General features: G+C 55.1%; 40 protein-coding genes, 2 pseudogenes and 1 riboswitch (2 of these 43 only partly in view). Of the genes and pseudogenes, 14 read left to right on the top strand and 28 right to left on the bottom strand.

The window, feature by feature from the left end; genetic code table 11:
• The 6 genes from wcaC to BN2591_RS01040 form a co-directional block, all read right to left on the bottom strand.
• Positions 1 to 636: the 5' portion of a colanic acid biosynthesis glycosyltransferase WcaC gene (gene wcaC, locus BN2591_RS01065; RefSeq protein WP_086868339.1), read on the bottom strand. 582 nt of this gene lie to the left of the window's left edge; the window shows 636 of its 1,218 coding nt (coding positions 1-636); the start codon lies at positions 634 to 636; its stop codon lies off the left edge, out of view.
• Entirely contained in the window at positions 633 to 1,124 is a 492-nt protein-coding gene (gene wcaB / locus BN2591_RS01060; protein ID WP_086868337.1) for a colanic acid biosynthesis acetyltransferase WcaB, read from the bottom strand. Before wcaB ends, wcaC begins: the two co-directional genes overlap by 4 nt.
• Positions 1,124 to 1,969 (bottom strand): colanic acid biosynthesis glycosyltransferase WcaA, encoded by an 846-nt coding sequence (gene wcaA, locus BN2591_RS01055; protein WP_086868335.1) that lies wholly within the window; start codon positions 1,967 to 1,969, stop codon positions 1,124 to 1,126. Before wcaA ends, wcaB begins: the two co-directional genes overlap by 1 nt.
• 103 nt (positions 1,970 to 2,072) lie before the next feature.
• Positions 2,073 to 4,241, bottom strand: coding sequence for a tyrosine-protein kinase Wzc (gene wzc / locus BN2591_RS01050; RefSeq protein WP_086868333.1), 2,169 nt, complete (start codon positions 4,239 to 4,241; stop codon positions 2,073 to 2,075).
• A gap of 2 nt (positions 4,242 to 4,243) precedes the next feature.
• A complete protein-coding gene (gene wzb, locus BN2591_RS01045; RefSeq protein WP_086868331.1) occupies positions 4,244 to 4,687 on the bottom strand; it encodes a low molecular weight protein-tyrosine-phosphatase Wzb in 444 nt (147 codons plus the stop codon).
• A gap of 2 nt (positions 4,688 to 4,689) precedes the next feature.
• A complete protein-coding gene (locus BN2591_RS01040; RefSeq protein ID WP_086868329.1) occupies positions 4,690 to 5,835 on the bottom strand; it encodes a polysaccharide export protein in 1,146 nt (381 codons plus the stop codon).
• Positions 5,836 to 6,528: 693 nt separating this feature from the next.
• Between BN2591_RS01040 and BN2591_RS01035 the strand changes: the two genes are divergently transcribed.
• Positions 6,529 to 8,112: a TerC family protein gene (locus BN2591_RS01035; protein ID WP_086868327.1), complete on the top strand. Its 1,584-nt coding sequence runs from the start codon at positions 6,529 to 6,531 to the stop codon at positions 8,110 to 8,112.
• Positions 8,113 to 8,153: 41 nt separating this feature from the next.
• On the opposite strand, the gene BN2591_RS01030 is transcribed toward BN2591_RS01035, so the two are convergent.
• On the bottom strand, positions 8,154 to 8,909 hold the full coding sequence (locus BN2591_RS01030) for a DeoR/GlpR family DNA-binding transcription regulator (protein WP_086868325.1): 756 nt from the start codon (positions 8,907 to 8,909) through the stop codon (positions 8,154 to 8,156).
• An 83-nt stretch (positions 8,910 to 8,992) separates the two neighbouring features.
• Between BN2591_RS01030 and BN2591_RS01025 the strand changes: the two genes are divergently transcribed.
• Complete coding sequence (locus BN2591_RS01025; RefSeq protein ID WP_086868323.1) at positions 8,993 to 9,577, top strand: NUDIX hydrolase; 585 nt, start codon at positions 8,993 to 8,995, stop codon at positions 9,575 to 9,577.
• 46 nt (positions 9,578 to 9,623) lie between these two features.
• Here BN2591_RS01025 and asmA read toward each other — a convergent pair whose 3' ends face one another.
• From asmA to udk, 3 genes are all read right to left on the bottom strand, one after another.
• Entirely contained in the window at positions 9,624 to 11,474 is a 1,851-nt protein-coding gene (gene asmA, locus BN2591_RS01020) for an outer membrane assembly protein AsmA (RefSeq protein WP_086868321.1), read from the bottom strand.
• Between the two features lie 25 nt (positions 11,475 to 11,499).
• Positions 11,500 to 12,081 (bottom strand): dCTP deaminase, encoded by a 582-nt coding sequence (dcd, locus tag BN2591_RS01015; protein WP_086868319.1) that lies wholly within the window; start codon positions 12,079 to 12,081, stop codon positions 11,500 to 11,502.
• 86 nt (positions 12,082 to 12,167) lie between these two features.
• Entirely contained in the window at positions 12,168 to 12,809 is a 642-nt protein-coding gene (gene udk / locus BN2591_RS01010; RefSeq protein WP_017458502.1) for a uridine kinase, read from the bottom strand.
• Positions 12,810 to 13,162: 353 nt separating this feature from the next.
• On the opposite strand from udk, the gene BN2591_RS01005 reads away from it, so the two are divergent.
• Entirely contained in the window at positions 13,163 to 16,492 is a 3,330-nt protein-coding gene (locus tag BN2591_RS01005; protein WP_086868318.1) for a diguanylate cyclase, read from the top strand.
• Between the two features lie 158 nt (positions 16,493 to 16,650).
• Here BN2591_RS01005 and alkA read toward each other — a convergent pair whose 3' ends face one another.
• A complete protein-coding gene (gene alkA, locus BN2591_RS00995) occupies positions 16,651 to 17,505 on the bottom strand; it encodes a DNA-3-methyladenine glycosylase 2 (RefSeq protein ID WP_086868312.1) in 855 nt (284 codons plus the stop codon).
• Between the two features lie 133 nt (positions 17,506 to 17,638).
• Here alkA and yegD point away from each other — a divergent pair, with 133 nt between their 5' ends.
• The 7 genes from yegD to baeR all read left to right on the top strand — a co-directional run bounded on the left by yegD (position 17,639) and on the right by baeR (position 30,246).
• A complete protein-coding gene (gene yegD, locus BN2591_RS00985; protein ID WP_086868310.1) occupies positions 17,639 to 18,991 on the top strand; it encodes a molecular chaperone in 1,353 nt (450 codons plus the stop codon).
• 180 nt (positions 18,992 to 19,171) lie between these two features.
• On the top strand, positions 19,172 to 20,407 hold the full coding sequence (locus tag BN2591_RS00980) for an MdtA/MuxA family multidrug efflux RND transporter periplasmic adaptor subunit (protein ID WP_086868308.1): 1,236 nt from the start codon (positions 19,172 to 19,174) through the stop codon (positions 20,405 to 20,407).
• Positions 20,407 to 23,529, top strand: coding sequence for an MdtB/MuxB family multidrug efflux RND transporter permease subunit (locus BN2591_RS00975; protein ID WP_086868306.1), 3,123 nt, complete (start codon positions 20,407 to 20,409; stop codon positions 23,527 to 23,529). Before BN2591_RS00980 ends, BN2591_RS00975 begins: the two co-directional genes overlap by 1 nt.
• On the top strand, positions 23,530 to 26,607 hold the full coding sequence (gene mdtC / locus BN2591_RS00970; protein WP_086868304.1) for a multidrug efflux RND transporter permease subunit MdtC: 3,078 nt from the start codon (positions 23,530 to 23,532) through the stop codon (positions 26,605 to 26,607).
• The gene (gene mdtD / locus BN2591_RS00965) at positions 26,604 to 28,019 is read left to right on the top strand and encodes an MFS transporter (RefSeq protein ID WP_086868303.1); all 1,416 of its coding nucleotides are present in this window, start codon (positions 26,604 to 26,606) and stop codon (positions 28,017 to 28,019) included. Before mdtC ends, mdtD begins: the two co-directional genes overlap by 4 nt.
• The gene (gene baeS, locus BN2591_RS00960; RefSeq protein WP_086868301.1) at positions 28,016 to 29,527 is read left to right on the top strand and encodes an envelope stress sensor histidine kinase BaeS; all 1,512 of its coding nucleotides are present in this window, start codon (positions 28,016 to 28,018) and stop codon (positions 29,525 to 29,527) included. Before mdtD ends, baeS begins: the two co-directional genes overlap by 4 nt.
• Positions 29,524 to 30,246, top strand: coding sequence for an envelope stress response regulator BaeR (gene baeR / locus BN2591_RS00955; protein WP_086868299.1), 723 nt, complete (start codon positions 29,524 to 29,526; stop codon positions 30,244 to 30,246). The genes baeS and baeR overlap by 4 nt, the downstream gene beginning before the upstream one ends.
• A 41-nt stretch (positions 30,247 to 30,287) precedes the next feature.
• On the opposite strand, the gene BN2591_RS00950 is transcribed toward baeR, so the two are convergent.
• Entirely contained in the window at positions 30,288 to 30,752 is a 465-nt protein-coding gene (locus BN2591_RS00950; RefSeq protein ID WP_086868296.1) for a helix-turn-helix domain-containing protein, read from the bottom strand.
• A gap of 234 nt (positions 30,753 to 30,986) precedes the next feature.
• Between BN2591_RS00950 and BN2591_RS00945 the strand changes: the two genes are divergently transcribed.
• The 3 genes from BN2591_RS00945 to yegS all read left to right on the top strand — a co-directional run bounded on the left by BN2591_RS00945 (position 30,987) and on the right by yegS (position 34,347).
• Positions 30,987 to 31,718, top strand: a complete 732-nt coding sequence (locus BN2591_RS00945) for a tetratricopeptide repeat protein (RefSeq protein ID WP_086868293.1) — start codon at positions 30,987 to 30,989, stop codon at positions 31,716 to 31,718.
• A 117-nt stretch (positions 31,719 to 31,835) separates the two neighbouring features.
• Positions 31,836 to 33,197, top strand: a complete 1,362-nt coding sequence (trhP, locus tag BN2591_RS00940) for a prephenate-dependent tRNA uridine(34) hydroxylase TrhP (protein ID WP_086868291.1) — start codon at positions 31,836 to 31,838, stop codon at positions 33,195 to 33,197.
• A gap of 250 nt (positions 33,198 to 33,447) precedes the next feature.
• On the top strand, positions 33,448 to 34,347 hold the full coding sequence (gene yegS, locus BN2591_RS00935) for a lipid kinase YegS (RefSeq protein WP_086868289.1): 900 nt from the start codon (positions 33,448 to 33,450) through the stop codon (positions 34,345 to 34,347).
• 496 nt (positions 34,348 to 34,843) lie between these two features.
• On the opposite strand, the gene BN2591_RS00930 is transcribed toward yegS, so the two are convergent.
• The 14 genes and pseudogenes from BN2591_RS00930 to BN2591_RS00865 form a co-directional block, all read right to left on the bottom strand.
• Complete coding sequence (locus tag BN2591_RS00930; RefSeq protein ID WP_086868287.1) at positions 34,844 to 35,617, bottom strand: ABC transporter ATP-binding protein; 774 nt, start codon at positions 35,615 to 35,617, stop codon at positions 34,844 to 34,846.
• 10 nt (positions 35,618 to 35,627) lie between these two features.
• Positions 35,628 to 36,491, bottom strand: coding sequence for an ABC transporter ATP-binding protein (locus BN2591_RS00925; RefSeq protein WP_086868285.1), 864 nt, complete (start codon positions 36,489 to 36,491; stop codon positions 35,628 to 35,630).
• On the bottom strand, positions 36,463 to 37,368 hold the full coding sequence (locus BN2591_RS00920) for an ABC transporter permease (RefSeq protein WP_086868283.1): 906 nt from the start codon (positions 37,366 to 37,368) through the stop codon (positions 36,463 to 36,465). The genes BN2591_RS00925 and BN2591_RS00920 overlap by 29 nt, the downstream gene beginning before the upstream one ends.
• Positions 37,365 to 38,402, bottom strand: a complete 1,038-nt coding sequence (locus tag BN2591_RS00915) for an ABC transporter permease (protein ID WP_086868280.1) — start codon at positions 38,400 to 38,402, stop codon at positions 37,365 to 37,367. The genes BN2591_RS00920 and BN2591_RS00915 overlap by 4 nt, the downstream gene beginning before the upstream one ends.
• A complete protein-coding gene (locus BN2591_RS00910; RefSeq protein ID WP_086868278.1) occupies positions 38,399 to 40,027 on the bottom strand; it encodes an ABC transporter substrate-binding protein in 1,629 nt (542 codons plus the stop codon). Before BN2591_RS00910 ends, BN2591_RS00915 begins: the two co-directional genes overlap by 4 nt.
• Positions 40,028 to 40,115: 88 nt before the next feature.
• The gene (locus tag BN2591_RS00905; protein ID WP_086868274.1) at positions 40,116 to 41,270 is read right to left on the bottom strand and encodes a mandelate racemase family protein; all 1,155 of its coding nucleotides are present in this window, start codon (positions 41,268 to 41,270) and stop codon (positions 40,116 to 40,118) included.
• Positions 41,271 to 41,508: 238 nt separating this feature from the next.
• The gene (fbaB, locus tag BN2591_RS00900; protein ID WP_086868271.1) at positions 41,509 to 42,561 is read right to left on the bottom strand and encodes a class I fructose-bisphosphate aldolase; all 1,053 of its coding nucleotides are present in this window, start codon (positions 42,559 to 42,561) and stop codon (positions 41,509 to 41,511) included.
• 150 nt (positions 42,562 to 42,711) lie between these two features.
• A complete protein-coding gene (gene thiD / locus BN2591_RS00895; RefSeq protein WP_086868267.1) occupies positions 42,712 to 43,512 on the bottom strand; it encodes a bifunctional hydroxymethylpyrimidine kinase/phosphomethylpyrimidine kinase in 801 nt (266 codons plus the stop codon).
• Positions 43,509 to 44,291: a hydroxyethylthiazole kinase gene (gene thiM / locus BN2591_RS00890; RefSeq protein ID WP_086868265.1), complete on the bottom strand. Its 783-nt coding sequence runs from the start codon at positions 44,289 to 44,291 to the stop codon at positions 43,509 to 43,511. The genes thiD and thiM overlap by 4 nt, the downstream gene beginning before the upstream one ends.
• A gap of 34 nt (positions 44,292 to 44,325) precedes the next feature.
• Positions 44,326 to 44,422, bottom strand: a riboswitch (TPP riboswitch).
• A gap of 1,468 nt (positions 44,423 to 45,890) precedes the next feature.
• Complete coding sequence (locus BN2591_RS00885; RefSeq protein WP_086868263.1) at positions 45,891 to 46,562, bottom strand: hypothetical protein; 672 nt, start codon at positions 46,560 to 46,562, stop codon at positions 45,891 to 45,893.
• 372 nt (positions 46,563 to 46,934) lie between these two features.
• Positions 46,935 to 47,268, bottom strand: a pseudogene (locus BN2591_RS00880) (methyl-accepting chemotaxis protein); the annotation flags it as partial.
• Positions 47,264 to 47,682 (bottom strand): annotated as a pseudogene (locus BN2591_RS00875) (integrase); the annotation flags it as partial. The pseudogenes BN2591_RS00880 and BN2591_RS00875, both read right to left, overlap by 5 nt.
• 292 nt (positions 47,683 to 47,974) lie before the next feature.
• Entirely contained in the window at positions 47,975 to 52,612 is a 4,638-nt protein-coding gene (locus BN2591_RS00870) for an autotransporter outer membrane beta-barrel domain-containing protein (RefSeq protein WP_244172967.1), read from the bottom strand.
• 747 nt (positions 52,613 to 53,359) lie between these two features.
• Complete coding sequence (locus tag BN2591_RS00865; RefSeq protein ID WP_086868262.1) at positions 53,360 to 54,433, bottom strand: LacI family DNA-binding transcriptional regulator; 1,074 nt, start codon at positions 54,431 to 54,433, stop codon at positions 53,360 to 53,362.
• A 268-nt stretch (positions 54,434 to 54,701) separates the two neighbouring features.
• Between BN2591_RS00865 and BN2591_RS00860 the strand changes: the two genes are divergently transcribed.
• Complete coding sequence (locus tag BN2591_RS00860) at positions 54,702 to 55,967, top strand: maltoporin (protein ID WP_086868260.1); 1,266 nt, start codon at positions 54,702 to 54,704, stop codon at positions 55,965 to 55,967.
• 223 nt (positions 55,968 to 56,190) lie between these two features.
• On the opposite strand, the gene BN2591_RS00855 is transcribed toward BN2591_RS00860, so the two are convergent.
• On the bottom strand, positions 56,191 to 56,508 hold the full coding sequence (locus BN2591_RS00855) for a PTS sugar transporter subunit IIB (RefSeq protein ID WP_086868258.1): 318 nt from the start codon (positions 56,506 to 56,508) through the stop codon (positions 56,191 to 56,193).
• Positions 56,509 to 56,574: 66 nt separating this feature from the next.
• Positions 56,575 to 57,671: the 3' portion of a beta-galactosidase gene (locus BN2591_RS00850; RefSeq protein ID WP_086868257.1), read on the bottom strand. The gene runs 961 nt beyond the window's last position; 1,097 of the gene's 2,058 nt are visible here — the last part of the coding sequence; the start codon falls outside the window, past its right edge; the stop codon is at positions 56,575 to 56,577.

Raw genomic sequence — 57,671 nt, 5'->3', positions numbered from 1 at the left:
CCCGGCACCATACAGGCTATTAAAGGCGTCCGCCACATGCTGGCTGGGGGAGATAAACTGGCAGCCGAGCGCCAGCATGTCGTTGAATAACTGACGTTTGCTATCGACCAGCTTATGGGCTCGATCAACTTTCACCGGCGGGTAGTTCGACAGCGTCGGGCATTTGCGGCAATTCTCTTTCCAGCCTTCACAGCCATCGGTAAAGGCGCAGCGCCCGGTCACGCTCCAGTGGTCATGCAGCGTCCAGACAAAAGTGACATCCGGCTTGTGCGCTTTCACCTTCTGGCAAAATGTCACCAGTTCATCCAGATTCAGCCAGTAGCTGTGCATGACATGAAAATGCAGTACCACCGGCCCCTCTGTGCGGGTCACAGTGCGATAGAGATTATTCAGGTTGCCAAAAACATCACGGTTAAACAGACGAAACAGCGCCAGGTTAGCGATGGATGTCAGACGTGGTGTCTGTTTATACACCTGCGGATAGTTGTCGTGGCTGACGCTTTTTTTGCCGCCTTTGCCATAGCCGTAAATAAAACGTGATGAAATACCTTGTTGCAGCGCGCGCTGATGTAAATCGAGCGCGACGCCTGCGGCACCGCCTTCTGCAAGGCGCACGTTAAATTGCAAAATATTCATTTAATCACCTTCACGCGCGCTTTTTCGCCAACCACCAGCGCGTTGTCCGGCACGCTGTCGAGCACCACGCTCCCCGCGCCAATGGTGACGTTATTACCAATGGTGATATCGCCAATCACCACTACGTTGGCACCCAGTTCAACGTTGTTGCCAATCACCGGACAGGCCAGGTTATCGGGCCCACGGTTGCCGATGGTGACACCATGACGAATGGTGAAATCATCCCCGGCGACAGTATATTTATTGATCACCACCGCATAACCGTGATGAATGGTAAAGCGGCGACCAATGGTAGCTGCGGCCTGAATTTCATAGCCAAACAGGCATTCGGTGACAAAGCGGTACAACAAAATGACGGGAGCAGCCCAGAGATTGTTGATGACATGTTTTTTGCGCCACACGGAGCAAAAATGGGCAATGCGGTACGCCGCTACCATGCAGCACGGGCGCAAATTCCAGTGATTAGCGCGAAAATCTTCCAGACGCATTATTTCCCCCGCAGCCCATCAGCCAGACGCTTACCGTTACGCAGAGAAAACAGCGTCAACAACGTGCGCCAGTTCATCCGCTTATTGCGAATTTGGTAGAGGGTAAACAGCTGATATTTCTTGCTGGCGCGATCGAATTTGTCTTTGTGCTTACGATAAAAGTGGAAGTAACCGGAAAATTTCTTCGGCGAAGAGGTGATCTGCATTTCACCGTGATTAATGTGCAGGATCTGCGTGGCTTCTTCGATTTTCCACGGCTCGCCGTACTCCTCGACCATCCGCAGGAAAATGTCGTAATCCTGCGCCGCCTTCAGTTGGGTATCAAATAAGCTCTCTTTAAAACGCCAGCCCCAGGTGAACACCTGGTTGCCCACGATGTTGCGCTTGTAGAACAGCTTGCGCGAGAACGGCGATTTCGGGTAGAGCGGCAAGCTCGCCGGTTGCGCATAGACTTCGCCCTGGCAGACATAATCGTTGGCGTACAAAAAAGCGCGGGTATTAAGCAGATGTTTGTGCGCCAGAAAAACGGACAGACGGTTTGGCGTCCACTCATCGTCATCGTCAATGCCGGTAATGTACTGGCCTTTCGCCTGCAAAATCGCCTGGTTACGCACCGCGCAGGCACCGGAGTTAAAGGCGTTACGCGTGTAACTGACACGCGGGTCGCCCAGCTCATCAACAAACTGCTGTAACTGCTCGAAGTTTGCGGAGCAGTCATCAACAATGATCATTTCCCAGTGCGGGTAATCCTGGCGCAGCACCGATTTAATCGCGCGGATCGCCAGCTGTTGCCGGTTCCAGGTTGGCATATAAATTGAAATTAACGGGTTTGCTGTTGTGCTCATGATGCGTTCCCTAATGCGTTCAACATGCCGCTTTCGCCCTTACTGCCGCCTTTTCCCATAAGGGAAAAGGCGCAGCGCGTTGAGGGACAGAGGTAAGGTCTGGTTATTTTGAATCGGACTTGTATTCGTACTCGTAGTAGCCGTAATCCTGGTAGCCGGTCGCGCGGCGGAAAATCGAGTTCAGGATCACGCCTTTCACCTGAATGCCGTTTTGCTCGAAGCGGCTCAGGCTGGTCTGGATCTCTTTGAGCGTATTCACCGCGTAACGCGCCACCATCAGCGTGGTGCCGGCGTGACGACCCACGACTGCCGCATCCGTTACCGCGAGGATCGGCGGGGTATCGATCAGCACCAGGTCGTAGTGGCTGCTGGCCCATTTCACCAGTTGACTAAAGCGTTCGCTCATCAGCAGTTCAGATGGGTTTGGCGGCACCTGACCGCGCGGCACCAGGTCAAAGTTGCTGATAGAAGTTGGCTTCGCGCAACTCTCGATAGCCCCCTTCCCGGCCAGCACTTCGGACAAGCCATTTACGTTGTCGGTGCCCAGCAGTTCATGGGTGTAACCTTTGCGCATGTCGCAGTCGATCAGCAGTACGCGTTTATTGGTCTGGCTAATCACCGCCGCCAGGTTGGCGCAGACAAAGGTTTTACCGATTGACGGGCTAACCCCGGTCATCATCAACACATTGTTATTGGCCTGCATCATGGCGAAGTGCAGGCTGGTACGCAGGCTGCGCACCGCTTCGATGGCCAGATCCGTTGGGTTGCCCACCGCCAGCAACTGGCTCTGCTTATAGCGTTTAACCCCTTTGATGGTTTTGACGCTATCCCGCGCTTTTTGCCACTCCGACAGTGGAATGCTGGCGTAGACGCTGATGCCCTGCTCTTCGAGCACTTGCGGGCTTTCGATACCGCGGTTAAACAGCGAGCGCAGCAGCACGCCGACTACCGAAACAATCAGGCCCAGGATAATGCTGCCAAGAATGATCAGCGCTTTCTTCGGCTTCAGCACGCCCGGTTGTGCAATGGCCGGGTCGACAATACGCACATCGCCAACGGTACTCGCCTGGGTGATACGCAGCTCCTGCTGTTTATTCAACAACTGCATATAAACCTGCTGGCCTGATTCGACATCGCGCGTCAGGCGAACAATCTCCTGCTGCGTTTCCGGCATCGCGGTGATGCGATCGTTCAGCTTCGCTTTCTCATCTTCCAGCGCTTTACGTTTTTCCAGCAACGTGCGGTAAGCCGGGTGAACTTTGGTATAAAGTTTGGAGATTTCCGCTTCACGGAAGGTCAGTTCGTTCAACTGCGCATCGATGTTGACCATCGAATCGAGTACCGATTTCGCTTCCAGCGGCAAGTCGACGGAGTCTTTGCGCTGACGGTAGGTGTTGAGTTTTTCCTCGGCCTCATCGAGGTTTTTGCGTACTTCCGGCAGTTGCTTATCGAGGAAGACCAGGCTTTTGGCCGCTTCTTCGGATTTGCGCTCAATGTTCTGCTCAAGATAGTTGCGCGTGATGCTGTCCAGAATGGCGCGGATCTGATCGCGGTCTTCGCCGGTATAGGTGAGGCTCAGCACGCCGGTGTCTTTACCGTTCTCGGTTACCGTCAGGTTGTTTTGCAGATTGTTAATCATGCCAAGCGTAGAAAACTTGGTCACGGTGAACTCGCTGTCATTTGAGGCCTGAATGGCGCTCACCATCATGGTGACGCCTTGCTTGCTGAGCTGTTGCCCCACTTCGCCGCGCGCTTCAAAACCGCCGTCGCTGCTTAACAGATACTGTTTCGGGCTGAGCACTTTTAATGTGAAAGTCTGCTCGTTCATGCCTTTTGGCAGCGTGAACGTGGTGACTTTCACCGTCTCGTTCTGCCGCCCCATCAGGCGATCCCACCCTGCCCCAAACAGCGGAAAGGTGTTTTTCACCACGGAGATATCCAGATCGAGATCGTCAACGGTTTTACCCAGCACCAGGCGTGACTGAATAAGCTGGATTTCCGCGTCCGACGCCGGTGGCTTGTTCGACAGCGCGCTGTTCAGATCCTGCACCAGCGAACTTCCGGTGTTCTGCTCGATTTGCACCAGCGCATCGGCGCTGTAAATAGGGGTGGCGAACAGGCAGTAGACCACAGCAATCAGTGCGAAGACCGAGGTGATGCCCAGCACCCACCAGCGAGCCTCAATGATTGTGCCGAGCAAACGGCCAATATCGATTTCGTCGTTGCCCACCGCCGGGGCAGCAGAATGCGAATGGTGTGTTTTCTCTGTCATTATTATCCCTGCTGAGCTTGCAATGCCTGCGCCCAATGGCGGGCAGACTGGTCAAGTAAGGTGTAAATAGCTTCAAAAGCTTCACGACTTTTGCGATACGGGTCGGGGATCTCCCGCTCGTTATCCCAGTGGCCAAATAACATGACCTTTCCACGCATTTCCGGGGCAATCTCGCACAGGCGAGCAATATGACGTTTTTCCATCACCAGAATCAGGTCGTATTCGCGGCACATTTTTCCGGTAATTTGTCGCGCGCAATGCCCTTCCAGAGAGAGTTGATGATCCGCCGCCACGCTCACGGCGTTGGCGTCCGCGCTACGTCCAACCAGCGCGCCCAGCCCGGCTGAGTCCACCGTTAAAGCGGGCTGGTATTTTTTCAGCAGCCGTTCTGCCGTGGGGGAACGGCAAATGTTCCCCACGCATACCACCAGAATTTTGTTGAACATAGTCATTGCAGATTTTGGATGTCGTTGGCCGTGTTGGTCATGTAGCGAACGCCACTGATTGTCGGCAGCAACTGGTTGATAAGACGGTTCCAACGCGCAACCGGTGCGGTCGTGACATACACCACGTCATACGGCTGGAGACGGAAGTTCGTTGCCATAACCAGCGACGTGGCATCCGACATGTCGAGCTGGTAAATGTTGGCGATCTTGTTGCCACGGCCACTTTCGTTGCCTTTGAGCGGACGAATAACAAAAATGCCGCTGGCGTTGGAGGTGGTCAGATCGATACCTTCGGCCTGGCCGAGCGCTTCGGTCAGCGTCATACCGCTGAAGTCCATTTTGAGCGTGCTCTGTTTTTTCACTTCGCCCATCACGAACACTTTCAGATCGTCATTGCGCGGAACAAACAGAATGTCGCCGGGGTAGAGCAAACGGTTCTGGCTGAGATCGCCGTTTTGCATCAGCGCCTGCAGCGAAATACGTTGTTCCTGGCCCTGGTGTGTCAGCACGACGTTGCGCCAATCTGCGCTGTCGGTCAGACCACCCGCGGCGTTGATCGCATCAAGTACGGTAAGCGGTACGTTGGTGATCGCCTGCTGACCCGATTTCGCTACCTGACCGGAGATATAGGCTTTTTGTGAGCGGAACGCGGCGATATTAACGTCCACCTGCGGGTCAGCAATATAGGTCGCTAAACGGCTGGTAATATCACTACGGATCTCATTCAGCGTCTTACCGGCGACGTGAATCTTACCGACGTACGGATAGAACATGGTGCCATCGGGTTGTACCCAGTTACCGGCATCGCTCGAACTACGATACTGACCGGCTGGCGTGGTGAGTTCCGGGTGATCCCACACGGTTACGTTCAGCACATCCCCTGGGCCAACGCGGTACTGGTAGGCGGAAATCTCCTGATCCAGTGACATATTCGGTTGAGCAACATTGGTGCGCGGGCGCAATTGTTCAATCAGACGTGGGGTTAATGGATAGACATTCACCATACGGTCTATATCAAAATCAGCATCCTGCTGTTTAATCACATCCTTTCCCATCGTAGACATATTGCTCCCGGGGAAGACGGTGCAGCCACTCATCAAGCTAATGGACACCAATAATGGCATCAATTTCGTTTTAGATTTCATCATTGATTAATTATCACTTTGGCAGAGTAATTATCCTGTGCGATTTAAATAAGCGCTCAAGCTGTACACAGATTCAGAATGCAGTTAATTCTTGAGAAATATAACTGGCATCAGTCCTAAAAAGCGTTTATTCAACCACATGCGATTACAGAATAATCCAGGCTGATTGACATACCCGCAGGCACGCTACCGCCCCTGGCTTTCAGTTACCAATTCACTGATTGACGCTAAGTCATTGATAGTCATCCATTACATCCTCTTTCTGGTGGCGCTATTTACCAACCAGATAAAATACGGCAGGTACCGGCTTTCGCACTGATTAACAATGCTGAAAATAAACACGCTGGTATATTTGAACGATGCTGGAGGAATTGTTGCAGCTAAGCGAATAGCAGGCAAGGCGACATTCAGAGATAAACATCTTTTTAAGAATAATATTAAGACCAAAAATTTAGCTTTTTAGGATTTACCGCATATTGACAAAAAACCGAGCTGATATTAGCGATGCGACTTTTCCTATTTTCCATATTTAAATAGTTATAATTAATCACAGAAACAATAAGGAAATAACATTTAAAGCGTTTTAAATAACCACCTAAAATAAGATAAATCGCAGGCTAACATTGCAATTTATCTCAGCTTTATCCATGATCGCATTGTGACAATTGTCATATCACATAAGGTGTTACGTTAACGATGGAATGGATTGCCGATCCGTCAATCTGGGCTGGTCTGGTCACGCTGGTCGTGATTGAACTGGTGCTTGGTATTGATAACCTGGTTTTTATTGCAATTCTCGCCGAGAAATTGCCACCGGCGCAGCGTGACCGCGCGCGCGTCACCGGTCTGATACTCGCCATGCTGATGCGCCTGCTGTTGCTGGCCTCAATTTCCTGGCTGGTCACACTGACCCAACCTTTATTTACCATACGCGGCCTCAGTTTCAGTGCCCGCGATTTAATTATGTTAGTGGGCGGGCTGTTCCTGTTGTTTAAAGCAACGGTTGAACTCAACGAACGCCTCGAAGGGAAAGACAGCGACAACCCCACGCAGCGGCGCGGCGCGAAATTCTGGGCCGTGGTAACGCAGATTGTTGTGCTGGACGCGGTGTTCTCACTGGATTCCGTGATCACGGCCGTAGGGATGGTTGATCACCTGGCCGTGATGATGGCGGCGGTGGTTATCGCCATTTCGCTGATGCTGCTGGCGAGTAAATCCCTCACCCGCTTCGTCAATAACCATCCTACGATTGTTATTCTGTGTCTCAGCTTCCTGCTGATGATCGGTTTTAGCCTGGTGGCAGACGGGTTTGGTTTCCATATACCGAAAGGTTACCTGTACGCCGCGATTGGTTTCTCGGTAATGATTGAAGCGCTGAACCAGCTGGCTATCTTCAACCGCCGCCGTTTTCTGTTCGCCAACCGCACGCTGCGCCAGCGCACCACCGAAACGGTCATGCGTTTGCTGAGCGGACGTAAAGAAGAAGCGGAGCTGGATGCCGATGCCGCCTCAATGCTGCGCGACGGCGACGATGGTCAGATTTTCAACCCGCAGGAGCGGCGGATGATTGAGCGCGTGCTGAATCTTAATCAGCGTACAGTGAGCAGCATCATGACGTCGCGTCACGATATTGAACATATTGATCTGAGCGCGCCGGAAGCTGAAGTCCGCGCATTGCTGGATAAAAACCAGCATACGCGTGTGGTTGTCACCGGTGGCGAAGAGGATGACACCCTGCTGGGCGTGGTGCATATCCTCGATCTGCTCCAGCAATCGTTACATGGCGAACCGCTCGATCTGCGCGTGCTGGTGCGTCAGCCGCTGGTGTTCCCGGAAGGATTACCGCTGTTGCAGGCACTGGAACAGTTCCGTAATGCTCGTACTCACTTTGCGTTTGTGGTGGATGAGTTTGGCTCCGTTGAAGGGGTGGTCACCTTAAGCGATGTGATGGAAACTATCGCCGGCAATTTGCCCAACGAAGTAGAAGAGATTGACGCGCGCCACGATATTCAGAAAAACAGTGACGGTAGCTGGACGGCAAACGGTCATATGCCGCTGGAAGATCTGGTTCAGTATGTCCCGCTGCCGCTCGACGATAAACGCGAATATCACACCATTGCCGGACTGCTGATGGAGTATTTGCAACGCATTCCACAGCCGGGAGAAGAGGTGCAGGTGGGTGATTACCTGCTAAAAACGCTGGATGTTGAAAGCCATCGGGTGCAAAAAGTGCAGCTTATTCCGCTTGGCAGCGACACTAATCTCGATTACGAAGTGTAAAACATGCCGGGGTTCGCCCCGGCTATTTCCCGCCTGCTTTCCTACGCTTTAACAACCGCAATACCACGCCGGGCAAACGGCTCCAGTGTGCGCGCATCGGTTTGCGCATCAACCACCAGCGTATTGATAAGCCCGATATCGCCGATCACCCACGGTGAGGCGGTGTTTAATTTTTCCGGTGAGGCCAGCACCACTGTCTCCGCCGCCCTTTGCGCCATGGCATGCTTGATACGCGACTCTTCGAAATCACCGGTGCTTAAACCCGCCTCAACGTGCACGCCGGTCACTCCCATAAAAAAAAGATCGGCGCGCACGCGAGCAATTCCCTCCAGCGCCGCCGCGCCGACATTGACGATAGAGTGTTTATAAAGCTGGCCGCCAATCATCACCACATTAATAAATGGATGTTGTGCCAGCCCGACAGCGATACCTGGGCTGTGGGTGACGACGGTAATGCGCAGATCTTCAGGGAAAAAGCGGATTAACTCACTGGTGGTGGTGCCACCATCAATCATCACCACTTGCCCGGGCGATACCAGCTCAGCCCCTTTCTGCGCGATCCGCCGCTTGGCATCCAATTGCAATGTTTGTCGCTCGGAAAACGTGACCACCGCAGCCGATGCCGGTAACGCGCCGCCGTGAACCCGCTGCAAACGCCCTTCAGCCGCCAGTTCGCGCAAGTCGCGGCGCACGGTATCTTCTGAAATGCCGAATTGCTCACTGAGATTTTTTGACAGCACCTGCCCCTCTTCAGCGAGGCGGGCAAGGATCAGTTGTTTGCGTTGTGAGGTCAGCATGAGGTGCTCCTGATTGCACGAAATTACTTGTTAATGCACGAAAATGCACGATAAGATGCAATCTTACGTCCTGAGGAGCCAATATGCCATCTGAAAATGCACAAGTACGCATTGTTGCGACCAAACCCTTATCCGAAGACTGGGGCAAACTGACGAAGTACACCTTTGATTTTCGCCGCAGAGACGGTGAATGGCAGCGCCAGAGCCGCGAAGTTTACGATCGCGGCAACGGCGCGGTGATCCTGCTGTATAACGCGAGCAAACGCAGCGTGATCCTCACCCGGCAGTTTCGTTTGCCGCTGTTCGTTAACCAGCACAGCGGCTTTTTACTGGAAGCGGCAGCCGGTTTACTGGATGAACTTGCCGCGGAAGCGCGTATAAAACAGGAAGCAGAAGAGGAAACCGGTTATCGGCTTGAGCAGGTGCAAAAGGTGTTTGAAGCGTGGATGAGCCCCGGTTCGGTCAGCGAAAAATTGCACTTTTTTATCGCCGAATATGATGACAGCCGCCGCATCGGTGATGGCGGCGGTTTAGCAGAGGAAGGCGAGGATATCGAAGTCGTGGAGATGGATTTCGCCGCGGCACTGGCGGCTATCCGCAGCGGTGAGATTGCTGACGGCAAAACCATTATGCTGTTACAGCACCTGGCGCTGGCAGGCATTTTGTAAATTGCTTTGCCGGGTGGCGGCGCGTCCACCCGGCAAACTGTCTCGCTTACATCTTCTCGAGCAGTTTTTTCACATCTTTGCCGCTCTGGCGATCTTTATTGCGATCCGCCCAGTCATTTAACCGGCGTTTCGCTTCATCCTGCAGATGTTTACGCAGCAATTGATCCACTTGCAGGCTGTAGTTGAGCGCCTGCCATTTACCGTATACGCGCAGTGGAACCGGGGTATTTTTCAGGAAATCGATAAGCTCGCTCTGCCCTTTCCAGCCTTCCATGACACGCACTTCAAAGCGGGTATCGGCCTGCTCTTTCAGCAGATCCATTTCGCCTTCCCCGGTAAGCGACAGCAGCGCAGAACTGCCCTGCATATCACTGAATTTCATCAACCCTTTATCCAGCGACACATCACTGGTGAAGCTATCAAGGCGCGTGGCGTTATCGTAGTTTTCCTGCGCCTGTACATCGCTGCTGCGCGCCACGGCCTGCTGCACCAGTTGCTGGAAGTTGAGCCCTTCCATACGACTGTTTTTCAAATCGACGTGCGCCTCACCCTGCCAGTGGCGGCGGAAATCCTCGGCATCAATATTTGGCCCGGAGAAATCCCCCGCCATGCTCAGGCTGCCCGTCAGGGCAATCGGGTAATTAAAGGCTTTCAGGATGGTGCCAATTTCAACGTTATCCAGTTTTGGCTGGAAGGTCGCAAGGGAGCCCTCACCGCGCACATCCAGCTCGCCAGGTAGCGAGATCTCTCCGTTGCCCATTTTGCCTTGCAAGGTGGGAATCGACAGCAAACCGGCATTATTGTTGAATTGCCCCACCACATCCGCAAACTGCATACCGCGCCAGCGCACGCTTTTCGCACGAATGCCAATCTGTGCGGTAAAACTGCGTAACCCGTTGTACTCCGGCGCATCCAGACTGGTGGAGATAACCGGGCGCGGCAGGCGGTTTTGCGCCTGCCCTTGCTGCTGCGGCGAACCGCTGTTATCGGCGGTCTGCTCCGGCGGTAACAAATTATCAAGGTTGAGAGAATCAAACTGTAAATCGAGCGCCCACACCGGCAGGTTGCCAAACGTCACGCTGCCGTTACCGGTAAGCGCGGTGTCGTTCGCGCGCAGGCTCAGATCATTGAGCGTCAGGCGTTGCTGCGCACGTTGCCACTGCGCCTGTAAGCGCCCTTCCCCTTCGATTCCCTGCGTCGGGACATCGCCGCCCTGCAATTGCCATTTCAGGTTATCAACAGCGGCGGTGAGGTTATGCGGATAGTCGCGGGCATCAACTTGCGCGCTGAAAGAGAGGGTTAAATCACGTTGATTGCGGTTAATGCGCCCGGCGAAATCAAGCTTTGCCTGGTGCAACGAATCCTGCTCCATTTGCAGGCGAATATCGCGCACCGTCAGTTGTTCATCATCATCGTGCTGGAATACCAGCAGGCTATCAACCACTTGCAGGCTGGCAATATCCCATGACCAGCCGCGATCCCCTTCCACCTGCGGCAGGTTGTTTTCACGCGGTGCCACGGGAGCGCCTTTTTGCGGCGCAGCGGCGCTTTGCGGCGTTAACTGGATAACCGCGCCTTTCAGCATCACCTGTTTGACGTGTAACTGGTGCGAAAGCAGCGGCCAGAGATTCACGTCAAGGCGCATATTGTCGGCTGCGACCACCGGCGTCTGCGCACCGGGAGCGGTTAAGGTCATCCGCCCTGAGAGAATGCTAAGCTGCGGCCAGACATGCCAGCGCAGCGGGCCATCAAGCTGCAATTGATAACCGCTACGGGCTTCAACCTGACGCACCATATAAGCGCGAAAATCGTTGGGATTGACCAGCAGTACCAGCGCCGAAAGGCCGGCTACCAGCACGACCAACAGGATCATCAGCGTGGTTAACACTCTTCTCATGGCGTCCTCAGTAGGTCTACTTCACTCAGTCTTTATCAATACGGCTGGCGACCGCGCCTTGCTGATCACGATATTTCGCATCTTCACGGCGGTTATAAGGACGTTCTGCCGGGCCGGAGAGCGGCTCGAAGCTCAACGCGCCAATCAACATGCCTGGACGCAATGCCAGCGGGAGTTTGCCTGAATTATAGAACTCCAGCACGATGCAACCGGACCAGCCGGGATCGATACGGTGCGCGGTAACGTGCACCATCAGACCCAGACGCGCCAGCGAAGAGCGGCCATCCAGCCAGCCGACCAAATCCGCAGGCAACGTGACGGACTCATACGTCACCGCCAGCGCCAGTTCCCCCGGGTGCAGGTAAAAAGCGTCGCCGTCTGCCAGCACAATTTCATCACTCATCACCCGGTCAAGCGCGGCGCTGACTTCATGTTTCGGGCCGCTGAGATCGATAAACGCCGCCGTGTGCCCGCTGAATGTGCGGAATTTGTTGCCCAGGCGGACATCAACCGTCGCACCGTTAATACGCTCAACCGGCGGGCGCGGGTTAATCGCGAGCCGACCGTCGTTCAACCAGGCTTCAATATCTCGGTCACAAAGACGCATGGCACATTCTCCTTTTGATGCGGCATACCCCTGAGCGCGCCTCAGGGGTCGGACAAATTAATACGAACGGTGACAGCCTAACATTATTACTCAAAGAATTGGCTGATTTTGGCTTTCAGAATATCAATGGCGATGCGGTTTTTACCGCCGCGCGGCACGATAATATCGGCGTACTGTTTGGAGGGTTCAATAAACTGCAGGAACATTGGACGCACGGTTTTTTGGTATTGTGCCATGACCGAATCCATTGAACGGCCACGCTCGTTAACGTCACGTTTAATACGGCGCATCAGGCAGATATCCAGCGGCGTATCGACGAAAATAGAGAAGTTCATTGCATCGCGCAGGCGTGAATCGGTCAGCAGCAGGATCCCTTCCAGAATGATGACTTTTTTGGCTTCAATGCGAATGGTTTCTTGCGTACGGGTATGTTCTACGTAGCTATAAACCGGTAACTCAATGGCTTCGCCGCGTTTAAGTGATTCTAAATGCTGGAATAACAGGCTGTGATCCATCGCGCTCGGATGGTCATAGTTGGTTTTAACACGTTCTTCCATCGACAGATGGCTTTGATCTTTGTAGTAACTGTCTTCGGGAATAACGCCAATATGTTCATCACCTACCTGTTCGCGCAGTTCGCGGTAAAGCGTGCTGGCAATAAGGCTTTTACCTGAAGCGGATGCGCCGGCGATGCCGATAATGACGCACTGATGAGACTGATCAGTCATAAATTTAGCGACCTGATAACCTGGATGTAAAGGAAGGGCGACGCCAGAGCGTCAAACGCCGCAATTATAGGGATTTCACCGTCACGATACCAGTCGAATAGACACGGGATTCAGGTGTGCTAAAAAGTCGCCATTTTTTACCCGCAAAACGCATTATTCGCAAAGCAAACCGCTCAAAAATGGAGCGCGATACGCGTTTTATTCATCCACTAAGTAATTAATAACACTATGATGTCAAATTATGAGCGCCCGGCATAGGAATTGTAAATTGTTTGTACTAGCATAATCCAAATTTCAAATTTCATTCGTCGGACTCTGTTCCGGACGGCACAGGGCTTGCGGATTAAGCGGTAATGAAGAAACAACACCAGCGCGTTTTGGTTACCACACCCTATCCTGGACTGCGGCTCCTCAGTTTAGGCTTACTCTCTTTTATCTTTACCCTGTTCTCGCTGGAATTGATCCGTTTTGGTACCGTCATTGCCCCGCTCTGGTTTCCCACCGCGATCATGACCGTGGCGTTTTACCGCCACGCGGGCAAGATGTGGCCCGGCATCGCCTTTGCCTGCGCGCTGGGCAATGTTGCCGCTACCGTGCTGCTTTTTTCCGTTTCTTTTGTCGATCTGCGCTATACCGCCGTCAATATTGTTGAAGCGGCCGTTGGCGCGGTACTGCTGCGTAAACTGCTGCCCTGGTATAACCCGCTGCAAAATCTGGGCGACTGGATCCGCCTTGCCATTGGCAGCGCAGTGGTTCCGCCGCTGGTCGGCGGTGCGCTGATCTGTTTGCTGGTACCGCCAGAAAATGTTTTGCGTACCTTTATTATTTGGGTGTTGTCAGAATCCATTGGCGCGCTGGCGCTGGTGCCGCTTGGGCTGTTATTCAAACCGCACTATCTGCTGCGCCATCGCAAACCGCAATTACTGCTGGAAACGCTGGCGACGCTTGCCATTACGCTGACGCTCAGCTGGCTGTCGCTGCACTATTTACCGTGGCCATTTACCGCCGTCATTGTGTTGTTGATGTGGAGTGCGGTTCGTCTGCCGCGCATGGAAGCGTTTCTGGTGTTTCTGATCACCGTCATGATGGTGTCGTTGATTATCGCGCGGGAACCGAACCTGATTATCGCGCCGAAAAGCGGCGTAATGACCAACGCGCCCTGGCTGCCATTTTTGATGATCCTGCTGCCGGTTAACGTGATGACTATGGTGATGTACGCCTTTCGCGCCGAACGTAAGCACATTACCGAAAGCGAAGAACGTTTTCGTAACGCCATGGAATATTCCGCCATTGGTATGGCGTTAGTCGGCACCGATGGGCAGTGGCTGCAGGCTAACAAAGCGCTGTGCCAGTTTCTGGGTTACAGCCAGGATGAACTGCGTTTAATGAACTTTCAGCAACTCACCTGGCCGGAAGATTTACAAAAAGACCTCGAACTGCTTGATCAACTGATTCGCGGCGACATTCCTACCTACTCGCTGGAAAAGCGCTATTACACACGTAATGGCAATCTGGTCTGGGGGCTACTGGCCGTTTCCGTCGTGCACCATGCCGATGGCACCCCGCTCTATTTCATTGCCCAGATAGAAGATATTAACGACCTGAAGCAGACCGAGTGGGTGAACAAGCGCCTGATGGAGCGCATTACCCTTGCGAACGAAGCAGGTGGTATCGGTATCTGGGAGTGGGAGCTGGAGCCAGACATCATCAGTTGGGATAAACGTATGTTTGAGATGTACGAAGTCCCTGCGCATATCAAACCAACCTGGCATCTGTGGTACGAACGCATTTTGCCGGAAGATCGTCCGGAAACCGAGCGCGTTATCCGCGATGCGCTGGCCGCCCGCGTCGCCTTCAAGCTGGAATTCAGAGTGCCGGTTAAAGAGGGGATTCGCCATATCCGCACCCTTGCCAACCGCGTGCTCAATAAGAACGGCGAAGTTGAGCGGCTGCTCGGCGTCAATATGGACATGACCGAGGTGAAACAGCTTAACGATGCGCTGTTCCAGGAAAAAGAGCGGCTGCACATTACGCTGGATTCCATCGGCGAAGCGGTGCTGTGTACCGATATCGATATGAAAGTCACCTTTATGAATCCGGTGGCGGAAAAAATGAGCGGCTGGCCACAGGAACAGGCCATTGGTCAGCCCTTGTTGACCGTGCTGCGCATCACCTTCGGCGATAACGGTCCGGTGATGGAAAACATTCATAGCGGCGATATGTCGCGTACCGCGATTGAGCAGGATGTGGTGCTGCACTGTCGCACCGGCGGCAGCTTCGATATCCACTACAGCGTCACGCCGTTAAGCACGCTGGACGGGCAAAATATCGGCTCGGTGCTGGTTATCCAGGATGTCACCGAGTCGCGCAAGATGCTGCGCCAGCTCAGCTACAGCGCCTCTCACGACGCCCTCACCCATCTGGCGAACCGCGTCAGTTTTGAAAACCATCTCAAGCGCCTGCTGGTGACCGTACAGGAGTTCCACCAGCGACACGCGCTGGTGTTTATCGATCTCGACCGCTTTAAAGCAGTAAATGACACAGCCGGGCATGCCGCAGGTGATGCCTTGTTACGTGAAATATCCTCACTGATGCTCAGCATGTTGCGCTCAACCGATATCCTCGCCCGTCTCGGCGGTGATGAGTTTGGCCTGCTGCTGCCGGACTGTAATGTCGAGAGCGCGCGCTATATTTCCGGGCGGATGATTGAAGCCATCAATGATTATCACTTTATGTGGGAAGGTCGCCTGCACCGCATCGGCGCCAGCGCCGGGATTACGATTATTGATGAGACCAATTACCAGGCATCAGACGTCATGTCGCAGGCGGATATCGCCTGTTACGCCTCCAAGAACAATGGTCGCGGCATTGTGACCGTCTACGAAGCGCAGCAAGGGCTGATGCAGCATGAGCGCAACATGATGTCGCTGGATGAGCAGTGGCACATGATCAAAGACAACCATTTGCTGATGATTGCGCGCGGTGTGGCCTCTCCGCGCGTGCCGGAGGCCTGCAATTTCTGGCTGCTGTCGCTGCGTCTGTGGACCAGCGAAGGGGAAGTGATGGAAGAGCATGCGTTCCGCTCTGGGTTGTCAGAACCGGAACTTATCCGCGCACTCGACAGACGGGTGTTTCACGAATTTTTCCGCAACCACACAACGGCCGTCGCCGGTAAAGGCCTTGGCGTCGCGCTGCCGCTTTCCGTCGTTGGGCTGGCAAGTCAGTCTCTGGTGACAGAACTGCTGCAAATGCTGGAAAGTGGGCCACTGCCGGGTCGTTTGCTGCATCTGATTATTCATGCCGATGCGCTGATGCGCGAAGGCAACACGATTAATGAGAATCTCAAACGCCTGCGCCATGCGGGTTGCCGCATTATTTTCAGCCATATTGGGCACGATCTGGAAGTGTTTAACCACCTTACACCGCATATGGCCGACTACCTGTTGCTGGAGCCTGAGTTAGTCACCAACGTCCACGGCAATCTGATGGACGAGATGATGGTAACCATTATTCAGGGCCACGCCCAGCGACTGGGCGTGAAGAGCATCGCTGGACCGACTCACCAGCCACTGATGATGGATACCCTGTCGGGAATTGGTATCGATTTGATCTACGGGGATATTATTTCGCAGGCGCAGCCGCTGGATTTGATGCTGAATACCAGTTATTTCGCCATCAACTGAATTGATGGAAATACAGACATTTCGCCGTCATGGAGGATAAATAAGGCGTTATTGTCGCAGCCAGTTTGGCCACGGCCAGCGCGGAAAAACCGGAGCGTACACGTAGTACGTGAGGATTTTGAGCACTGCCCGGGGGCAAAATGGCAAGAAAAATAGCCTTATTTCTCCTCCATCTCGGGCTGCCAGCCATCCGTATACCAGACATGCAACAACGCATATGAACGCCACGGCTGCCAGCGCGCCGCGTAACGGCGAATTTGCGCAGGCGTCATCCCGGCAAAACGCTGCTTAATAAGGTAATCATCCGGCAGGAAGACATCTTTCGCCTGCCAGCCACGCAGCGCGAAATAGTTCGCGGTCCAGCGCCCGATACCCGGCCAGGTTTGCAGCGCTTTCACCCCTTGTTCCACATCCGCGGGTGGGCTGAGCGGGAATGTACCGTCGCAAACTGTCTGCGCGAGAAAAATGAGCGACTCCGCGCGTTTTAACGGCATCCCCAGCGCTTTCAGTTCCTCCGGTTGTGCTTGTGCCAGTTGCTGCGGCGCGGGAAAACAAATCATTCCCGGCACGTCTGCCAGCGGTTCACCGAAGCGCTGCGCCACTTTTGCTGTCAGTTTCGCTGCCATCGCCACACTTACCAGCTGCCCCAAAATCGCCCGCACCGCCTGCTCAAACGGGTCCATGCTGCCCGGCAAACGCAAACCGGGACGCGCCGCACCAAGTGAGCCCAGCGCCGTGTTCACCCTTTCTGCGTTGCAATCCAGATCAAACAAACCACGCAGGCGCGCCAGGCAGTGTTCAGCCACTGGCACAAGCCCATCGCTGATCGTGACCTTCAGCGTCGTCGTGGCGAAGTCAGGCTCGGCGGTGATTAACCCGCGATGCCCGTGGTAATGGTAAGTGCGCACATAACGCGTTGCGCTAATCTCCTCCACGCCCGCCACGGCGCGCGCGCGTAAAAAATCAAACATCCACGCCCAGTCATACGGCTTGCGCCAGTGCAGTGTGTACATAGCAACTCCTGAATAGTGACGCTAACAGCATAACAAACCGGGGATTTTCCGCCTTGCTTTCATATTCCGGTTGTCGCCCGCCACGCATTCGGCTAAAGTCGCCCCCCTTCTTCACTGGCATGGGGATAAACACGTGTTTGTTGGTTTTGACTACGGTACGGCAAACTGCTCGGTCGCGGTGATGCGCGACGGCGCAGCGCAGCTGCTGAAAATGGAAAATAACAGTACTTTACTCCCGTCGATGCTCTGCGCACCGACGCGTGAAGCGGTCAGCGAGTGGCTCTATCGCCATCATCAGGTTCCGGCGACAGACGGCGAAACCCAGGCGCTGTTGCGCCGGGCGATGAGCTTTAACCGCGAGGAAGATATTGAGGTTAGCGCCGCCAGCGTACAGTTCGGGCTGGCGTCATTGCGTCAATACGTCAGCGATCCGGAAGAGGTGTACTTTGTTAAATCACCGAAATCCTTCCTGGGCGCCAGCGGCCTGAAACCGCAGCAAATCGCCCTGTTTGAAGACCTGGTGTGCGCCATGATGCTGCATATTCGCCAGCAGGCGGAAACGCAATTGCCGGAAGGTATTGATCAAGCGGTGATTGGCCGCCCGATTAACTTCCAGGGGCTTGGCGGCGATGAAGCCAACGCGCAGGCGCAAGGTATTCTTGAGCGCGCCGCGAAACGCGCCGGGTTCCGTGATGTGGTGTTCCAGTTCGAACCGGTCGCCGCCGGGCTCGATTTTGAAGCCACGCTGAGTGCGGAAAAACGGGTACTGGTGGTGGATATCGGCGGCGGTACGACCGACTGCTCATTATTGCTGATGGGGCCGCAATGGCGCGATAAGCAAGAGCGCGCCGCCAGTCTGTTAGGGCATAGCGGCTGCCGCGTTGGCGGTAACGATTTAGATATCGCGCTGGCATTCAAAAGTCTGATGCCACTGCTCGGGATGGGCGGTCAGACAGAAAAAGGTATCGCACTGCCGATCCTGCCCTGGTGGAATGCGGTAGCGATTAACGATGTTCCCGCGCAGACCGAGTTTTATAGCGCCGCCAATGGCCGCTTGCTGAACGATCTCCTGCGCGACGCCCGTGATGCAGAAAAAGTCGCCCTGCTGGTCAAAGTGTGGCGGCAACGCCTGAGCTACCGGCTGGTGCGCAGCGCTGAAGAGAGCAAAATCGCCCTTTCCGACGACACACAGGTTACCGCGCCCCTGCCCTTTATTAGCGATGACCTCGCGGCGGCAATTGACCAGGATGGCCTGGAAAGCGCGCTAAATCAGCCGCTGCAACGCATCCTTGAGCAGGTGCAACTGGCGCTGGAAAACAGTGCGGAAACACCGGAAGTGATTTATCTCACCGGTGGTAGTGCGCGTTCACCGCTGATTAAAAAAGCGCTGGCGCAAACCCTGCCGGGGATCCCGATTGCGGGCGGCGATGACTTTGGCTCCGTCACCGCCGGTCTTGCGCGTTGGGCGCAGACACTGTTTCGTTAAGATCTCGCCGGGAGGATCCTTCCCGGCATTATTTTCTTCTTTAAAATCCCCCTAACGCAAATTACCCTGCCTGCCATACGTTTCCAGACAGTGTTTCATTTTTCCTCCATTTTTCCGGGGCATGCCGTTACTAAACTAGTATTATTTCGCCATTAGTTTTCCAATGAGATACCCATAACGATGAAAGGTAGTGTTACGTTTCGCCGCACGCTTGTCGCGGTCGTGGTCATGGCGGTAGCGGGCGTAGCCTGGTACCATTTCGCGCACAAAGACAACGCCTCCACCGCAACGGGTCAGACTCAGCGCCAGGGCGCGCCGGGCGGCGGTCGCCATGGAATGCGCGGCGGCGCGCTGCCGCCGGTGCAGGCCGCAACAGCAACCCGTGAAGCCGTACCGCGTTATCTCTCCGGGCTCGGCACCATCACCGCCGCGAACACCGTTACCGTGCGCAGCCGCGTTTCCGGCCAGCTTATGGCGATCCATTTTCAGGAAGGCCAGCAAGTAAAAGCGGGCGATCTGCTGGCGGAAATCGACCCAAGCCAATTTAAAGTGGCTCTGGCGCAAGCGCAGGGGCAACTGGCGAAAGATAAAGCCACGCTCGCCAACGCCCGTCGCGACCTTGCCCGCTACCAGCAACTGGCGAAAACCAGCCTGGTTTCACGCCAGGATCTCGACAGCCAGCAGGCGCTGGTGACCGAATCAGAAGGCACCGTGAAAGCCGATGAAGCCTCTGTTGCCAGCGCGCAATTAGAGCTGGACTGGAGTCGCATCACCGCCCCCATTTCCGGGCGCGTGGGTTTAAAACAGGTGGATATCGGCAACCAAATCAGCAGCAGCGACACCACCGGTATCGTGGTATTGACGCAAACGCACCCCATCGATCTGGTATTTACCCTGCCGGAAAGCGAAATCGCTACCGTGGTACAGGCGCAAAAAGCGGGCCAGCAGCTGGTGGTGGAAGCCTGGGATCGCACCAATAAACAGAAGCTCAGCAGCGGCACATTATTAAGCCTCGATAACCAGATTGACGCCACCACCGGCACCATCAAACTGAAAGCCCGCTTTGATAACCAGGACGATGCCCTGTTCCCGAACCAGTTCGTCAACGCACGCATGCTGGTTGCCACCCAGCAGGACGCGGTAGTGATCCCGGCGGCCGCCCTGCAAATGGGCAACGAAGGAAACTTCGTCTGGGTTCTGAACGATAAAAATCAGGTCAGCAAACACACTGTGACGCCAGGTATTCAGGACAGCCAGAAAGTGGTGATTGCCGCCGGTCTGTCGGCGGGCGATCGCGTGGTGACGGACGGCATTGACCGCCTGACCGAAGGGGCGAAAGTAGAAGTTGTGGATGCGAAAAACGCCGACGCCGTACCGGCAAAGCGTGAACATCCGGCCAAAGGAGCGCATTCCTGATGCAGTTGCTACCGCCGGGCCGGACGGGCGGCCCTTCCCGTCTGTTTATCTTGCGTCCGGTCGCCACTACGCTGTTGATGGTGGCGATCCTGCTTGCCGGTATTATCGGCTACCGTTTTCTGCCCGTTTCCGCGCTGCCTGAAGTCGATTACCCGACCATTCAGGTGGTGACGCTCTACCCCGGCGCCAGCCCCGATGTGGTAACGTCGGCGATCACCGCACCGCTGGAGCGCCAGTTTGGTCAGATGTCCGGCTTAAAACAGATGTCGTCGCAAAGTTCCGGCGGCGCATCGGTGGTGACCTTGCAGTTCCAGCTCAGTTTGCCACTGGATGTCGCCGAACAGGAAGTGCAGGCGGCGATGAATGCCGCTAACAGCTTGTTGCCGTCCGATCTGCCCAACCCGCCGGTCTACAGTAAAGTTAACCCGGCAGACCCACCGATTATGACGCTCGCCGTCACCTCTTCCGCCATGCCCATGACCCAGGTCGAAGATATGGTGGAAACGCGCGTCGCGCAGAAAATTTCGCAGGTTTCCGGCGTCGGCCTGGTGACGCTTTCTGGCGGTCAGCGCCCGGCAGTGCGCGTCAAACTCAATGCCCAGGCGATTGCTGCTCTCGGGCTGACCAGCGAAACCATTCGCACCGCTATCAGTAATGCCAACGTCAATTCGGCGAAAGGCAGCCTCGACGGTCCAACCCGCGCCGTCACGCTTTCGGCCAACGATCAGATGCAGTCGGCCGAAGAGTATCGCCAGTTGATTGTCGCGTATCAGAATGGCGCGCCGATCCGGCTTGGCGATATCGCGACCGTTGAACAAGGCGCAGAAAATAGCTGGCTTGGCGCCTGGGCCAATAAGCAGCAAGCGATTGTCATGAACGTCCAGCGACAGCCGGGGGCGAACATTATTGACACCGCCGACAACATTCGGAAGCTGCTGCCGCAATTAACCGAAAGCCTGCCAAAATCGGTGACGGTGAAAGTGCTGTCGGATCGCACCAACAATATTCGCGCATCGGTCGATGACACCCAGTTCGAACTGATGCTGGCAATCGCGCTGGTGGTGATGATCATCTACGTCTTTCTGCGTAATATCCCGGCGACCATTATTCCTGGCGTGGCGGTGCCGCTGTCGCTGGTTGGGACCTTCGCGGCGATGGTGTTCCTCGGTTTCTCCATCAACAACCTGACGCTGATGGCGCTGACCATCGCTACCGGCTTTGTGGTCGACGACGCCATTGTGGTTATCGAAAATATCTCGCGCTACATCGAAAAAGGCGAAAAACCGCTGGCCGCTGCTCTGAAAGGGGCTGGCGAGATTGGCTTCACCATTATCTCCTTGACGTTCTCGTTGATTGCGGTATTGATTCCGCTGCTGTTTATGGGGGATATCGTCGGCCGCCTGTTCCGCGAATTTGCCGTTACGCTGGCGATAGCGATCCTGATTTCCGCGATTGTGTCACTGACGCTGACGCCGATGATGTGCGCACGCATGCTAAGCGCCGAATCCCTGCGCAAACAAAACCGTTTTTCCCGCGCGTCGGAGCGTTTTTTCGAACGCGTCATCGCGGCCTACGGCAGGCTCCTTAGCAAAGTGCTCAATCACCCGTGGCTGACGCTGAGCGTGGCAGTCGGCACGCTGTTTTTGTCGATCATGCTATGGGTGTTTATTCCGAAAGGTTTCTTCCCGGTGCAGGACAACGGCATTATCCAGGGAACGCTGCAAGCGCCGCAATCCGCCTCCTTTGCCAGCATGGCAGAACGCCAGCGCCAGGTGGCTGACATTATCCTGCGCGATCCGGCGGTAGAAAGCCTGACCTCGTTTGTCGGTGTCGATGGCACCAACCCGTCGCTTAACAGCGCACGGCTGCAGATCAACCTGAAACCGCTGGATGAGCGCGACGATCGCGTCCAGCCAGTGATTGAGCGCCTGCAACAGGCTGCGGCGAAAGTGCCCGGTGTCGCGCTCTACCTGCAACCGACGCAGGATTTAACCATTGATACCACCGTCAGCCGCACGCAATATCAGTTCACCTTACAGGCCAACTCGCTGGATGCGCTCAGTACCTGGGTGCCGCAACTGGTGAGTAAACTGCAGGCGCTGCCACAACTGGCGGATGTCAGCAGCGACTGGCAGGACAAAGGCCTGGTGGCCTACGTTAATGTCGATCGCGACAGTGCCAGCCGCCTTGGCATCAACATGGCAGATGTGGATAACGCGCTGTATAACGCGTTTGGTCAGCGGTTGATCTCCACCATTTACACCCAGGCAAACCAGTATCGCGTGGTGCTGGAACACGACACGACACAAACCCCAGGCCTTTCCGCGCTCGACAACATTCGCCTGACCAGTACTGATGGCGGCATCGTGCCGCTCTCCTCGATTGCAAAAGTGGAGCAACGCTTCGCACCGCTGAGCATCAACCATCTGGATCAATTCCCGTCGACAACGATCTCCTTCAACGTGGCGGAGGGGTATTCGCTCGGCGATGCGGTGCAGGCCGTGCTGGATAGCGAGAAAACGATCAACTTCCCGACGGACATCACCACGCAATTCCAGGGCAGCACGCTGGCGTTCCAGGCGGCGCTTGGCAGCACCATCTGGCTGATTGTCGCGGCAGTTGCGGCGATGTATATCGTGCTTGGTGTGCTGTACGAGAGTTTTATTCACCCCATCACTATCCTGTCGACATTGCCAACAGCAGGCGTTGGCGCGCTGCTGGCGCTGATGGTTTCCGGCAGTGAACTGGATGTGATTGCTATCATTGGCATTATTTTGCTTATCGGTATCGTCAAGAAAAACGCCATCATGATGATCGACTTCGCCCTCGCCGCCGAACGCGAAGAGGGCATGTCGCCGCGCGATGCGATTTTCCAGGCCTGTTTACTGCGTTTTCGCCCGATATTAATGACCACCCTGGCGGCATTGCTCGGCGCGCTACCGTTAATGCTGAGCACCGGCGTCGGCGCAGAATTACGCCGTCCGCTCGGGATTGGCATGGTCGGTGGTTTGCTGGTGAGCCAGGTGCTGACACTCTTTACGACGCCGGTGATTTACCTGTTGTTCGACCGTCTGTCGCTGGCGGTGAAAAAGCGTTTTCCACGTCGTGAAGAGGAGGCGTAAGTGAAGTTTTTCGCCCTCTTCATTTACCGCCCGGTGGCGACGATTTTGATTTCGCTCGCCATTACGCTGTGCGGCCTTCTCGGCTTCCGGCTGCTGCCGGTCGCCCCGTTGCCGCAGGTCGATTTTCCGGTGATTATGGTCAGCGCCTCGCTGCCGGGCGCGTCGCCGGAGACTATGGCCTCCTCCGTGGCGACGCCGCTTGAGCGCTCGCTCGGGCGCATCGCCGGGGTCAGTGAAATGACCTCATCCAGCTCACTCGGCAGCACGCGTATTATTCTTGAGTTTAATTTCGATCGCGATATCAACGGCGCGGCGCGCGATGTGCAGGCAGCAATTAACGCGGCGCAAAACCTGTTACCGAGCGGCATGCCCAGCCGTCCTACCTATCGCAAAGCGAACCCGTCTGCGGCTCCCATCATGATCCTGACGCTCACGTCGGACACCTATTCGCAGGGGCAGTTGTACGACTTCGCCTCAACGCAACTGGCGCAAACCATCGCGCAGATTGACGGCGTGGGCGACGTTGATATTGGCGGCAGTTCGCTGCCCGCCGTGCGTGTGGATTTGAACCCGCAGGCGCTGTTTAACCAGGGGGTGTCGCTGGATGCGGTGCGTACGGCCATCAGCAATGCCAACGTGCGCAAACCGCAGGGCGCAGTGGAGGACGGCGCGCAGCGCTGGCAGGTACAAACCAATGATGAGCTGAAAACCGCCGCCGAATACCAGCCCTTAATCATTCACTACAAAAACGGCTCCGCAGTACGCTTAAGCGATGTCGCTAAAGTCACGGATTCGGTACAGGATGTGCGCAACGCCGGGATGACCAATGCGAAGCCCGCCATTTTGCTGATGATCCGCAAGCTGCCAGAAGCCAATATTATTCAGACAGTCGATAGCATTCGCGCGCGTCTGCCGGAGTTGCAACAAACCATTCCCGCGGCGATCGATTTGCAAATCGCCCAGGATCGTTCGCCGACCATTCGCGCTTCGCTGGCTGAGGTCGAACAAACACTGGTTATCTCGGTGGCGCTGGTGATCCTCGTGGTATTTCTGTTTTTACGTTCAGGTCGCGCAACGCTGATCCCGGCGGTTGCCGTTCCCGTCTCGCTTATCGGCACCTTTGCCGCCATGTATTTATGCGGCTTTAGCCTGAATAACCTGTCGCTAATGGCGCTGACGATTGCCACTGGTTTTGTTGTCGATGATGCCATTGTGGTGCTGGAAAATATCTCGCGCCATCTGGAAGCGGGGATGAAACCATTGCAGGCGGCGCTACAAGGTACGCGTGAAGTGGGCTTTACCGTGCTGTCGATGAGTATCTCGCTGGTGGCGGTGTTTCTGCCGCTGCTGCTGATGGCGGGATTGCCGGGACGACTGCTGCGCGAATTCGCCGTCACGCTGTCGGTGGCGATTGGTATTTCGCTGCTCATTTCCCTGACGCTAACGCCGATGATGTGCGGCTGGTTGTTAAAAGCGCATAAACCGCGCGAGCGCAGCCGGGAAAAAGGCTTCGGCCGTCTGCTGGTGGCGCTACAGCGGCAGTATGCCCGCTCGCTGAAATGGGTACTCAACCACGCGCGGCTGGTCGGGCTGGTGCTGATAGCCACCATCGCGCTCAATATCTGGCTCTACATTTCGATCCCGAAAACCTTCTTCCCGGAGCAGGATACCGGCGTGCTGATGGGCGGGATTCAGGCCGACCAGAGCATTTCGTTTCAGGCGATGCGCGGCAAATTGCAGGACTTTATGAAGATAATCCGTGACGATCCGGCGGTGGATAATGTCACCGGTTTTACCGGCGGTTCACGCGTTAACAGCGGCATGATGTTTATCACCCTGAAATCACGCGATGTGCGTAAAGAAACTGCGCAACAGGTGATTGATCGTCTGCGCGGCAAGCTGGCCAAAGAGCCGGGCGCGAGCCTGTTTTTGATGGCCGTGCAGGATATTCGCGTCGGCGGTCGCCAGGCCAACGCCAGCTACCAGTTCGCCTTGCTGTCGGACTCGCTCAGCGCGCTACGCGAATGGGAACCCAAAATCCGCAAAGCCCTTGCCGCGTTGCCGGAGCTGGCGGACGTTAACTCGGATCAACAGGATAACGGCGCGGAGATGAACCTGGTGTATGACCGCGAAACCATGTCGCGGCTCGGTATCAGCGTTCAGGCAGCCAACAGCCTGCTGAATAATGCTTTCGGTCAACGGCAGATTTCCACCATCTACCAGCCGCTAAACCAGTACAAAGTGGTGATGGAAGTCGACCCGCGCTACACCCAGGATGTCAGCGCGCTGGATAAGATGTACGTCATCAACAGTGACGGCAAAACCATTCCGCTCTCCTACTTCGCGAAGTGGCAGCCCGCGAACGCGCCGCTATCGGTGAATCACCAGGGGTTGTCGGCGGCATCGACCATTGCCTTTAACCTGCCAACGGGAACCTCATTATCGCAGGCCAGCGATGCCATTAACCGCGCGATGACGCAGCTTGGCGTGCCTTCCAGCGTGCGCGGCAGTTTTGCCGGTACCGCGCAGGTATTCCAGGAGACGATGAACTCGCAGGCCATTCTGATCCTGGCGGCAATTGCGACGGTCTATATCGTGCTGGGGATTTTGTACGAGAGCTATGTTCACCCGCTGACCATTCTCTCTACCCTGCCCTCGGCGGGCGTGGGCGCGCTGCTGGCGCTTGAGCTTTTCGGCGCGCCGTTCAGTTTGATAGCGCTGATTGGCATTATGCTATTGATTGGGATTGTAAAGAAAAACGCGATTATGATGGTCGACTTCGCGCTCGAAGCGCAGCGCCAGGGGAACCTCACCGCTGAAGAGGCGATTTTCCAGGCCTGCCTGCTGCGTTTTCGCCCGATCATGATGACCACGCTGGCGGCGCTGTTTGGCGCGCTGCCATTGGTTATCTCCGGTGGCGACGGCTCCGAGCTTCGCCAGCCGCTCGGTATCACCATTGTCGGCGGGCTGGTAATGAGCCAGTTGCTCACCCTGTACACCACGCCGGTGGTCTATCTCTTCTTCGACCGCCTGCGCATGCGTTTTAGTCGCCACGAAAGAGAGCCAGTTAGTGAATGAATGAGCTACCAAACAACATCCGCTGGCAACTATGGATTGTCGCCTTTGGTTTTTTTATGCAGTCGCTGGATACCACCATTGTTAACACGGCGCTCCCCTCGATGGCGAAAAGCCTCGGGGAGAGCCCGCTGCACATGCATATGGTGGTGGTCGCCTATGTGCTGACGGTGGCGGTGATGCTGCCCGCCAGCGGCTGGCTGGCTGACAGGGTTGGCGTGCGAAACATCTTTTTTGCCGCCATTGTGCTGTTTACCACTGGCTCACTGTTTTGCGCCCAGGCTTCCACACTCGATCAGTTGGTCATGTCGCGCGTGCTGCAAGGCGTTGGCGGCGCGATGATGGTGCCGGTCGGCAGGCTAACGGTGATGAAAATTGTTCCGCGCGATCAGTACATGGCGGCAATGACCTTTGTCACCCTGCCGGGGCAGATCGGCCCACTGCTCGGCCCGGCGCTTGGCGGTATGCTGGTGGAATATGCTTCCTGGCACTGGATTTTCCTGATTAACCTGCCGGTGGGTATTCTCGGTGCGATTGCCACCCTCAGCCTGATGCCCAACTACACCCTGCAAACCCGCCGCTTTGATATGGCGGGTTTTGTGCTGCTCGCGGGCGGCATGGCAACGCTGACGCTGGCGCTTGATGGCAATCGCGGGCTGGGGCTAACGTCATGGCAACTTGGCGTGCTGGTGGCGGTGGGCGCGGCGGCGATCCTCTTTTATCTGCTGCATGCCAGGGGCAACGACGGGGCGTTGTTTAATCTGCGGTTGTTCCGCACGCCCTCATTTTCACTGGGTCTGGCCGGCAGTTTCGCCGGGCGCATCGGCAGCGGGATGTTGCCGTTTATGACGCCGGTGTTTTTGCAGATTGGTCTGGGGTTTTCGCCCTTTCACGCCGGGTTGATGATGATCCCGATGGTGCTCGGCAGTATGGGGATGAAACGCATCGTGGTGCAGGTGGTGAACCGTTTTGGTTACCGCCGCGTGCTGGTCTGCTCCACGCTTGGCCTGGCTGTCATCAGCCTGCTGTTCATGGGTACCGCCCTGCTCGGCTGGTATTACCTGCTGCCGGTTGTGCTGTTCTGCCAGGGGATGATCAACTCGATGCGCTTCTCCTCCATGAACACCTTAACGCTCAAAGATCTGCCCGATGAGCTGGCCAGCGGCGGCAACAGTCTGTTGTCAATGATCATGCAGTTATCGATGAGTATCGGCGTGACCGTTGCCGGTCTGCTGCTCGGCCTGTTTGGTCAGCAGCATCTGTCTGCGGACAGCGGCGTGGCGCACCATGTTTTTCTTTACGTTTACCTCAGCATGGCGGTGATTATTTCACTTCCGGCGTTGCTCTTCGCCCGCGTCCCGAACGACGCCAGCCAGAACGTCGTGATTGCCCGTCGCCACAGGAGAGAATCATGAAGTTCTGGCGGCCAGGTATTACGGCCAAACTGTTTCTGGCAATTTTAGCCACCTGCATTGTTCTGCTGATCACCATGCACTGGGCGGTGCGCCTCAGCTTTGAGCACGGTTTTATTGACTACATTAAGCGCGGCAACGAACAGCGCTTGCAAATGCTGAGCGACGCGCTGGCCGAGCAGTACGCGCAGAACGGTAGCTGGCAGTTTTTGCGCAACAATGACCGGGTGATTTTCCAGCTCCTGCGTTCATTCGAACGGGATAATGACCACGATGAAGACCGTCCCGGTGAGCCACCGCGCGGGATGCAAGGCGAACCGCCGCCGGGGATGGAGCGCGACATGGGCCCGCCCCCGGAAGAGGAAATGGCGCAAGATTCCCGCCCACCGCCGCCGGATATGCCGCCGCGCGGCTGGCGCACCAAATTCTGGGTTATCGATCAGGACGCTAACGTACTGGTCGGCCCGCGTTCGCCGGTGCCAACGGACGGCACTCGCCGGGCGATTGTCGTGAATAACGCGACCGTCGGCTGGGTTATCGCGTCGCCGATTGAGCGCCTGACGCGCAATACCGATATCAACTTTGATCGCCAGCAGCGGCGCACCAGTTGGTTAATTGTCGGGCTTGCCACGCTGCTCGCCGCACTGGCCACCTTCCCGCTGGCGCGCGGTTTACTGGCGCCGGTAAAACGGCTGGTCGAGGGCACCCACCGGCTCGCCTCGGGCGATTTCTCCACCCGCGTCACGCCTGGTAGCCAGGATGAACTTGGTCGGCTGGCGCGCGACTTTAACCAGCTCGCCAGCACACTGGAGCGCAACCAGCAGATGCGCCGTGACTTTATGGCGGACATCTCGCATGAACTGCGCACGCCGCTGGCGGTGCTGCGCGGCGAGCTGGAGGCGATTCAGGATGGCGTGCGGCAATTCACACCGGAATCGGTGGCCTCGCTGCAGGCGGAAGTCGCCACGCTCACCAAACTGGTCAACGATCTGCATCAGTTGTCGATGTCCGATGAAGGGGCGCTGGCCTACCAGAAAGCGCCGGTGGATGTGGTGTCGCTGGTGGAGATCGCCGCGGGCGCGTTCCGCGAGCGTTACGCCAGCCGCAATCTGACACTTTCCCTTGAGATGCCCGCCAGCGCCACGGTGTTTGGCGATCCCGATCGCCTGATGCAGCTCTTTAACAACCTGCTGGAAAACAGCCTGCGCTACACCGATGCGGGCGGGCAAACGCTTATCCAGGTCATCACCCGCGATAACACGCTGGTGATGCGTTTTGCCGACAGCACGCCGGGCGTCAGCGATGAGCAACTCAAACGGCTGTTCGAGCGCTTTTATCGCACGGAAGGCTCGCGTAACCGCGCCAGCGGCGGCTCCGGCCTGGGGCTGGCTATCTGTTTGAATATCGTGGAAGCGCACGGTGGCGCTATCCATGCGGCGCACTCGCCATTCGGCGGGGTTAGCATTACAGTTGAACTACCGCTTGAACGCGAAAAAACGAGAGATGTATGACTGAGTTACCGATCGATGAAAACACGCCACGCATCCTGGTTGTTGAAGATGAGCCAAAGCTTGGGCAGTTGCTGCTCGACTATCTGCGCGCGGCGAGCTACGCGCCATCGCTGATTAACCACGGCGATCAGGTGCTCGCTTACGTGCGCCAGACGCCGCCGGATCTGATCCTGCTGGATTTGATGCTACCCGGCACCGACGGGCTAACGTTATGCCGGGAGATCCGTCGTTTTTCTAACGTGCCCATTATTATGGTGACGGCGAAAATCGAAGAGATCGACCGCCTGCTGGGGCTGGAGATTGGCGCGGATGATTACATCTGCAAACCTTACAGCCCGCGCGAAGTGGTGGCGCGCGTGAAAACCATTCTGCGCCGCTGCAAACCACAGCGCGAACTGGAGCGGCTGGACGCGGAAAGCCCGCTGATTGTCGATGAAGGCCGTTTTCAGGCGAGCTGGCACAATAAACTGTTGGATCTGACGCCCGCGGAGTTTCGTCTGCTGAAAACACTTTCCAGCGAGCCGGGCAAAGTCTTCTCCCGCGAGCAATTACTTAACCATCTGTATGACGACTACCGCGTGGTGACGGACCGCACCATCGACAGCCATATCAAAAACCTGCGTCGCAAACTCGAAGCGCTGGATGAGGAGCAATCCTTTATCCGCGCCGTTTACGGTGTCGGTTACCGCTGGGAAGCCGACGCCTGCAAACTGGCGTAAGCCGTATGTCGGGCGCACGCGCCCGACACGCTCCGGTCGTGCTATTTACGCAGCAACCGCTGCAAACGTTGCTTATGCCACTGGCTAATCAGATTCGCGAAGACAAAAATCCGCAACCCTTTCACCGCCACCAGCCCGCCCCAAATCGCCGCCACCCACAATGACCAGTCGCTGTCCGGCGCGGTGCTGCGATTGAGGAAAAACAGCAGCACGCAGACGATAACGGCGGTAATCAACATGCGCCAGAAGCCGCTTTCGGCGTCGAGTTGTTCCCGCGCTGCGGTAATGCGTTTATCCAGCGCCTCTTCGCCCGCCTCGCTCTGCGCGGAAAGCTCGGTGACGCTGACGCCAAACACCGCCGCCAGTGCGCTGAGTGTTTCCAGCGAAGGCTGATCGCCATTTTCAATTCGCTGTACCGTTCTGACGCTCAGTGCCGCCATCTCCGCCAGTTGTTCCTGTGACCAGGCACGAGCCAGACGTAATGCTTTTACTTTGTTATCGCTCATACTCTTTCTCCTGATGAATCCGGCCTGTAGTGTCACCCAACCCCGCAGACAGCAACACGATCCGCACCTGACAGCAACCCGACAGCAGCCTGACACGGCCTGTCGCCAAGTATAACCTCAGTGAATACGTCTTTCGTGAACAACAGCGCAATCCTCTGTATGATGGCGGGCGTCTGAGGGCATGGCGTCGTTTCGCCAGCCGCAGGTCTACACAACAATAAAAGGAAAGGGATAGTGAGGAAATACTACTACGGTGCGCTGACACTCTTATTGGCAGCGTTCAGCTGCCAGGCGGAGCTTACCGAAGCGCAGATGGATGCAGACTGCGCAAAAATCGCCGATTACGCCAAACAAGGCGATCTGTATTACAAAGCGAAAGACTACCCCAAAGCGCGCGAGGCTTTCGAAGAACAGGCGGCATGGCTGGAGCAGTGCGAATTAGGCAAAGATAAACCGAACGGTGTGTTGATAGCGACCGCCTACAACAACGTGGCACTGACCTGGATCCGCCAGGGCGAGTACCGCAAAGCGCAGGCGTGGCTGTCCATTATGCCAGACGATGAAAAGTCGAAATATAACCTCTCGCGTATTCAGGATAAGTTACACGCGATGCCAAAACCGGCTTCCGCCGCAGGGGAATACTGGCAGTACGCCGGGATGAGCCAGTGGGAAGTCATCACGCTTAAACCTAAAAGTGAAGAGACCTGGCAGGCTGACTGGTCCGGTCTTTATTTCGGCATCATGGGGCTTTACTCCGGGCCGAATATGGGCGAGTTCAGCGAAAAAGTGACGCTGAAAAACGGCAAAGGCGACATCGTTTTGCGTGAGGAAGGCATTTCGCAGTGCACCATTTCGTTAAGTCTGGCGGCGGATCTCAACAGGCTGGAGATGAAAACGGATGACGCGATGAATTGCGGTTTCGGCCATAACGTCAGCGCCGATGGCACCTACCTGCGCGTGAACTAACGCGCGGGTTTACTCCCCCGACTCGCGGCGCTACAATTCCCGCCCTAAATTTAGGGGAACTCCCCTACTGCCTCACTGCGGTGAGGCTGTCTGACCTGTCATCAGAATGAGAACATCATGTTTAAACCGGAACTCCTCTCCCCGGCGGGAACGCTGAAAAATATGCGTTACGCTTTCGCCTATGGCGCAGACGCGGTTTACGCGGGCCAACCGCGTTACTCGCTGCGCGTGCGCAATAACGAATTCAACCACGAAAACCTGCAAATCGGCATTAACGAAGCCCACGCGCTGGGTAAGCAGTTTTACGTGGTGGTGAACATTGCCCCGCACAACGCCAAGCTGAAAACGTTTATTCGCGACCTGAAACCGGTGGTGGATATGGGGCCGGATGCGCTGATTATGTCCGATCCCGGTTTAATTATGCTGGTGCGTGAAAACTTCCCGCAGATGCCGATTCACCTCTCCGTGCAGGCCAACGCCGTTAACTGGGCAACCGTGAAGTTCTGGCAGCAAATGGGGCTGACCCGCGTGATCCTTTCGCGCGAATTGTCGCTGGAAGAGATTGCCGAAATCCGCGCCCAGGTGCCGGAAATGGAGATTGAAATCTTCGTTCACGGCGCACTGTGCATGGCTTATTCCGGCCGCTGCCTGCTCTCGGGTTATATCAATAAACGCGATCCGAACCAGGGCACCTGTACCAACGCCTGCCGCTGGGAATATAACGTGCAGGAAGGCAAAGAGGACGCCATCGGCAATATCGTGCATGTCCATGAACCGATCCCGGTGCAGAACATTGAACCGACGCTCGGCATCGGCGCGCCGACCGATAAAGTGTTCATGATTGAAGAAGCCCAGCGTCCGGGCGAGTACATGACCGCCTTCGAAGATGAGCACGGCACTTACATCATGAACTCGAAAGATCTGCGGGCAATTGCGCATGTTGAACGGTTAACGCAGATGGGTGTGCATTCGCTGAAAATCGAAGGCCGCACTAAATCCTTCTACTACTGCGCGCGCACGGCGCAGGTTTATCGCAAAGCGATTGACGACGCCGCCGCGGGCAAGCCGTTCGACACCTCGCTGCTGGAGACGCTGGAAGGCCTGGCGCACCGTGGTTACACCGAAGGGTTCCTGCGCCGTCACACCCATGACGACTATCAGAACTATGAATACGGTTATTCCGTTTCCGAACGCCAGCAGTTTGTCGGTGAATTTACCGGTGAGCGCAAAGGCGATCTTGCGGCGGTAGCGGTGAAAAATAAGTTCTCCGTGGGCGACAGCCTGGAGTTGATGACCCCGCAGGGCAACGTCAACTTTACGCTGGAGCACATGGAAAACGCCAAAGGCGAAGCCATGCCGGTCGCGCCGGGAGACGGTTATACTGTCTGGTTGCCGGTTCCGCAGGATATGGCGCTGGAATATGCGCTGTTGATGAGAAATTTCACCGGGCAGTCAACACGCAATCCTCACGCGAAGTGATTGAGCAGGGTTATTTTTTCGGCGCGAAAAATCTTAGAATCGGATCACATACCGCCCCGTTTAATACGGGTATTATCCTTCTCGCTGAAAAACATAACCCATAAATGCTAGCTGTACCAGGAACCACCTCCTTAGCCTGCGTAATCTCCCTTACGCAGGCTGATTTTTTTTCATCCTTTCTCTGCTTTTTCTCCCCACTTTTCTCTCCTGCGATACACTTTTCTCATCGAATTCAATCAGGATGAAAAGAATGAGCGCATTTCCCACAAGTTTGTTAATCCTCAACGGTAAAAGCGCCGGGGACGACGCCCTGCGCGAAGCAGTAACGCTATTGCGCGATGAAGGCATGGATATTCAGGTGCGCGTCACCTGGGAAAAAGGTGACGCGGTGCGCTATGTCGAGGAGGCACAGCAACGTGGCGTAGCCACGGTGATTGCCGGTGGCGGCGATGGCACCATTAACGAAGTGGCGACCGCGCTGGTGAACTGCAAAGGCGAGACAATTCCGGCGCTGGGCATTTTGCCGCTCGGCACGGCCAATGATTTCGCCACCAGCGCCGGCATCCCGGAAGGTCTGGATAAAGCCTTACAGCTGGCGATTGTCGGTAAAGCGGTGCCGATTGATATCGCCCGCGTAAACGATAAAACCTGCTTTATCAATATGGCGACCGGCGGTTTTGGCACTCGGATTACCAGTGAAACGCCGGAAAAACTCAAAGCCGCGCTCGGCGGCGTCTCCTATTTGATTCACGGCCTGATGCGCATGGATATGCTGAAAGCGGATCGCTGCGAAATAACCGGCGAAGATTTTCACTGGCAGGGCGACGCGCTGGTGATTGGCATCGGCAATGGTCGCCAGGCGGGCGGCGGACAGCAGCTCTGCCCTCAGGCGTTGATCAATGACGGTTTATTGCAGCTACGAATTTTCACCGGTGATGAACTGCTGCCGGCGCTGTTCACCACCCTGACACAGCCGGAAGATAACCCGCATATTATCGACGGGAAATCGGCGTGGTTTGAAATCAATGCGCCGCATGAAATGACGTTTAATCTCGACGGCGAACCGCTGCGCGGCGAGCAGTTTCGCATTGAAGTGGTGCCGAATGCGCTGCAATGCCGGTTGCCGCCGGATTGCCCGTTATTGCGTTAATGCGCCGCAACGTTACGCGGGTGTTGGAAACCCAATCAGGCCCGGTAAGCACAAGCTCCACCGGCAATCGATGCGGCATGCCGCATGGGTGGAATGGTTCCGTTCACCAGACGCACGGGAGTTTCATTCATCACTTATGCGGTGAACGGGATAAGGGGAGCTACCGCGTGCCTGCCTGCGGTCGGCTCGACTCGCCGTCGTGGCTCGATTCGCCTCTGGCCGCCATCCATGGCGTCCAGCCCTTGTCATTCACGCTCCGGTTCGCCGATTTCAGCGGGGACGCAACCCCATCGCGGTGAGACCGAAAGTCAAAACAAAGCCAGTGTTGCTGAAAAGTACGTTGGTGTAGGCCGGACATGACATCCGGCAATAGATGCGACATGCCGCATGGGTGCAATTATCCCGTTCACCGCAATGAAGTCTATTGTGAGAACCGTTCTGATGGTGAACGGAACCCTTCCACAATACTAAAGCAGCACCAATGAATCCCGCCAACTTAATACGCCGCCACCTCGCGCGCCATCTCGCGGCTATATTGCTGGCTGGCATTCACCAGCATCCGCGTGTAATCCAATTGCGCCGCGCCGCTCACCAGCGCATCGACGGTTAAGGTTTCGAGGATTTTACCGTGCTGCATCACCGCCACTTTCTGGCACAAATGGGCGATCACGCCAAGATCGTGCGTCACCATCAGGTAAGTGAGTTGCGACTCCTGATGCAGCGCCGCCAGCAAGTTGAGGATCTCCGCCTGCACCGAGACGTCCAGCGCCGAAGTCGGTTCATCCAGCAGCAATACGCGCGGTTCCAGAATCAGCGCCCTGGCGATAGCCACCCGTTGCCGCTGACCGCCGGAAAGCTGATGCGGATAACGGTCACGAAACGCGCGGTTTAACCCCACTTTATCCAGCAGCGTGTTGATGCGCCGATCGCGATCGTGAATACCGTGAATTTGCAACGGCTCTTCCAGAATGTCGCCAATAGTGTGACGCGGGTGCAGCGAACCGTAAGGGTCCTGAAACACCATCTGCACCAGCCGACAGCGCGGCGGGCTAAGGCGCTTTTCCAGCGGCTGGCCGTTGATTGCCAACTCGCCTTCCCAGTGGGTAAACAACCCCGCCAGGCACTTCAGCACCGTGGTTTTTCCGGAACCGGATTCCCCTACCAGCCCGTAAATCTCGCCTGGCTGCACGCTGAAACTGACATCCTCCAGCACCTGATTGCGTTTTTCCCCTTCACCAAATGCGAGGTGCAGGTTTTTCACGTTGATCATTCTGCTCTCCTTATTCGCCCAGCCAGCTGGCCTGACGCTGCAACACCGGCAGCACCGGACGGCGGTTGTGGATTTCCGGCAAGGCGTGAATCAGCCCCTGCGTGTAGGGGTGCTGCGCGTTATCGAGATCTTTCGCGGCAATCGACTCCACCACCCGCCCGGCGTACATCACCAGCACGCGGTCACAGAAACTGCGCACCAGGTTGATGTCGTGGCTGATAAAAATCAGCCCCAGCCCGCGCGATTTCACTAAGTCGTCCAGCAAACCCAGCACCTGCAAACGCACCGAAACATCCAGCGCCGAGGTAGGTTCGTCGGCGATCACCAGTTCAGGGTCGGTGATCAGCATCATGGCAATCATGATGCGCTGCCCCTGGCCGCCGGAGATTTCATGCGGATAGAGATGATAAACGCGTTCCGGCTGGCGGATGCGCACCACATCGAGCATCTCCAGCACTTTCGTCTTCGCCTCGGCTTTCTTGCCCGGATGGTGCGTTAACCAGGCTTCGGCTATCTGATCGCCCACGCAAACCACCGGGTTCAGCGAATATTTCGGGTCCTGCATAATCATCGAAATACGCTTGCCGCGCACCTGGCGCATCTGCGCTTCGCTGATGTTCAGCAGGTCGACATCGCCAAACTGCATAGCCTCTGCCTGAATGCGCGCCTTCGCCGGGTGCAGGCGCAGCAAGGCGCGCCCGACGGTGGATTTCCCAGAGCCAGACTCACCGACAATCGCCAGTTTCTCCTGACCAAGGCTGAAGGAGACGCCGCGCACCGCATGGGTTACCGCGCGCCCGTTGATAAAATCGACATGCAGGTTGCGCACATCGAGTAGCGGCGAATTATTCGCTGCGAGGATCGAGGATGTCACGTAAGCCGTCTCCCAGGAAATTAAAGGCAAGGCTGTTGATTAAGATCGCCAGCCCCGGAATCGTTACTACCCACCAGCACTCCATCATGTAGGTGCGCCCGCTTGAGATCATCGCGCCCCACTCCGGCTCCGGCGGCTGCGCGCCCAGGCCTAAAAAGCCCAGCCCCGCCGCGGTCAGAATGATCCCCGCCATGTTCATGGTGATGCGGATAATCACCGACGGCAGGCACAGCGGCACAATATGCCGCCACAGGACACGCACCGGCGACGCCCCCTGCAAGCGCACGGCGGAGATAAAATCAGCCTGGCGCAATGAGAGGGTTTCCGCGCGCGCCAGCCGCGCAATCGGCGGCCAGGCGGTGAGCGTAATGGCGATCACCACATGTTCAAGCCCCGGCCCAAGCGCCGCGACAAACGCCAGTGCCAGCACCAGGCTCGGAAACGAGATAAAGATGTCGGTCACGCGCATTAGCACCATATCGACCTTGCCGCCAAAGTACCCGGCGGTAACGCCAAGCAGCAGCCCCAGAGGGCCAACGGTGACGGACACCAGCAGCACGATATAAAGCGTGATGCGCGAGCCGTAAACCAGGCGGCTAAAAATATCGCGGCCAAACTCATCAGTGCCAAACCAGTGCGCGGCATTCGGCGCGCTCAGCGCGTTTTCCAGATCCTGAACCAGCGGGTTATAGGGCGCGATAAGCGGCGCGAATATCGCCACCACCAGCAGCAGCAAAATGATGCTGCCGCCGATTGCCGTGAGCGGGTTACGCGCCATTTTGCCAAGAAAGCCTGCCGCACGCCCGACGCCGCGTTTGATACGCAGGCTGCGCTCGCGGCTTGCCGAAGAGAGCGGCGAATCAAAAGAGACCGTCATGATTTCGTCCTCGGATCAAAGAGTTGGTAAAGCATGTCGGAGAGCAGATTGAGCATCACGAAAATCACCCCGACCAGCAGCACGCAGCCCATGACCGCGTTCATATCTCCCAGCAATAAACTGCCGGTGAGGTAGGAGCCAAAGCCCGGCCACGAAAAGACGGTTTCAATCAATACCGCCCCTTCCAGCAGCGAACCGTAAGCCAGCGCCACCACCGTCAGCAGTTGCACGAGGATATTGCGAAAGGCGTGATTCCAGATGACCTGGCGTTCCGTCAACCCTTTCACCCGCGCGGTGATGATGAACTCCTGCGACAGTTGCGCCAGCATAAAGCTGCGGGTCATGCGGCTGATATACGCCAGCGAGTGGAAACCGAGCAGTGAGGCAGGCAGCACCAGATGATTAAGCGCATTCCAGAACACCGCGCCATTGCCTGCCAGCAGCGCATCCACGGTGATAAGCCCGGTGCGATGCGCTACCACGCCATCCAGCCCCAGATCCAGCCGACCGGCACCGCCGACCCAGCCAAGCCAGGCGTAGAACAGCAGCAGCCCCATCATGCCGACCCAAAAAATCGGTGTGGAGTAACCGGCAAGGCTGATAATGCGTACCACGTAATCGGCAACGCTGTTACGACGCGCCGCCGCCAGTACCCCCAGCGGAACACCGAGCCCGGCGCCAACGATTATCGCCATCGTCGCCAGCTCAAGCGTCGCCGGGAAGACACGCACAATATCGTCCAGTACCGGTTTGCCGGTCAGCAACGCGTTGCCAAGATCGCCGTGCAGCAGGTTATTCAGGTAAATACCAAACTGGGTTAGCAGCGACTTATCAAACCCCAGTTGCTGATAAACCTGCTGGTAGGTACTGTGATCCGCATCCGGGCCGACAATCGCCAGCACCGGATCGACAGGCATCACTCGGCCAATAAAGAAGGTCAGCAGCAGCAGGCCAAACAGCGTCACCACCACCTGAGTGAACCGTTTTGAAAGGCGTCGGGTGCGTGAACCAGGCGCAAGCAGTAACGAACTCATCCTTTCTCTCCTGTGGTGACGGGCGCTTTGTACACCTCGCGCAGGAACGTGGTGGCAGACGGATGCGACTGGAAGTTTTTCACTTCATTACGCACCACCACCGAATCCACCATTTGCGAGAGCGGGATCAGCGCCGGGATCAGTTGGTCATAGCGCCGCTGAATTTGCTGATAGTCCGCTTTCTGCTTTTCCGGATCGCGCTCCAGCAGCGCGTTGTCGATCATCTCGTTGAGCGGTTTATCGTAGAAACTGGTGCGCCAGCCCTGGAAGTTGGTCAGCCGGGCTTCGTCGCTGTTATCGGGGTTATAGACCAGCGCGCGCAGGCTCGAGTGCGGATGCGGTTCCACACCGCTGCCGCCGCGTCCCACCAGCATTTCGAATTTACGCTCGCGCATCGCGCCATAGATCTGGTTGCCGGTACCGGTGACGATTTTGGCGTTAATCCCGGCCTGCATCAGCGTTGACTGCACGGCGATGGCGATATTGAGAAACGGCTGGTCGGCGAGTACGCGCAGCGTGGTATCAAACCCGTCCGGGTAACCCGCTTCCGCGAGCAGTTTTTTCGCGCGCAGAATGTCCAGCCGGTAGCCGGGATCCGGCAGCGTTGACGGCATTCCCGCTTTGATTGGTCGCTGGTGCAGCACGCCATAGCCCGGCATCAATGCTTTATTGATACCCTGGTAATCAATCAGATACCGCACCGCTTCACGCACTTTCGGGTTGGCGAAATGCGGCTCTTTCATGCTCATCGCTACGTAATAAACCGTGCCCTTTTGCACCGCTTCCACCGTTACGTTAGGGTCTTTACGCAGCGCGTTGATGTCCGAAACCGCCATGTTATTGGCAATATCCAGATCGCCTTTCGCCAGCATCAGGCGCAGGGTTTGCGACTCCTGGAAATGGCGCAGCACCACGCGGCTCAGTTTGGGCTCCTCGCGCCAGTAATTCGGGTTGCGCTTCATGCGCAGCACATCTTTCGCCTGCCAGGTTTCCAGCATAAACGGCCCGGAACCCGCTTCGTTGGTGGTCAGCCAGCGGTTGCCCCAGTCGCCATTCACTTCATGGCTTTGCACGGTTTTGCTGTCCAGCACGCCGAGATTGCCAAGCGCGCCCAGCGAGTAAATAACCAGTTGCGGATCGTTAGGCTTAGGCAGTCGGATTTGCACGGTGTTGTCGTCCGGTGCGCTCACCTGCTGATCGATATTCTTTTTGCTGAAACCGTAAGATTTCCACACCGACGCCTGCGCCAGGTTCAGGTGCAGCAGGCGGCGCATCGACCACACCACATCCTGCGCGGTCAGCGGGTTGCCGGAGTGAAACCTGACGTTGTTGCGCAAGTGGAAGGTGAGCGTTTTGCCGTCCGGGCTAATATCCCAGGACTCCGCCAGCGCCGGTTTAACGTTGGTGAGTTCATTCGCATCGAGCTCAACCAGTGAGTCGTAGAGATTGACCACAATACCGACCACTTCGTTGCCGGTCATCGCCGCTGGATCGAGCGTCAGCAGGTTATTCATGTTCATGCCGATGATGAGCTGATCGGGCGGCGTTTTCGCCAATGCCGCGCCGCTCCCCATCATCAGCGAGAGCGCGAGTAAACACGCGCCCGCGAGGGAGGTTTTTTTCATCTGTGCATACCGTTTGTAGAGTACGTTTTACCGGTAATCGACCGGTGCGGCCCGAAAGTCATCGCCTCCGGGCATTTATTGTTATTTGTCAGTCGTGGCTGACGGTGTTGGCTTCGATATACGCAAAATTGATGTCTTCGCCTAGCCCCGGCCGCTGCGGCAGATGAACAAAACCCTCTTCATCCATCGGGTCGACAATACTGTTTAAGTACGCTGCCGGTTGGTCATAATCGAGGAACGGGTGCAGCAGACCGCGCTCGTACCAGCGGCAGTTGCGGATAGCGCCAATCACCGCCAGGCTCGCCGCGCCGTTACCGTGCACTTCACAATCCATGCCGAACGACTCCGCCAGGTTCGCCACTTTCAGCGTCGGCGAAATGCCGCCCACGCCGTTGGCACCGGCACGCAGAATGTCGCAGGCGCCCGCTTTTACCCAGTCAGCACGGCTGTGGTGTTTCCCGCCCAGGCTTTCCGGCCCGATAATCGGAATTGACAGATTTTGCGCCAGCCACGCGTAAGAAGACATGCTCTCTTCTTCCATCGGCTCTTCGAACCAGGCGAAGTTGAGTTTTTCCAGCTCTTTACCGATCCACAGCGCTTCGGTGCGGCTGTACCAGTGGTAGCCGTCAATCATCAGGTCGATATCCGGGCCGACCGCTTCACGCACTGCGGCGCAGGCTTTGACGTCCATTTTCGGGTTCGGCGCGAATTTCACCGGCGGCATCCAGGTGTGTAACTTGATGGCTTTGTAGCCGCGCGCCACCAGTTTTTCGGCGAAGGCGGCGTACTCTTCCGGTGTTGAAAGCCCGCCCTCCAGTTCGTCACCGCACATGGTGCTGCCATACGCGGGCACTTTGTCGCGGTAGCCGCCAAGCAGCTTGTACACCGGCATATTGAGCTTGCGGCCAATCAAATCCCACAGCGCTTGTTCAACAAACGACAGTGCGCGCTCGGTTAACTGATGTGCGCTACCGCGCTGCCAGTGCACCAGATCCTGCCAGATGCGCTCGCGGTTAAACGGATCCTGCCCGACCATCACTTTGCGGAAAAAAGCGTTGAGCACAAACGGACGCACCACTTCCGGCGGCGCGAAGGCGTAGCCTTTGCTGCCATCGTCTGCGGTGATGGTCAGCATCGCCATTCTGGCCTGCGTTTCCGGCCCCGGATGCGAGTGTCCGGCGCTGTCGGAAACGCGGCGCGTGGGATGCTGAAAGACGGTGACATTGACAGATTCAATTTTCATTACTGATCCTTGGTATTTTTGAAAAGCCGTTTCATAAGAAAATATATGCACAAAAATACGCCGCATCCTCGGACAATTTCCGCTAAGCGGCCGCCATTTTTTGGGCATGCGCACGACAGTGCGTGATATTTTTCACAAAAGGTTACGGAAATGTGATGAAGATCGGGAAGGGAACTGAGCAGAAATTAAATGCCGTTTTTTTGTTTACCCTCCCCCAGCGGGGAGGGTAAATGGGGCATCAGGCGATGGTCACTTTCTCGTCAAGATAGACATCCTGCACGGCGTTAATCAGTTTCACGCCGTCGGCCATGGTTTTCTTAAACGCTTTACGGCCAAGGATCAGCCCCATGCCGCCCGCGCGTTTGTTGATAACCGCGGTACGAACGGCATCGCCCAGATCGGTATCGCCGCCCGCCGCGCCGCCGGAGTTAATCAGCCCGGCGCGGCCCATGTAGCAGTTCGCCAGCTGGTAACGCACCAGGTCAATCGGGTTGTCGCTGGTCAGCTTGCTGTAAACACGCTCGTCGGTGTAACCGAAGTTCACCGCGTTGTAGCCGCCGTTATTTTCCGCCATTTTTTGCTTCACTATATCCGCGCCAATGGTGGCGGCAATGTGGTTCGCCTGGCCGGTTAAATCGGCGGAAACGTGGTAATCGACGCCATCTTTCTTGAACGCAGAGTTACGCAGGTACGCCCACAGTACGGTGACCATGCCGAGTTCATGCGCGCGTTCAAAGGCGGCGGAGATCTCCTCAATCTGGCGGCGAGACTCCTGCGAGCCGAAGTAAATCGTCGCCCCGACGGCGACCGCGCCCATATTGAACGCCTGCTCGACGCTGGCGTACAGCGTCTGGTCATATTCGGTGGGGTAGCTGAGCGTTTCGTTGTGGTTCAGTTTGACAAGGAAGGGAATGCGGTGCGCGTAACGGCGCGAAACCGACGCCAGCACGCCGTAAGTGGATGCCACACAGTTACAACCGGCTTCAATCGCCAGCTCGACAATGTTCTTCGGATCGAAGTAGAGCGGGTTGGCGGCAAACGACGCGCCCGCCGAGTGCTCGATCCCCTGGTCGACCGGCAAAATAGACAGATAGCCCGTGCCCGCCAGCCGCCCGTGGTTATACAGCGTCTGCATATTTCGCAGCACCGCCGGTGGGCGGTTGTTGTCGACCATTACGCGATCCACATAATCGTGTCCTGGCAGGTAGAGCTGGTCAGCGGGGATGGTCATACAACGGTGTTGCAGAAGGCTGTCGGCGTCTTTGCCAAGTAACTGCACAATATCAGTCATAGCTATGCTCCCGTAAGCTTCGCGCAAAGCGAATTGGATTATCCTTACCTGCCTGACGGCAGGCAGAGATAAGCCTGGTTCCCTCGCGCGAGATTTTCCACCATTGCAACTTTTTTCAGCATAATCTGCTGGCACGTTTCGTATACCGGTTTACCACCACTGATGAAAGTGATGTACCGGGCCAATGCCGTGCCCCACTTCCAGCGTATCCGCCTGCACCAGCGCCGCCGTTAACCACTGTTTTGCTTCCACCACGGTGGATGCCCAGTCGTTATGGCGCGGGCGCAGCGCCGCCAGCGCGGCGGAGAGCGTGCAGCCGGTGCCGTGCGTGTTTTTCGTTTTCACACGCGGGGCGGTAAAGCGCAGCGCCCCATCGCGCGTGAACAGCCAGTCCGGGCTTTCGGCGTCCTCCAGATGGCCGCCTTTCATCAACACCGCTTCACAGCCGAGCGCCAGCAGCGCTTCGCCCTGGGCATGCATCTCTTGTTCGCTGCGGGCATGCGGCGCATCGAGCAGCGCGGCGGCTTCCGGCAAATTAGGCGTAATAAGTGAAACCTGCGGCAGTAAATGCTGACGCAGCGCCGCCACAGCCGAAGGCGATAACAGCGGGTCGCCACTCTTGGCGAGCATCACCGTATCGAGTACCACATTGCGCACCTGGTAGCGCCGCAGCCGCTCCGCGACCGCTTCCACAATGTCCGTTTCTGCCAGCATACCGATTTTGGTGGTGTCGATGCGCACGTCGCTGAGCACGGAATCAAGCTGCGCGGCGACAAAATCGGGTTCAATGCGGTACACCGACTGCACGCCACGGGTGTTTTGCGCCACCAGTGCGGTGATCACCGAACAGCCGTATGCGCCCAGCGCCGAGAAGGTTTTCAGATCCGCCTGAATACCCGCCCCACCGCTGGGGTCGGTGCCGGCAACGGTTAACGCGTTGATGCGCTTCATGCGTTGCCTCCCAGCGCGTACAGCGCATCCAGAAAGGCGGGAACAAAACTGCCCGGCCCCGCGCTTTTCGCGCGGGCCAGGCTGCCGGCTTGTGCCATAAACGCGCAGGCCGCGGCGACATTTTCCAGCTTATCGCCCGGCAACGCGCAGCTGGCAGCCACCACCGCCGAGAGCGCGCAGCCGGTGCCAACCACACGTGTCATCAACACATCACCGCCGGTGACCATCAGCACGCGCGGGCCATCGGTGATGTAATCCACTTCGCCGCTTACCGCGACAATCGCCCCGCTTTGCCGCGCCAGCGCCTGCGCCGCAGGCAGTGCTGCGCTGGCGGTATCGGTGGTATCCACGCCGCGCCCGCCTTCGCTCATGCCGGCAAGCGCGAGGATTTCCGAAGCGTTACCCCGGATCGCCGCCGGACGCAGCGCCAGCAGTTGCTGGCAGAATTCCGTACGTAACGTGAGCGCGCCAACGGCGACGGGATCGAGTGTCCAGGGTTTATGCGCGGCATTTGCGCTCTCCACCGCCAGACGCATAGCTGTGGCGCGCTCGCGCGTCAAAGTGCCCACATTGATGAGCAGCGCATCGGCGATAGCGCTGAACTGCGGCGCCTCTTCGCTATCAATCACCATCGCGGGTGATGCGCCAAGCGCCAGCAGCACGTTAGCGGTAAAGGTTTGTACGACATCATTGGTCATACAGTGCACAAGGGGAGAACGACGGCGGAATTGCTGTAACGCATGTGCGAGCTGCACACGATCAAGCAGGTCAGGTTGCATGGTTTCGCTCCTGCCCGGCGTGAAGAAGGGATGCCGGGCAGGCATCTGACTTCCCTACGCTGGCATTATCCAGATCAGGTGGTACGGGTATTTCTCAGCCTTCACAAAGAAGGGCACCCCGAGTCATTTAAAACAAATTCAACTATATGCGATTAATGCTCTCATTAATCCCTGTTCAGGAGCATGCCAGCGGGAAGACAAAGACACAACCCTTTTAAAAATGGCATCTGCCCCTCATCACAACCCACACGGGCGCGACCATATTACGACGGTTTCACCGGCTAATCGGCTTTTCAACAAGCAGGTGCAAGCCATGAAAATTTAATGATTTCATAACGGTCATGAACACAACATCGATACCTTCAGGCAGTCTGACTCGTTGATTTTTATGGTTACTAAAATCACAGGTATCTTTCTCTACGCCGTAAAGAACGTTTTTTTAATGCTTGCTTATCAATCAGTTGCCGCCCCATAACGACCATAACATTCAAAGAGAAAAGGAGAAGGAAGATGGCATCACCGCCAGGCATCGGCCCTATAAGTAGACGGCAGATCCTACAAAACAATATGAGAGAAGCACGCAGTCACGGCTACGGACGTAACGCCGCACTGCCGCAAACTTATTTATGGTTTTATCAGAAGGTGCGCATTAATGCGGCCCATTGGCTGTTAACTGTGTTGCTGGTCATCTTCGCCTGGCTGAGTTATCAGCCAGATCCGCGAGCAGGCGACACGCTTCAGAGCGTGCGCCTTATCGCCCCGGGCACATGGCTACACCACGCAGAACAGCGAAGGCGGAGCCACCGCCCCGACCGTACACCGGTATTACCTACGCAATGCCGATGGAGCTAGCGTGCAGCAGCTTTACGGCGACTTTTCATTTCTGACTGGCAGCGGCTCCCTATCGGCGATCGCCGTTGACGGTGCCACGGTTCGGATCGATTACAGCAGCAGGGTATACAGCATTGAACAGCACGCAGGCCGCTACTTTTTAACGTACAGCCTACGGGAAATTTAAGCGCGCCAGATCTGGCTCCGAACCTAAAAAGGTGGGGCTTTTTTTATTTTTGAAAATTATTCGGGTATACAACGGCGGAAAATCCCGTCGTTACTGACGTGGGTATCTTACAGATCGGGTAATACAGGTATTTCTCAGTCTTAACAAGGAAGGGCACCCCGAATCAGTTGAATCTGATTCAACGTTTCCGTCGTCTCAGGAGTCCATCTCTATTCTGCTTACCTGCTCTGCCCCAGCCAGGCAGACGGGGCTCTCGCAGTATGTAGCGAACCGTGGTTGATAAAAGAAATATGGGCAGGAAAAGAATACGGTTATGGGGTCAGTGTCAATACAATATCCGAAACGGATTTTTATAGATCTATCCTGATGTTCCCGGTTATCAATTATGTGAATTAAAGATGAATCAGTTAAATTTTTTAATTAATTACTCTGCTAATAAAATGGATGCTGTATAACCCCAATCTGGTTGATCCTGTTTTCATTTACTACTGTAAAAAGCCCGCAACTCTCGAGTGAACCCCCGTCTTCTGGGTAATTCACTCGGCGGGCTTATACTTTATTTATACACTGGTATTGCTTTTTTAGTTAATTTGCGTTTTTTTGAATATTTTCTTTTTATTATATTCAACAATGCTTCTTTTCGTTAAATGATAAGAAGTCGATAAAATAAACCCTATCATTAACGCTAATACAATGAATATACCTTTTTTATATTTATTACTGACATCACCTTTACTGATAAATATAAAATCCTTTTCCTTCGAATAGTCCAGCTTTGTAATAAAGGCTATTTTTGTATATAGTTCAGTACCATTCATCTCGTTGTTTTTATTATCATCAATTATTCTTTTATACGCTTGATAATCCTGAGTATACCAGGCGCTGATTTTTTGATATATCGTTTTAATTGCAGCATCAGCGATCGGTTTTTCTGAAGTCTTGCCTCTCCAGGTGAGATTAATTACTTTTGTTCTTTCATTTGACTGAATAGTAAATTCGTCACTATTGCCTTTGATAATAGATTCAATGAAATTCGATTTGCAATCAAAATCAGTATCACAATTAATAATCATACTGGGAGCATCACTGTTTATTTTTACTTCATAGTTTATATTTACTTCATCTTTTTCCACCCACAAAAAAACAATTGCTAAAATCAGCGCTACCGCCATTGAGAAAATGATGCTTTTACTTTTCTTTTTTATAAAGAAAAGCAACTCCAGTAAATCTATCTCTGTCGTTTCATTTTTCATTTTTAAATCACCACATTAATCAACAAGTATGTTAAACAAACAAAAGTCACTGCTAAAACACCGAAGAACAACTTGGCTGGAATCGTATATTTCATTTTGTTATGTGATAGGTAAAAGGATAGTCTACTGCTTATCAAAGCATAGGAAAACTCCTAATTTTGATTGTTTCGCACTTTTTTCCTGCAGTCTGATTTTTGCTTAACCCAGCCCAACCTAACCAACCTCCGCTTCCTTTCAGCGCCTCGCGTTGCTGGAACCGGAGCGCAAAATCACCCTCAAAGATAACGCGACCATAAAAAGAAAGGCAGGCCGAAGCCTGCCTGTCACCGTTTGTCATTAGTTAAGTTTGAAGACAGCCACAGCCTGTTTAAGTCATTGCGACTGCTCTTTCAGCGAATGTGCAGCGGCAGAGGCTTCCTCAACGAGTGCGGCGTTCTGCCGGGTAACGGAATCCATTTGCGCGACAGCAATATTGATCTGCTCAATACCGCGGCTTTGCTCATTGGTGGAGAACTCAATCTCCGACATCAGTTCGGACACCTGTTTAGCGGAAGCGATAATGCGCTTCATGCTTTCGCCCGCTCGCTCCACCCTTTCGCTGCCAGGTTGAACCTGAGCCGGACTGCTCAATCAACTCTTTAATCTCTTTCGCAGCAACCGACGAGCGCTGCGCCAGATTGCGGACTTCGCTGGCGAGTTGGCAATACTTCCCTATAACGCTCATTCGCCATTGAGATCGATTTCGTCCAGTTACGCCCTTTTTCGTCTTTGTACATAGCCCAGGCATCAGAAAGGGTTAACACCTTTTCCGGCTCGACTGGTGCTGCCGGCTCAACGTTAGCAGCGGGTTCATCAATCGGCTGATGAGGTAGCGGCAAAACTTTCACAGCCCTCCGTTCTGACACAATCAGGTTTGAAATAAACGCATCGAACATCGAGAGCGGTGTAGCTAATGATTTAACAAAAGGAATGTGTGGCGTAACGCCAATCATCAAAGCAGATGCTTCACGGAAGCTATCCGTGAGTCGTGATTTTTATACATCCTGCCGTTTGAAAGCCGGATTTGCAGAGAGTAGTTGCCGTTTCGCTGAAATGTGTATGGAAGATTTCTGTACCCCATGATTGCGCCCTTTTTGTACCTCAAGTGCATTACGCACTAACAAAAAGAGAGTCAATTTCATGAGAAGGAAGCCGAATTTCGGCCCCACTATGCTGGCATTATCAAGATCAGGTAATACGGGTTTTTCTCAGCCTTCACAAAGAAGGTCACCCCGAGTCATTTAAAAATCAATACGTTGCGGTTAGCGGTTTCGTAACCCCTCTCAGGAGAATGCGCGCGCCGGGTATTGTAAACCAGCCTTCCGGCAAAAGCGCCGCGCGCGCAACCCCTGCAAAGTAAAGTGTACGGGCAACTATTTGAATTCATAACGAACGCCAAACGTCGCTTGCGTACTGCTATAGCCTTTGCCGCCGCGTTGATAGCCGATGTTGCCCCACAGATGCAGTTGCGTGTTCAACCTGCCAGTCATGCCGATTTTCACTTCGCCGACATTCTCCGCACCCGCCTGGCTGATGGTTTCGCCGTCCATACGCGTGGCGAAACGCTGCGAATTGTGGATCCAGTTGGCTTCGATAAACGGCGCTAACGCCCGCCCGTTGCCATTATCCCGGCCACCATCCCTGTTGAGCCAACTGCGGATCCCAAGCCGCGTTTGTAGCGCGTTACTTCCATCGTCGCTAACGCGCGTGCCGTTTGCTTCGCGGTGATCTTCCGCGTCTACGCCCATCCAGATAGCCTGCGCCTGCGGCTGAATGTACCAGCTTGTCGGCGAACCGTCGCTGCCGGAAAACGCAGCGGCTTTCCAGTTCCAGGCGGTTTCAACGGAGGCACTGACACCTTTGGCGTGATACGCCTCGGCAGAGAGTTCCTCACCGCTGACTGAATTCGTGAACCAGCTGTATTGCGCCCAACTCCCTACATACAACCCGGTTTTATTTACACCGTCGGCATACCATGCGCCGTATGCGCCAGCCGTGTAGCCATTTACCTGACCGTCAGCATCGTAACCGCTGATGCCCGAGTGCGTTTTGCTGTGGTGGTTTCCGTACCCGGCCATGACTCCCGCGTGCCCGCGCCCCTGGCGGCTGTCGCTCCACTGCACCAGATCGCCGCCCAGCATCACCACATACTGAGTCGAGTCGGTTTTCAATTGTCCGCTGTCGTCGCGCGAGCGGTGACGCGTTCCCGCCTGATGCATCCACATGCTGCTTTCTGCGGTATCGCCCTGCGGTGCGTTATCGGCCGGGTTTTCGCCAGCGCTCTCCTGCAAACGGAAGGCAAACATGCGGTTGGCTGCCGCCAGATTTTCCGTGTAGGTTCCCCCTTCCGGCCGGTAAACCGGCTTAGTGACGTGTGGTGGTGTCAAATCAGGCTGCTCAGACGGCGGCTGATCGGGGTCGCCCGGTGGATCTTCGGGGTCAATCGGTGGATCTTGAGGGTCCTCCGGATCAGGCGGCACGTCTTCTGGCATCTGATTGCTTAAATACCAGTGCGCATAATCCTGCCCATTGCCACGCATCAGCATATAGTCATACGCGCCCGCGACAATTCGCCCCTGCTGGGTAAATCGCCCGGCAGAACGTCCGTTAACATGGATGAGCTGGATCCCGTTCAGCGTAGGCAAGCCCGTGCCGCCAACATTGTTAACGCTGACCTTAGTCGTACCGCTGGTATCGCCTTCCACCCGCAGCGTTTCCGTTGCGGAGTTGTCATCCGCCAGAACGGTGTTGAAATTAATCAAACCGTTGCTCCCCTGGTAATCCCCCTTCACCACCAGTTGATTACCCGGTACTTTGCCGCTGTTTGCCGCACCTATCTGAACCGTGCCGCTGTTATTCAGGTTGCCGTTAATGGTAAGCACATCACCGACCGCGCGTGCAGCCCGGTTCGTCGTTCCGCTCCCGATAGACAGGGTGCCAGCGTTAGTCACATCACCTGCTACCGCGCCGTTGCCGATAAGTGACGCGTTTTTATAGATAGTGACGTGCGATGACGCCAGCGTGAACGGCTCCTCGGGTGAACCGAACTGCAAGCCGCCGCTTCGGATATGGGTCTCTCCTGTATAGAGCGCGGCAGCCTGCGAGAGTGTGAGCAGGCCGAAGCCGCCTTTTTCCAGCCCCCCGGAACCGGTCACGCTGTTTTGCACGGTCCAGTCACTGTCAGTCACCAGCCGAAGCGTTCCGTCATCGATTATCGACGCGAAACTCAGTTGGTCTCCCGTATTAACCGTAAGCTGGCTGCCATCACCAATCTCAACCGTACCGTCAAAATGGCTGTTGTCAGCGGTAAACTGGATATCACTGTCGTTCAGAACAACAATTCCACTATTGGAGAGCGGGTTTTCAAACCGGCCGGAGGTACTGTTAAATTTGAGAAAACCGCTGGTGTCGATGCCCGACGTCCCCAGCCCCCGCGTGTTATCGAGGGTAACGGATGCGCCCGATTCTATGGTGATATCGGCGCTGAGCGTGGTGTTTTCACCATAGATAGCCGTCTGCCCGCCAATGAAATTTAATGCGCCGCTGCCGGTGAGCGCACCGGCGATCTCACTGCTGTCGGTCATCGTCAGGCTGCCGCCAGCAAGATCGATTATCGATCCCTGCAGGCTCTCCACCGCGCCCAGGGTTTGCTGATAGCCATGAATATCCAGCACCGTTGCAGAAGCCATATCGACCAACGAGGTGTTGCCCAGGGTTTGATCGTTAGCTAACTGCAACTCACCGGCAATAATCCGCGTTACGCCGGTGTAGTCGTTATCCTGATTGGATAATGAAACCGTCGTGTCGGTATTGATGTTCAAGTCACCGCTTCCACTGATTTTCGCGCTCAAATCGGCGGCGTTACCGCTGTTACCTTCAGCGCTCAATGTCAGGGCATCATTGCCCTGACCCAGCAGTTCAAGTTCTGTCAGCCCGTAATTGATATACATACCATCCGCGCTGCTCCCGCTGGTAAGACGGTAGTCATAGTGCCCTTTCGCCACGGTCTGGCCATTTTGCGTCACGTCGTGCTCCGTTTCTGCGGACACAGGCTGGCCATTTTCATCGACGAGCAGCAAATTACCGCCAGCGCCGGCCACGGTTTGCTGGCTTTCCAGCAACTGGTATTCGATGCCCGCTTCATCCTGTTGCATGAGCGGTTTGCTGGTATCCGGCGAGTGCGACATATTTTGCAAGCTGCTGCTGTTGCTGATCTGAATAGTGCCCCGTCCGGACACATCCACATTTCCGCTCGCCTCAACTAAAGGCAGGGAATTGATATCGCCAAATACCATTGTGCCGCCGTTGAACGCCAGACCACCAATGGACTGGGTGCCCGGGCCGACGGTAGTCGTGTTGCCGTTTTCAACATGCAGTGTGGCCTGAGTGAGTGCGCTGGTATTGAACCCATCCAGCGAAAAATCATTATTTCTGAGATAGACATCGCCGGAAAAATCACGCCCCACATCAGCGGTAAAATTAAACGAGTTATGATTATTATCGACGATAAAGTCGCCAGTGCCGGTTAGATGATTATTAAATTCGAACGCAGCGTCAGTTTGCGCAGTAAATTCCCCATTCGCAGCGACATTAATCGTCCCTGTGCCAAAGGCATTGTCGCTGGATAATAAATCCCTGCTGGTTGCTGCCTTCCCGGTGATATTCCATGTTCCGGCATACGTGTTTTTATTAATAAAAATGATCACATCGCCTGAAACCGTCGTCATACCTGTGCCGATCATTTTATTAGTGAAGGCGTAGTGATCCATTCCGGCAATTTCCAGCCCTTTCTTCGCGTCATTGGCGTCAGTATTAATTGTTATCGTATTTGATCCCAGCGCTTTCGTATGGTTAATCGTGACCAAACCGCCGCTAATTAGCGTATCACCACTATAATCAGACTCCAGACCCAGCGTAGTATGACCCGACTGATATTCAACACTGCCCTCACCCCATATTTGCATATTAAAAACATAGCCATCATTATTCGATTGCGTAGAGAAGGCATTATTAAAAATAACCTTATTATCGCCCGTCCCGCTCATAATAATGCGCGTTGCATCAACATGGTTTTGCTCATTAGTTAGCGCATTACCAATATAAAGGGTGTTATTGGCGCCAGATACACTGTTAAGCGTAATGTTATTTTCCACATCCACCCAGGCATTATTACCGAGTACCGTTTGCATATTATTCCCGGCAGCCGAGGCATTGAGATTGATATTCCCGCCAATAACGACGTGGTGCGCGGAAGAACCGCCATGTATTTGCAACGCCGTGTCGCCGGTATGAGTACCATTAAGGTTCATATCGCCTTTAACATGCACGTCCGCATTGCTAATTAATGCATTATTCGCCACCGCATTGATGTCATAAAGGGTGCTCTCATTAGAGAGCGTAAAATCGCCGCCAACATTCACGGTTGCGCCATCGGCAATATGCAACCCCATGACACCGCCAGCGAGATTGGCGGTGAGATTATCGCCCACATTGAGAATCGCGGAACCGCTGATCGATAACCCGCCACTCGCCGCGCTACCACCGGGCAGAATTGACATATCATGCGCCACCGTGGTCGTGCCGCCGGTCTGGACGTACTGGCTTGTTTCAGACTGCAGGTTGATGCTGTTAGCCACGATTGCCGACTGCGCATCATAAATATTAATAGCGGTTGACGTACCAGCACCGGTGTCTGTCGCAAGGTTGCCAAAGGTGAGTGTGCCGCCCTCGCCATTTGTCGTTACGGGGGCACCACCGATTTGTGCCCCGCCGATCTGAATGTTTGACTGGCCTTTCAACAGCAGATCGCCTGCGCTATTAAGGGAGCCGCCATGTAACCATAAATAAGCGCTGCCCATCGCTACTGCATACGGACCTGCGCTGTTAGTGACATTGACGGTACCGGCTCCAGCGGTTATTTCCAGGCCGCTATTCGGAGCGAACGTGAGCCCATCATTAATATCGTTAACTGGCTTATCGTAAAGTGTATTTTGCGTAATGTTTACGGCCACAGCAGCTGGCATGCCGGTAAAAAACATTAACACCGGAAAGGTGACTCTGACCGCGCAGGCAAGCCGTGAAAGCGTGGTTTTTATATTCGGAAGGCTAGTTAAATCAGATGAGTGATAGGGCGCCATGCCTGGTTGCGACATTGCCGACAATTGCCGCGCTAGCTGCCCTGAATGAGGTTTAACAATCCTTTCCATATCTCACTTCCTTATATTTAAAAATAAGCGTTCCTGTAATCTATTCCGATAAAATACGGCAGTGCCCACTGCTTATGCAGACGCACCGCAACACCAACTGAACAACTCGCGCACAGTCGTGAAAGATAAATTAATGGAACACGTAAAATAAAATGCTATTACACAGGAAATAAAGCCCGGCATTTTAAATATATCCAACTTACCGTTACCGCTAAAACCACAGTTATTTTTCAGTTAAGTAAACGCTTAATTACATTTACACCAAATGTCGGTGTTAACCCTCCGGCAAGCATTATCTTAACAGTAAACCGCTGAACAGATACCAGACAATAGCATTTTTTATTGGCCGTTTATTTCGCTCAATGAAGTGAGAAATATTAACAAGTTGCCTGTTATTTTTGTGTTAATTAATAAAATTAAAAATCCGAAAATAAATACAGTCGCAGGGCAAGCCCGAATATAAACATGGCTGAAACACGGAATAATGGATTGAAAAGTGAATCAGTGCGGCGATGTCACCCGGCACCGATGCCGGATGACATTAACGCTCGATCATTTCCACAACTTGTGCGCAATGGCTTGCAGCTGCTGGGCGATCGCTTGCAGGTTAGTGTCCTGCGCCTGCAGTGCCCCCGTCGAGTGGCGCACAATGAGCCGTGCGGGCAGTACCGAAGAGCTGCGAGTGGCATCGCCGTGACCGCTGTCGAGTAGCCGCCGAACCGCTTCCTTACCCTGTAAATCGAGATCCAGCGAGACGGTGGTCAGCGCCGGATAAAAGAACGAGCTTTCGTAGGTGTCATCATAACCGATGACCGATTTCTCACCGGGGATCGCCACCTGGTGCTGATGAAACGCGCTTAATACGCCCAGCGCCATCTGGTCGTTGCCGACCAACACGGCGGTAAAGTTTGGCGTTTCGCGCAACATCTGTAGCGCACCGGCATAACCACTTTGCGCATCCCAGTTCCCGTGAAACACCATCACCGGTTTCAGGCCATAGCCGTTAAGGGTTTCGATCCAGCTTTTCAGGCGCAGCTTCGCGGAGACAGAACTCTCCGGCCCGGCCAGTAAGGCAATCTCCCGATGCCCCAAATCGTACAGATGTTTGACGCTGGCACGGGTTCCGTCTGCCGGGTTAAACGAAACGTTAAACACTGAACTGTAAGGATCAACATCGAGAAACAGGCAGACGATATCATCGTTGTCAGACGCGATACGCTGGGCCTGTTCGGTCTCCAGCGGCACGTTGATGATCACTTTATCGACAAGTTGTGATTTCAGTTCATTGATAGCCGCCTGGATATCATGGTTGACGTTCTCATCGATCATCGAGATCAGCACCTGGTAACCATCAAGGTTGGCGTAGCGTTTTACCGCCGCCGCCACCTGCGATGGTGCGTGCAGCGCCAGCGAAGTGGTTACCAGCCCAATGGTCTGGCTCTGCTTACCGACCAGCTGTTGAGCCAGCCTGTTGGGTACGTAGCGCAATAACTCTATGGATTTCTCAACCTTGAGACGCGTGGCTTCGGATACATTGGCAGATTTGTTGAGTACCCTGGACACGGTCTGATAGGAGACACCCGCATGGCGGGCAACGTCTTCTAACGTCGCACTTTTAGACTTCATGGTCCGGTTCCTTATGTTGTTATGCGCCGATTGTAACAGGGGCCATCTAAAAAAACGCTCACCACACTTTTCCTCGTCTCTTTTTTGCCAAATAAGTATCACGCTCACAATAGCGAACATTGTGAAGGAATTCGCTACCTGTAACAAAAAACGCTGATTTATTTGCACTTAATCACACATTCGCGATCGTTAGTTTGCCTGTTTTTACATTTAGGCATTTTATGACAGCGTTTATGTGAACGTAATACAAAACAATAAGAGGAATGATATGAACACTACGCTACGCACTCTCACACTTGCGTTAGCCGCTGCGCTGACTTCACCATCTATCCTGGCCGCCTCATCTGTGCCTATCGACTTCCACGGTTACCTGCGCGGTGGCGTAGGCGTGTCGGGCGATGGCGGACAGGTGGAGTGGCAGAAAAACAAGATCGGCCGTCTCGGTAACGAATCCGATACCTACGGGGAAGTTGAACTGGGCTCGGAAGTGTATAAAAAAGACGACGTGAGCTTTTACCTCGACACCATGGTCAGCATGGTGTCCGACGGCTCCAATGACAACGAAACCACCATTGGCGATGACGCGCAATTTGGTTTGCGTCAGTTAAACCTGCAAATCAAAGGGCTTATCCCTAACGATCCCAACGCGGTGATCTGGGGCGGTAAACGCTACTACCAGCGCCACGATCTGCACATTATCGACACCAAATACTGGAACATTTCCGGTTCCGGCGCGGGTATTGAAAACTACACCGTAGGCCCGGGCGCGGTGTCTGTGGCGTGGATCCGTGGCGACGCCAACGATGTTGATTACCGCGTGGATAACGATAACGACGTTAACATCAACTATATCGACCTGCGTTATGCGGGCTGGAAACCGTGGTCAGGCGCGTGGACCGAGTTCGGCATTGACTACGCTATGCCAAACCCGACCAAAAAACAGAAAGCGTATGGCGGCCTGTATGATGCCGATGATGGCGTGATGGTGACTGGTGAAATCAGCCAGGATATGTTTGGCGGCTACAACAAGCTGGTGCTGCAATACGCCAACAAAGGGCTGGCGCAGAACATGGTGTCGCAGGGCGGCGGCTGGTACGACATGTGGCACGACGTTAATGACGCCAGCGGCTATCGCGTGATTAACACCGGTCTTATTCCGATTACCGATAAGTTCTCGCTGAACCACGTACTGACCTACGGTTCTGCCAACGACATCACCGAATACACCGACAAAACGCGCCTGGTTTCGCTGGTTGGCCGTGCTCAATATCAGCTCACCAATTATGTGCGCCTGATTGGTGAAGTCGGCGGTTTCTACCAGAAAGATGATTATAAAAACGGCACCCACTACAAACAGAGCGGTGAGAAATACACTTTCGCTGTCGGTCTGGCGGATGGCCCGGAATTTATGTCGCGTCCTGAGTTACGCCTTTTCGCCTCTTATTTAAATGATTCTGAAGACGGGAAATCATTTGAAGATGGCACGAAAAATAACACCTGGAATTTCGGTGTTCAGGTTGAAGCCTGGTGGTAATAGACTTCAACCTTCACATTATCTGTTTGTTGGCTGTATTTGTTTACTGTGGCGATTTATTTCAAAACGCCAATACCGGGAAACTATTTTGTCGCAATAAGATAATGCATCATGTTGTATGTATTAACGAGTAACATCATTATTTACGTCATCTCCGCAAACTGAGCAAAGTTGCCACTGTTTTATTTCGGGATACCCTCGCAGGTATCCCTTTTTTTATTTATTAGCGAGAAGAGAAATGTTCATCAAGCAATTTACGCAGTGCGTCAGATTGTTTACCAAAAATAGCGTGAACTTCTTGTCCAAGAATAATCACGCCTAACGCCCCTTCGTTTTGCAGCGCCTGAGAATCGACAGCAGCCAGATCGTTTACCGTGACGCGTAAACGGGTTAAACAGGCATCCACATGCGCAATATTCTGTGCTCCGCCAAAGGCTTGCGCCAGCCGCTGGATTTTCTGCAACTCTCCCTCACTCATCGGCGTTGCGGTCGCATTTTTCGGTTCAGAAAAGTAATGCAGGAAGGATTTAAGGCTCACCATAATAGTCTCCTGATAATCAGCAGATAAAAAAACGCCTGCCCGAATGGGCAGGCGCGGAAGGTTCACTTACGCGTTACGGCTTACAACCCGGCAATCCCAGGGAGCCAGCGACAGCGCACCGCTGACCGACGAACCGGATAAACAATCCTGATAGCCGCCAGGCAGCGTTACCGTCTGCTGCTGGGCGCTAAAGTTCTGAATAAAGACAAAGGTGCTTTCGCCATCCGTACGCGCCGTGGCAACGACGCCCGGCGGCAAATCGTGTTGCAGCGCGCGCGGCAACGCCAGCTCATCAATAATGTTGGCAAAGAAATCACGCTGGAAGGCGAGATCGTTGCGTGAGGCAACGTGCCAGGCCTTGCCTTTACCGACATGATTGACCGTCACGGCAGGTCGCCCGGCGTAGAAATCATCCCGGTAGGTTGCCAGCGCCTGCGCGCTCTCGGTGTGGATCAACTCACACAGATGGCGCACCTGATACGGCCCTTGTAACCCGGCCTCGTTACCCGCCAGCCCCTGCACCAGGTTGCGCTCGTTATCGTCCAGACAATCAATCTCTTCTGCCCAGATACCGAGCAATTTGCGCAGCGGCCCCGGGAAACCGCCGAGGTAACAGAGATCGCTTTCATTGACCACGCCGCTCCAGTAGGAGGTCACCAGATGACCGCCCGCCGTGACAAACGCCTCTGCGCGCGCGGCAAAACCGTCGCGCACCATATAGAGCATCGGCGCAATCACCAACTGGTAACGGCTGAGATCGGCATCGGCATTGATCACGTCAACGGCAATGCCTTTTTCCCAGAACGGTCGATAGTGCTCGTTAACGGTTTTTTCATACTCCAGCCCTTTATTGCGCGGCCCTTCGGCGTCATCCAGCGCCCAGCGGTTCTGCTGATCGAAAATAATCGCCACGCGGGCATCGGTACGGCACCCCATAACCGGCGTAAGTTTGCTGAGTATGTCGCCCATGGCACACACTTCGCGTCCCACGCGCGTATCCAGATGCCCGACGTGATCGATAACCGCGCCGTGGAACTTCTCGACCGACCCGCGACTTTTACGCCACTGGAAGTACTGCACCGAATCGGCACCGTGCGCCACCGCCTGCAGCGAGGAGAGAATGTGCATTCCCGGCTTTTTCAGCTTGCTGGTCGGCTGCCAGT

This window comes from Kosakonia pseudosacchari (assembly GCF_900184035.1).
In the GTDB taxonomy this organism is placed as follows: Bacteria; Pseudomonadota; Gammaproteobacteria; order Enterobacterales; family Enterobacteriaceae; genus Kosakonia; species Kosakonia pseudosacchari.
Note: the sequence above shows the minus strand (reverse complement) of the source record. Positions and strands in the feature narration are given on the sequence as shown.

What these genes read in the sequence shown, in the direction of transcription:
- BN2591_RS00865 (WP_086868262.1), bottom strand. Translation starts at nt 54,433, where the DNA reads ATGAAGTCTAAAAGTGCGACGTTAGAAGACGTTGCCCGCCATGCGGGT.
- BN2591_RS00950 (WP_086868296.1), bottom strand. Translation starts at nt 30,752, where the DNA reads ATGAGCGATAACAAAGTAAAAGCATTACGTCTGGCTCGTGCCTGGTCA.
- BN2591_RS01040 (WP_086868329.1), bottom strand. Translation starts at nt 5,835, where the DNA reads ATGATGAAATCTAAAACGAAATTGATGCCATTATTGGTGTCCATTAGC.
- BN2591_RS01025 (WP_086868323.1), top strand. Translation starts at nt 8,993, where the DNA reads ATGCCATCTGAAAATGCACAAGTACGCATTGTTGCGACCAAACCCTTA.
- wzb (WP_086868331.1), bottom strand. Translation starts at nt 4,687, where the DNA reads ATGTTCAACAAAATTCTGGTGGTATGCGTGGGGAACATTTGCCGTTCC.
- thiD (WP_086868267.1), bottom strand. Translation starts at nt 43,512, where the DNA reads ATGAAGCGCATCAACGCGTTAACCGTTGCCGGCACCGACCCCAGCGGT.
- BN2591_RS00930 (WP_086868287.1), bottom strand. Translation starts at nt 35,617, where the DNA reads ATGATCAACGTGAAAAACCTGCACCTCGCATTTGGTGAAGGGGAAAAA.
- BN2591_RS00910 (WP_086868278.1), bottom strand. Translation starts at nt 40,027, where the DNA reads ATGAAAAAAACCTCCCTCGCGGGCGCGTGTTTACTCGCGCTCTCGCTG.
- BN2591_RS00860 (WP_086868260.1), top strand. Translation starts at nt 54,702, where the DNA reads ATGAACACTACGCTACGCACTCTCACACTTGCGTTAGCCGCTGCGCTG.
- BN2591_RS00885 (WP_086868263.1), bottom strand. Translation starts at nt 46,562, where the DNA reads ATGAAAAATGAAACGACAGAGATAGATTTACTGGAGTTGCTTTTCTTT.
- BN2591_RS01035 (WP_086868327.1), top strand. Translation starts at nt 6,529, where the DNA reads ATGGAATGGATTGCCGATCCGTCAATCTGGGCTGGTCTGGTCACGCTG.
- wzc (WP_086868333.1), bottom strand. Translation starts at nt 4,241, where the DNA reads ATGACAGAGAAAACACACCATTCGCATTCTGCTGCCCCGGCGGTGGGC.
- dcd (WP_086868319.1), bottom strand. Translation starts at nt 12,081, where the DNA reads ATGCGTCTTTGTGACCGAGATATTGAAGCCTGGTTGAACGACGGTCGG.
- BN2591_RS01005 (WP_086868318.1), top strand. Translation starts at nt 13,163, where the DNA reads ATGAAGAAACAACACCAGCGCGTTTTGGTTACCACACCCTATCCTGGA.
- baeS (WP_086868301.1), top strand. Translation starts at nt 28,016, where the DNA reads ATGAAGTTCTGGCGGCCAGGTATTACGGCCAAACTGTTTCTGGCAATT.
- BN2591_RS00915 (WP_086868280.1), bottom strand. Translation starts at nt 38,402, where the DNA reads ATGAGTTCGTTACTGCTTGCGCCTGGTTCACGCACCCGACGCCTTTCA.
- wcaB (WP_086868337.1), bottom strand. Translation starts at nt 1,124, where the DNA reads ATGCGTCTGGAAGATTTTCGCGCTAATCACTGGAATTTGCGCCCGTGC.
- fbaB (WP_086868271.1), bottom strand. Translation starts at nt 42,561, where the DNA reads ATGACTGATATTGTGCAGTTACTTGGCAAAGACGCCGACAGCCTTCTG.
- wcaA (WP_086868335.1), bottom strand. Translation starts at nt 1,969, where the DNA reads ATGAGCACAACAGCAAACCCGTTAATTTCAATTTATATGCCAACCTGG.
- BN2591_RS01030 (WP_086868325.1), bottom strand. Translation starts at nt 8,909, where the DNA reads ATGCTGACCTCACAACGCAAACAACTGATCCTTGCCCGCCTCGCTGAA.
- BN2591_RS00975 (WP_086868306.1), top strand. Translation starts at nt 20,407, where the DNA reads ATGCAGTTGCTACCGCCGGGCCGGACGGGCGGCCCTTCCCGTCTGTTT.
- mdtD (WP_086868303.1), top strand. Translation starts at nt 26,604, where the DNA reads ATGAATGAGCTACCAAACAACATCCGCTGGCAACTATGGATTGTCGCC.
- asmA (WP_086868321.1), bottom strand. Translation starts at nt 11,474, where the DNA reads ATGAGAAGAGTGTTAACCACGCTGATGATCCTGTTGGTCGTGCTGGTA.
- alkA (WP_086868312.1), bottom strand. Translation starts at nt 17,505, where the DNA reads ATGTACACACTGCACTGGCGCAAGCCGTATGACTGGGCGTGGATGTTT.
- yegS (WP_086868289.1), top strand. Translation starts at nt 33,448, where the DNA reads ATGAGCGCATTTCCCACAAGTTTGTTAATCCTCAACGGTAAAAGCGCC.
- BN2591_RS00905 (WP_086868274.1), bottom strand. Translation starts at nt 41,270, where the DNA reads ATGAAAATTGAATCTGTCAATGTCACCGTCTTTCAGCATCCCACGCGC.
- BN2591_RS00980 (WP_086868308.1), top strand. Translation starts at nt 19,172, where the DNA reads ATGAAAGGTAGTGTTACGTTTCGCCGCACGCTTGTCGCGGTCGTGGTC.
- BN2591_RS00855 (WP_086868258.1), bottom strand. Translation starts at nt 56,508, where the DNA reads ATGGTGAGCCTTAAATCCTTCCTGCATTACTTTTCTGAACCGAAAAAT.
- baeR (WP_086868299.1), top strand. Translation starts at nt 29,524, where the DNA reads ATGACTGAGTTACCGATCGATGAAAACACGCCACGCATCCTGGTTGTT.
- BN2591_RS00920 (WP_086868283.1), bottom strand. Translation starts at nt 37,368, where the DNA reads ATGACGGTCTCTTTTGATTCGCCGCTCTCTTCGGCAAGCCGCGAGCGC.
- thiM (WP_086868265.1), bottom strand. Translation starts at nt 44,291, where the DNA reads ATGCAACCTGACCTGCTTGATCGTGTGCAGCTCGCACATGCGTTACAG.
- udk (WP_017458502.1), bottom strand. Translation starts at nt 12,809, where the DNA reads ATGACTGATCAGTCTCATCAGTGCGTCATTATCGGCATCGCCGGCGCA.
- trhP (WP_086868291.1), top strand. Translation starts at nt 31,836, where the DNA reads ATGTTTAAACCGGAACTCCTCTCCCCGGCGGGAACGCTGAAAAATATG.